General features: G+C 70.6%; 54 protein-coding genes and 1 pseudogene (1 of these 55 running past the window's edge). 12 read left to right on the forward strand and 43 right to left on the reverse strand.

Annotated features, from left to right (window positions below):
- Positions 1–18: 18 nt before the first annotated feature.
- The 10 genes from QQX13_RS12040 to topA all read right to left on the reverse strand — a co-directional run bounded on the left by QQX13_RS12040 (position 19) and on the right by topA (position 8,586).
- Positions 19–417, reverse strand: a complete 399-nt coding sequence (locus QQX13_RS12040) for an ankyrin repeat domain-containing protein (protein WP_301120583.1) — start codon at positions 415–417, stop codon at positions 19–21.
- A complete protein-coding gene (locus QQX13_RS12045) occupies positions 414–950 on the reverse strand; it encodes an ankyrin repeat domain-containing protein (protein WP_301120585.1) in 537 nt (178 codons plus the stop codon). Before QQX13_RS12045 ends, QQX13_RS12040 begins: the two co-directional genes overlap by 4 nt.
- Position 951: 1 nt before the next feature.
- Positions 952–1,206 carry a hypothetical protein gene (locus tag QQX13_RS12050; protein ID WP_301120587.1) on the reverse strand — a complete coding sequence of 85 codons (255 nt, stop codon included), beginning with the start codon at positions 1,204–1,206 and terminating at the stop codon, positions 952–954.
- A 70-nt stretch (positions 1,207–1,276) separates the two neighbouring features.
- Positions 1,277–1,963: an ankyrin repeat domain-containing protein gene (locus QQX13_RS12055; RefSeq protein WP_301153464.1), complete on the reverse strand. Its 687-nt coding sequence runs from the start codon at positions 1,961–1,963 to the stop codon at positions 1,277–1,279.
- Complete coding sequence (locus tag QQX13_RS12060) at positions 1,960–2,793, reverse strand: hypothetical protein (RefSeq protein WP_301153465.1); 834 nt, start codon at positions 2,791–2,793, stop codon at positions 1,960–1,962. The genes QQX13_RS12055 and QQX13_RS12060 overlap by 4 nt, the downstream gene beginning before the upstream one ends.
- Positions 2,775–3,347, reverse strand: coding sequence for an RNA polymerase sigma factor (locus tag QQX13_RS12065; protein WP_301153467.1), 573 nt, complete (start codon positions 3,345–3,347; stop codon positions 2,775–2,777). Before QQX13_RS12065 ends, QQX13_RS12060 begins: the two co-directional genes overlap by 19 nt.
- A 64-nt stretch (positions 3,348–3,411) precedes the next feature.
- Positions 3,412–4,407 carry a Gfo/Idh/MocA family protein gene (locus QQX13_RS12070; protein WP_301120595.1) on the reverse strand — a complete coding sequence of 332 codons (996 nt, stop codon included), beginning with the start codon at positions 4,405–4,407 and terminating at the stop codon, positions 3,412–3,414.
- Between the two features lie 135 nt (positions 4,408–4,542).
- Positions 4,543–5,400, reverse strand: coding sequence for an endonuclease domain-containing protein (locus QQX13_RS12075; protein ID WP_301120596.1), 858 nt, complete (start codon positions 5,398–5,400; stop codon positions 4,543–4,545).
- 250 nt (positions 5,401–5,650) lie between these two features.
- Entirely contained in the window at positions 5,651–5,887 is a 237-nt protein-coding gene (locus QQX13_RS12080) for a hypothetical protein (RefSeq protein WP_301120597.1), read from the reverse strand.
- 44 nt (positions 5,888–5,931) lie between these two features.
- Positions 5,932–8,586: a type I DNA topoisomerase gene (gene topA / locus QQX13_RS12085; protein WP_301120598.1), complete on the reverse strand. Its 2,655-nt coding sequence runs from the start codon at positions 8,584–8,586 to the stop codon at positions 5,932–5,934.
- 169 nt (positions 8,587–8,755) lie between these two features.
- On the opposite strand from topA, the gene QQX13_RS12090 reads away from it, so the two are divergent.
- A complete protein-coding gene (locus tag QQX13_RS12090; protein ID WP_301120599.1) occupies positions 8,756–9,604 on the forward strand; it encodes an inositol monophosphatase family protein in 849 nt (282 codons plus the stop codon).
- 224 nt (positions 9,605–9,828) lie between these two features.
- Here the strand turns inward: QQX13_RS12090 and QQX13_RS12095 are convergent, their stop codons facing one another.
- The 6 genes from QQX13_RS12095 to QQX13_RS12120 all read right to left on the reverse strand — a co-directional run bounded on the left by QQX13_RS12095 (position 9,829) and on the right by QQX13_RS12120 (position 16,979).
- On the reverse strand, positions 9,829–10,518 hold the full coding sequence (locus tag QQX13_RS12095; protein WP_301120600.1) for a hypothetical protein: 690 nt from the start codon (positions 10,516–10,518) through the stop codon (positions 9,829–9,831).
- 382 nt (positions 10,519–10,900) lie between these two features.
- Positions 10,901–11,626, reverse strand: coding sequence for an anaerobic ribonucleoside-triphosphate reductase activating protein (locus QQX13_RS12100; RefSeq protein WP_301120601.1), 726 nt, complete (start codon positions 11,624–11,626; stop codon positions 10,901–10,903).
- 382 nt (positions 11,627–12,008) lie between these two features.
- Positions 12,009–13,520 (reverse strand): N5-glutamine methyltransferase family protein, encoded by a 1,512-nt coding sequence (locus QQX13_RS12105; protein WP_301120602.1) that lies wholly within the window; start codon positions 13,518–13,520, stop codon positions 12,009–12,011.
- A 9-nt stretch (positions 13,521–13,529) separates the two neighbouring features.
- Positions 13,530–14,885, reverse strand: coding sequence for a M20/M25/M40 family metallo-hydrolase (locus tag QQX13_RS12110; RefSeq protein ID WP_301120603.1), 1,356 nt, complete (start codon positions 14,883–14,885; stop codon positions 13,530–13,532).
- Entirely contained in the window at positions 14,882–16,474 is a 1,593-nt protein-coding gene (locus tag QQX13_RS12115; RefSeq protein ID WP_301153504.1) for an MFS transporter, read from the reverse strand. Before QQX13_RS12115 ends, QQX13_RS12110 begins: the two co-directional genes overlap by 4 nt.
- A complete protein-coding gene (locus QQX13_RS12120) occupies positions 16,371–16,979 on the reverse strand; it encodes an AbiV family abortive infection protein (RefSeq protein WP_301153468.1) in 609 nt (202 codons plus the stop codon). The genes QQX13_RS12115 and QQX13_RS12120 overlap by 104 nt, the downstream gene beginning before the upstream one ends.
- Positions 16,980–17,198: 219 nt before the next feature.
- Between QQX13_RS12120 and QQX13_RS12125 the strand changes: the two genes are divergently transcribed.
- Positions 17,199–17,957 (forward strand): hypothetical protein, encoded by a 759-nt coding sequence (locus tag QQX13_RS12125; RefSeq protein ID WP_301153469.1) that lies wholly within the window; start codon positions 17,199–17,201, stop codon positions 17,955–17,957.
- A gap of 259 nt (positions 17,958–18,216) precedes the next feature.
- On the opposite strand, the gene QQX13_RS12130 is transcribed toward QQX13_RS12125, so the two are convergent.
- From QQX13_RS12130 to QQX13_RS12165, 8 genes are all read right to left on the reverse strand, one after another.
- On the reverse strand, positions 18,217–18,768 hold the full coding sequence (locus tag QQX13_RS12130; RefSeq protein WP_301153471.1) for a hypothetical protein: 552 nt from the start codon (positions 18,766–18,768) through the stop codon (positions 18,217–18,219).
- Between the two features lie 589 nt (positions 18,769–19,357).
- Positions 19,358–20,089: a hypothetical protein gene (locus tag QQX13_RS12135; protein WP_301153472.1), complete on the reverse strand. Its 732-nt coding sequence runs from the start codon at positions 20,087–20,089 to the stop codon at positions 19,358–19,360.
- 173 nt (positions 20,090–20,262) lie between these two features.
- Complete coding sequence (locus tag QQX13_RS12140; protein WP_301153473.1) at positions 20,263–21,573, reverse strand: hypothetical protein; 1,311 nt, start codon at positions 21,571–21,573, stop codon at positions 20,263–20,265.
- A 279-nt stretch (positions 21,574–21,852) separates the two neighbouring features.
- Positions 21,853–22,422, reverse strand: coding sequence for a hypothetical protein (locus tag QQX13_RS12145; protein WP_301153474.1), 570 nt, complete (start codon positions 22,420–22,422; stop codon positions 21,853–21,855).
- Positions 22,423–22,647: 225 nt separating this feature from the next.
- Positions 22,648–23,109: a hypothetical protein gene (locus QQX13_RS12150; protein ID WP_301153475.1), complete on the reverse strand. Its 462-nt coding sequence runs from the start codon at positions 23,107–23,109 to the stop codon at positions 22,648–22,650.
- The gene (locus QQX13_RS12155; protein WP_301153476.1) at positions 23,106–23,846 is read right to left on the reverse strand and encodes a hypothetical protein; all 741 of its coding nucleotides are present in this window, start codon (positions 23,844–23,846) and stop codon (positions 23,106–23,108) included. The genes QQX13_RS12150 and QQX13_RS12155 overlap by 4 nt, the downstream gene beginning before the upstream one ends.
- A 160-nt stretch (positions 23,847–24,006) precedes the next feature.
- Positions 24,007–24,411: a hypothetical protein gene (locus QQX13_RS12160; RefSeq protein WP_301153477.1), complete on the reverse strand. Its 405-nt coding sequence runs from the start codon at positions 24,409–24,411 to the stop codon at positions 24,007–24,009.
- Positions 24,408–24,830 carry a hypothetical protein gene (locus tag QQX13_RS12165; protein WP_301153478.1) on the reverse strand — a complete coding sequence of 141 codons (423 nt, stop codon included), beginning with the start codon at positions 24,828–24,830 and terminating at the stop codon, positions 24,408–24,410. The genes QQX13_RS12160 and QQX13_RS12165 overlap by 4 nt, the downstream gene beginning before the upstream one ends.
- Positions 24,831–25,444: 614 nt before the next feature.
- Between QQX13_RS12165 and QQX13_RS12170 the strand changes: the two genes are divergently transcribed.
- Positions 25,445–25,846, forward strand: a complete 402-nt coding sequence (locus QQX13_RS12170; protein WP_301153479.1) for a TA system antitoxin ParD family protein — start codon at positions 25,445–25,447, stop codon at positions 25,844–25,846.
- Between the two features lie 146 nt (positions 25,847–25,992).
- On the opposite strand, the gene QQX13_RS12175 is transcribed toward QQX13_RS12170, so the two are convergent.
- The 9 genes and pseudogenes from QQX13_RS12175 to QQX13_RS12215 form a co-directional block, all read right to left on the reverse strand.
- Positions 25,993–27,429 carry a restriction endonuclease subunit S domain-containing protein gene (locus QQX13_RS12175; protein ID WP_301153480.1) on the reverse strand — a complete coding sequence of 479 codons (1,437 nt, stop codon included), beginning with the start codon at positions 27,427–27,429 and terminating at the stop codon, positions 25,993–25,995.
- Positions 27,426–29,324, reverse strand: a complete 1,899-nt coding sequence (locus QQX13_RS12180; RefSeq protein ID WP_301153481.1) for a type I restriction-modification system subunit M — start codon at positions 29,322–29,324, stop codon at positions 27,426–27,428. Before QQX13_RS12180 ends, QQX13_RS12175 begins: the two co-directional genes overlap by 4 nt.
- 182 nt (positions 29,325–29,506) lie before the next feature.
- Entirely contained in the window at positions 29,507–30,058 is a 552-nt protein-coding gene (locus tag QQX13_RS12185; protein ID WP_301153482.1) for a hypothetical protein, read from the reverse strand.
- The gene (locus tag QQX13_RS12190; RefSeq protein ID WP_301153483.1) at positions 30,051–30,311 is read right to left on the reverse strand and encodes a hypothetical protein; all 261 of its coding nucleotides are present in this window, start codon (positions 30,309–30,311) and stop codon (positions 30,051–30,053) included. Before QQX13_RS12190 ends, QQX13_RS12185 begins: the two co-directional genes overlap by 8 nt.
- Positions 30,311–32,557 (reverse strand): hypothetical protein, encoded by a 2,247-nt coding sequence (locus QQX13_RS12195; RefSeq protein WP_301153484.1) that lies wholly within the window; start codon positions 32,555–32,557, stop codon positions 30,311–30,313. Before QQX13_RS12195 ends, QQX13_RS12190 begins: the two co-directional genes overlap by 1 nt.
- Positions 32,550–34,253, reverse strand: a complete 1,704-nt coding sequence (locus tag QQX13_RS12200) for a hypothetical protein (protein ID WP_301153485.1) — start codon at positions 34,251–34,253, stop codon at positions 32,550–32,552. The genes QQX13_RS12195 and QQX13_RS12200 overlap by 8 nt, the downstream gene beginning before the upstream one ends.
- Positions 34,254–34,314: 61 nt before the next feature.
- Complete coding sequence (locus QQX13_RS12205) at positions 34,315–35,838, reverse strand: site-specific integrase (protein ID WP_301153486.1); 1,524 nt, start codon at positions 35,836–35,838, stop codon at positions 34,315–34,317.
- 78 nt (positions 35,839–35,916) lie between these two features.
- Positions 35,917–36,078, reverse strand: a pseudogene (locus QQX13_RS12210) (MFS transporter); the annotation flags it as partial.
- 69 nt (positions 36,079–36,147) lie between these two features.
- Positions 36,148–38,493, reverse strand: a complete 2,346-nt coding sequence (locus QQX13_RS12215; RefSeq protein WP_301120605.1) for a sodium-translocating pyrophosphatase — start codon at positions 38,491–38,493, stop codon at positions 36,148–36,150.
- Between the two features lie 169 nt (positions 38,494–38,662).
- Here QQX13_RS12215 and QQX13_RS12220 point away from each other — a divergent pair, with 169 nt between their 5' ends.
- Together QQX13_RS12220 and QQX13_RS12225 are read left to right on the forward strand one after the other, a co-directional pair.
- Entirely contained in the window at positions 38,663–39,208 is a 546-nt protein-coding gene (locus QQX13_RS12220; RefSeq protein WP_301120606.1) for a sigma-70 family RNA polymerase sigma factor, read from the forward strand.
- 1 nt (position 39,209) lies between these two features.
- The gene (locus QQX13_RS12225; protein WP_301120608.1) at positions 39,210–41,132 is read left to right on the forward strand and encodes a hypothetical protein; all 1,923 of its coding nucleotides are present in this window, start codon (positions 39,210–39,212) and stop codon (positions 41,130–41,132) included.
- 223 nt (positions 41,133–41,355) lie between these two features.
- On the opposite strand, the gene QQX13_RS12230 is transcribed toward QQX13_RS12225, so the two are convergent.
- Genes QQX13_RS12230 through QQX13_RS12240 form a run of 3 tightly spaced genes read right to left on the reverse strand, consistent with a single transcriptional unit; the run spans position 41,356 to position 42,271 of the window.
- Complete coding sequence (locus QQX13_RS12230) at positions 41,356–41,694, reverse strand: helicase (protein WP_301144553.1); 339 nt, start codon at positions 41,692–41,694, stop codon at positions 41,356–41,358.
- Positions 41,695–41,726: 32 nt separating this feature from the next.
- Positions 41,727–42,056, reverse strand: a complete 330-nt coding sequence (locus tag QQX13_RS12235) for a hypothetical protein (RefSeq protein ID WP_301120612.1) — start codon at positions 42,054–42,056, stop codon at positions 41,727–41,729.
- The gene (locus QQX13_RS12240; RefSeq protein WP_301120617.1) at positions 42,053–42,271 is read right to left on the reverse strand and encodes a DUF4244 domain-containing protein; all 219 of its coding nucleotides are present in this window, start codon (positions 42,269–42,271) and stop codon (positions 42,053–42,055) included. The genes QQX13_RS12235 and QQX13_RS12240 overlap by 4 nt, the downstream gene beginning before the upstream one ends.
- 149 nt (positions 42,272–42,420) lie before the next feature.
- On the opposite strand from QQX13_RS12240, the gene QQX13_RS12245 reads away from it, so the two are divergent.
- A complete protein-coding gene (locus tag QQX13_RS12245) occupies positions 42,421–43,689 on the forward strand; it encodes an ion channel protein (protein ID WP_301120619.1) in 1,269 nt (422 codons plus the stop codon).
- A 15-nt stretch (positions 43,690–43,704) separates the two neighbouring features.
- On the opposite strand, the gene QQX13_RS12250 is transcribed toward QQX13_RS12245, so the two are convergent.
- Both QQX13_RS12250 and QQX13_RS12255 read right to left on the reverse strand, forming a co-directional pair.
- A complete protein-coding gene (locus QQX13_RS12250; RefSeq protein ID WP_301120621.1) occupies positions 43,705–44,577 on the reverse strand; it encodes a type II secretion system F family protein in 873 nt (290 codons plus the stop codon).
- A complete protein-coding gene (locus tag QQX13_RS12255; protein WP_301120623.1) occupies positions 44,574–45,566 on the reverse strand; it encodes a TadA family conjugal transfer-associated ATPase in 993 nt (330 codons plus the stop codon). The genes QQX13_RS12250 and QQX13_RS12255 overlap by 4 nt, the downstream gene beginning before the upstream one ends.
- 131 nt (positions 45,567–45,697) lie before the next feature.
- Between QQX13_RS12255 and QQX13_RS12260 the strand changes: the two genes are divergently transcribed.
- From QQX13_RS12260 to QQX13_RS12270, 3 genes are all read left to right on the forward strand, one after another.
- Positions 45,698–46,513, forward strand: a complete 816-nt coding sequence (locus QQX13_RS12260) for an HAD family hydrolase (RefSeq protein WP_301120645.1) — start codon at positions 45,698–45,700, stop codon at positions 46,511–46,513.
- A gap of 114 nt (positions 46,514–46,627) precedes the next feature.
- Entirely contained in the window at positions 46,628–46,762 is a 135-nt protein-coding gene (locus QQX13_RS12265) for a hypothetical protein (protein WP_301120647.1), read from the forward strand.
- Positions 46,763–46,907: 145 nt separating this feature from the next.
- Complete coding sequence (locus tag QQX13_RS12270) at positions 46,908–47,867, forward strand: hypothetical protein (protein ID WP_301120649.1); 960 nt, start codon at positions 46,908–46,910, stop codon at positions 47,865–47,867.
- 6 nt (positions 47,868–47,873) lie between these two features.
- Here the strand turns inward: QQX13_RS12270 and QQX13_RS12275 are convergent, their stop codons facing one another.
- The gene (locus QQX13_RS12275; protein WP_301120651.1) at positions 47,874–48,143 is read right to left on the reverse strand and encodes a hypothetical protein; all 270 of its coding nucleotides are present in this window, start codon (positions 48,141–48,143) and stop codon (positions 47,874–47,876) included.
- A 186-nt stretch (positions 48,144–48,329) separates the two neighbouring features.
- Between QQX13_RS12275 and acs the strand changes: the two genes are divergently transcribed.
- Both acs and QQX13_RS12285 read left to right on the forward strand, forming a co-directional pair.
- A complete protein-coding gene (gene acs, locus QQX13_RS12280; RefSeq protein WP_301120653.1) occupies positions 48,330–50,330 on the forward strand; it encodes an acetate--CoA ligase in 2,001 nt (666 codons plus the stop codon).
- Positions 50,331–50,401: 71 nt separating this feature from the next.
- Positions 50,402–50,806 (forward strand): cupredoxin domain-containing protein, encoded by a 405-nt coding sequence (locus QQX13_RS12285; RefSeq protein WP_301120655.1) that lies wholly within the window; start codon positions 50,402–50,404, stop codon positions 50,804–50,806.
- 263 nt (positions 50,807–51,069) lie between these two features.
- Here the strand turns inward: QQX13_RS12285 and QQX13_RS12290 are convergent, their stop codons facing one another.
- Genes QQX13_RS12290 through QQX13_RS12305 form a run of 4 tightly spaced genes read right to left on the reverse strand, consistent with a single transcriptional unit; the run spans position 51,070 to position 55,017 of the window.
- Positions 51,070–51,939: a phosphatase PAP2 family protein gene (locus tag QQX13_RS12290; protein ID WP_301153488.1), complete on the reverse strand. Its 870-nt coding sequence runs from the start codon at positions 51,937–51,939 to the stop codon at positions 51,070–51,072.
- A gap of 53 nt (positions 51,940–51,992) precedes the next feature.
- Entirely contained in the window at positions 51,993–53,648 is a 1,656-nt protein-coding gene (locus QQX13_RS12295; protein WP_301153489.1) for an efflux permease Rv1217c-related protein, read from the reverse strand.
- Positions 53,648–54,562, reverse strand: coding sequence for an ABC transporter ATP-binding protein (locus QQX13_RS12300; protein WP_301120661.1), 915 nt, complete (start codon positions 54,560–54,562; stop codon positions 53,648–53,650). The genes QQX13_RS12295 and QQX13_RS12300 overlap by 1 nt, the downstream gene beginning before the upstream one ends.
- Positions 54,559–55,017 (reverse strand): GbsR/MarR family transcriptional regulator, encoded by a 459-nt coding sequence (locus QQX13_RS12305; RefSeq protein WP_301153506.1) that lies wholly within the window; start codon positions 55,015–55,017, stop codon positions 54,559–54,561. Before QQX13_RS12305 ends, QQX13_RS12300 begins: the two co-directional genes overlap by 4 nt.
- 112 nt (positions 55,018–55,129) lie before the next feature.
- Here QQX13_RS12305 and QQX13_RS12310 point away from each other — a divergent pair, with 112 nt between their 5' ends.
- On the forward strand, positions 55,130–55,679 hold the start of the coding sequence (locus QQX13_RS12310) for an RNA degradosome polyphosphate kinase (protein ID WP_301153490.1). 1,700 nt of this gene lie beyond the right edge of the window; 550 of the gene's 2,250 nt are visible here — the first part of the coding sequence; its start codon is at positions 55,130–55,132; the stop codon falls past the right edge of the window.

Raw genomic sequence — 55,679 nt, forward strand, 5'->3', positions numbered from 1 at the left:
GCCGAGCCCAACTTCAGGCTAGCGAGGCCGGCACAGCCGGCACGGGCCGGCCGCCTCGATCAGCACGGCCGCCGCGTCGCCGCTGCGGGCGCGGATCGCGAGCTCGAGGGCGAGCTCGCCGTCCGACGTCCGGGCGTACAGGTCCGCGTCGGCCGAGAGCAGCAGCCGGACGATGCTCGGGTCGCCCTGGCGGGCCGCCACGTGCAGGACGGTGGCGCCGTCCACGGTGTGGTCGGGATCCGCGCCCGCGTCGAGCGCCTCGACGGCCCCGGCCATGTCGCCCTCGACCACCGCCGCGCGCAGCGCCTGGTCCGGCGTCATGAGGTCGCGCGCATCCGCCGCGGCGCCGCCGGCGACCGCGGTGCCGAGCCACGCCGTCACCGCGAACAGCGCGACCGCCAGCCACCCGCGCGTCATGGCACGTACCCTCGGACGGCGGCGACGATGCGCGGGTCGCCGCGCGCGGCGAGCGCCGCCTGGATCGCGGACCCACGGTGGTCCTCGACCGCGGTGAGCGCGATCGCGCGGACCGTGTCCTCGTCGCAGCGCTCGATAGCGATCCGGAGCGCCGGGTCCACGCCGTCGGCATCCGCTCGCCGGGCTCCGTGCCCCTCGAGCGCCCGCACGGTGTCGCGGTCGCACCGCATGGCTGCCACCTCGAGCGGGCGCAGGCCGTCGGCGTAGCGGTGGTTCACATCCGCGCCGATCCTCGCGAGGGCCGCGACGCGGGCCTCGTCGCCCGCGTCGATCGCGTCGCGCAGGGTCTGCTCGAGCGAGGCGTCGCCCACCAGGCGGACCGCCGCCGCACGCTCCAGCAGCGGATGGGTGAGACCCACGGCCGTCCCGGCGATCGCGGCTGCGATCAGCAACGCGACCCCGAGGCGACGACGTCGCGAGATCCGCGAGCGCACCCCCGTGGGGACCGCCTCGACCGTCTCCGCCGGGGACATGTCAGCTCCTCCCCCCGACGAGCATCGTCTCCTCGCCGTCCGCCGGGGCCTGCCGCACCGGGGCGTGCCGCCGCATGTGCGCCCGGACCCGTCGCTCGACGTGGTCCTCGCGTCGCGGCGGCCAGGCGCCGCCGAGCACGGCGACCACCGCATCGTCGCGGAGGCGGATCCCGGCCGCCTTCTCCCCGGTGAGCTGCGCGCCGAGCGCGGCGAGCGCGGCACCGGCGTGGTCGTACAGATCCTCGAGCGTCCCCATGTCGGCTCCCTCCCGACCTAAGAACGGGCTGGGTGCGCGACAGGTTGTGCGCGGCGATCCCAATGGTCCGTCAGGACAGCGATCGCAGGTAGTCGAGCGTCTCGAAGTACAGGGCGTCGCGCGCGCACGCCGCGCTGCCGACCGACGGCGCGATCCCGAGGTCCATCAGGCGGCGCAGCACGTCGGTCCTCCCGTGGCACGCGGCGTAGTCGGTGGTGTCCTTTTCCATCCCGTTGTCGAGAGCCGGGTCGGCGCCGTTCGCCACGAGGACGCCCAGCCCGGCGAGGTTGCCGGTGGAGGCCGCGATGTGGATCGGCCGCGCGTCGTACGGGAACCCCTCGGCGGCGTCGGGGTCGGCTCCGGCCTCGACCAGCAGGGCGATCACCTCGCCGTCGTCGGCGTACGCGGCCAGGTGCAGCGGGGTGTCGCCGTCGGGCTCCCGCGCACCCACGTCCGCGCCCGCCTCGAGCAGCAGCGCCACGGCCTCCGCCTGTCCGGTGCGCGCGGCCACGTGCAGCGCGGTGCTCCCACCCGGGGCGGCGAGCACGTCGGCGCCCGCGTCCAGCGCCTCCCGCACGGCGTCGAGATCGCCCCGCACCACGGCGGCCTTGAGAGCGATGTCGGGGGAGAGCGTCGGAGCGATCTCGCCCGCGCTCGCACCCGGGCTCGCGCCACCCGACGCGTCCTCCCCGGTGCATCCCGCGACCACCAGCAGCACCGCGACCGCGGTCGCCGCCCATCCGATCCGCGCATTCATGACGCCACCTCCGCCGCCTCCGCGATCTGATCGACCACCCCGGAGGAGGTCCGCCCCACCAGCCACTCGGCGATCGGCTCGCCGTCGATCACGGCGGCGGGGTCCGCGCCCAGGCGCAGCAGGAGGGAGATCAGCTCCTGGCGGTCGGCTCGCGCCGCCTGCGCGGCGGACGCGAGCGCGCTCCAGCGCCCCTCGATCTCCGTCGGGTACCCGGCGGCGATCAGCGCGTTGACAGCGAGCGGGTCCGCCTCCTCGACCGCGAGCGCCACCACCCGCTCGGGCGTCGCCGCCATGGGCGAGGCCTCGAGCGCGGCGAGCAGCGCATCGGGCTCGCAGAAGGTCATCGCGGCTCGGACCGCGAGGTCCTCATCGGGTGGCCACAGCGTCACGCGCGGCGCGCCGTACTCGTCCAGCACCCCCAGCACCGCGGTGTCGCACCGCAGCATCGCGCGGTAGGCCAGCGTCGGCACCACGTCCGCCGTCGTGGCACCGTCCTCGTCCACGTGGGCGGGGTCGGCGCCGAGCGCGAGGAGCTCCCGCACGGCGTCGGCGTCGCCCGCACCGATCGCCTCCACGAGCTGCGGCTCGAGCGGCTCGTCCAGCACGATCTCGAGTCCGCGCGCCGGCTCGATCGGCGGCGTCCGTCCCGCGACGCCGATGCCCCACGCCGCGAGGGCGACGAGCGGGACCACGGCCAGCGCCGTCAGGGCACCGCGGGTCCGGCGGCGCCGCGCGATGCGCCCGCGCACGCGGGCAGTGCCCGATGCCTGGAGCCGGGTCGCCATCTCCTCGGCTCGCTCATCGAGCGTCGTCATGAGATCCGGGGCCATCGCACTCGCCTCCCTCCGGCGCGACGAGGCTCGACGGCCTCGCGGACGGGCGCGCCATGCGCCTCGTGGTCCATCTCTCCCAGCCGCCACGGCTCGAGCCGTTCGCGCGCTGTGTGCAGGTACTTCTTCACCGCGCCCGCGGTCACGCCCATCCGGTCCGCCGCCTCCGCGATCGTCAGGTCGTCGAGGTAGCGCAGGGCGACCGCGACGCGGACCCGCGGCGGAAGCGCCCGGATCGCCGCCGCGACGTCGTCCGCGGCGGCCACGGCCTCGTCGGGTGCCTCGCCGGCCTGCTCGACCAGCCTCGGCATCGCCCGGCGCCAGCGCGCGGCCCGACGCCCCGCGTCGATGGTGAGGGTGCGCATCGTCGCACGCACGTACTGCTCGGCCGCCCGCGCGTCGTCGATCCTCCGCCACCGGGAGAAGGTCTTGACGATCGCGGCCTGGACCAGCTCCTCGCCCTCGGCCTCGGAGCCCGTGAGCAGGAGGCCGTACCGGCACAGTCGCGGCAGCGCGACCCGGTACAGGTCCTCGATCGGCTCAGAGTCACCCATGATCTCCCCTCCCCCCATGAAACGCCATGGGGTGGGGAGAAGGTTGCGTCAGGCCGCGCGGCCCCTAGCCCTCGTTCGGGAAGGAGACGCCGATCTGCTCGCGGACGGTGTCCATGATCTCCATGATCTCGACCGACTGGTCGAGGGTCAGGTAGGGGCTCTCCGTCTCGCCCGCGGTGATCCGGCGGGCGACCTCGGCGGCCTCGAACTGGAAGCCGTTCGGGACCGTGCCGTCCCAGCGCCAGGACGTGCCGTCGTGGCGGGTGACGGTGAATGCGACCGGGTTGTAGAACATCCGGTCGATCTCGATCCAGCCCTCCGTGCCGGCGATGTGCGCGGTGCAGGGCGTACGCGCCTCCATGGTGGTGGTGAGGATCGCCTGCGCGGTGGGGTAGTCGAACACCATGCTCGACTGGTTGTCCACGCCCGTGTCGCGGATGCGGCCCGTCGCGGTGATCCGGTCCGGGACGCCCAGGATGTCGTGCGCGAAGGCGATGGGGTACACGCCCAGGTCGAGCAGCGCGCCGCCCGCGAGCTCGGGGTTCCACATGCGAGGGATGTGGGCGATGGGCTGACCGTGGTCCGCCTGGACCGAGACCACGTCGCCGATCTCGCCGCGCTCGATGAGCTCGCGGATGGCGTAGACGTGCGGCAGGTGGCGGGTCCACATCGCCTCCATCACGAACACGCCCTTCGCGCGGGCGGCGGCGACCACCTCGCGGGCCTGCGCGGCGTTCTGCGTGAACGCCTTCTCGCACAGCACGTGCTTGCCCGCCTCGATCGCGAGGAGCATGTGCTCGTGGTGGTGGCTGTGCGGGGTCGCGACGTAGACCACGTCGATGTCCGGATCCGCGACCAGCTGCTCGTAGGAGCCGTACGCGGTCGGCACCCCCATCTGGTCGGCGAAGGCCTGCGCCTTGGCCTGGTCGCGGGAGGCGACCGCCAGCACCTGGGACTGCGTGTAGCTGTTGACGGCGTCGGCGAGCTTGTGGGCGATCCCTCCGGCGCCGAGGATTCCCCAGCGGACGGCGGGCGCGGACATCGGCAGCGGTGCACTCATGACACTCACCCTAGTCACGTCGCCGAGTGCGACGAAGCCCGCGGCCGAGCCACCCGCCGTTGCGCCACCTGCGCTAGCTCAGGGTCCGGACGTCCGCCACCGGAATCCGCTTCTGTGGCCCGGCCCGGTGCGAGATCAGTTCAACCCGGTGGCGGAGGTCCGAGCCCGGCCGCGCAGTAGTCGGCGCACGTCCGCCGCGATGGACTCGGGGTCGCGGAGCGCGTGCGCGGCGGGGTACCTCAACGGTTGAAATCCCAGCAGGATCGCGGCCCGGTCACGGCGCCGATCCTCCGTGAACCTCGCGGGATCCGAGTGATACTCGCGGCCATCGGTCTCGACGATCACGCGCTTCCTCACCACGAAGTCCACCCGGCCCACGCCCTCGATCGACACCTGGCTCCTCACGTCGAGGCGCGCCTGGAGCATCGCGACACGTGCGCGCGTCTCGGCCGGCGACTCGGCGCGCGGATCAGCCATCCTCTGAGTCCACCGCGCCGGGATCGCTCCGCGCCGTCCCGCGTGCATCGCCTCGTCCACCGTGATCAGCCCCTGGCGCAACGCGGAATCGACCGGCACGAGCCACTGATCCCGCGGGAGACACCGGGCGGCGTGCGCCAGCGCGATCCGGACCGCGTCCTCGGCCCTGACCGGCGCTTCAAACTCGCGATGGAGCACCAGCCGACTGGTGCTCCGCGAGTCGGTCGCGCGAAGCGCCCGATTGCGCGGAACCGCGATGTGCGCACGCGGGTCGCGATCGAGCAGCGGCAGGCCCCAGAGGCCGAGAAGGGTCACGCAGGTGGGCACGCCGCGGAAGCACGCTGCACGTACGGCCCACAGCGGCGCGTCGGGCACGGCGAAGCACCCACGCGCCGGCTGCGTCACCACGCCGGCCCGGAGCGCCGCGTAGATCGCATGCTTGGTGACGCCGGCAGCGAGCAACGCCTCGCGCCGTGCGGCGCCCCCGTGCACGCCCAGTGCCTCGATGATGTCCACAACGGGCAACCTGACGGATGGCGTGGGCGCCCACGTCCGCGACGCCGCGGCCGGTGGGCGGCATCCGGCACTGCGAGGGTTCGGGACATCGGTCAAGAACGTGTGCGCTCGATCCGCGCCGCCGCGCCACCAGTCCACTACCGGCGACCGGACGCGCGCCACCGGATCGGGGCGAATCGGTCCTCTGTCAGCGCGCCACGGCTCGGTTCCGGTGGCGGACGTCCGCGGGCGACCGGCGCCGGGAGGTCGGCTACAGCGCGCCGGGGCGCGGGCCGAAGCGCCCGCCGAGGATTCCGCCCGCGAACGCAATCGCCGCGATGAGCGGCACGGAGATCGGGAACGAGAACCCGAGCACCGAGACGGATCCGGAGTCCACGGTCAGCGCGACCGCGCCGAAGCCGAGCACCAGCCCGAGGTAGCCGAGCCAGCGCACGTTCACGGAGGGCACGCCGCCCGAGGCCTGGGGTGCGGGGGTCTTGTCGGGCATGCGGGCCTCCGTCGGCGGTGGTTCGATGCGCGGGCAGCGCGGGTTCAGGACTTCTTGCGCGTGGTGGTCTTGCGCGCGGCGGTGCGGCGGGCCGGCTTCTTGGCCGGCCCCTTGGCGCGCTTCTCCGCGAGCAGCTCGTACGCCTTCTCCTCGGTCAGCGAGTCCAGCGTGAGGTCCTTGGGGATGGTCACGTTGGTGGTGCCGTCGGTGATGTAGTCGCCGAACCGGCCGGACTTCACCACCACGGGCTTCTCGCTCACCGGGTCCGTGCCGAGCTCCTTGAGCGGCGGTGCGGCGGTGCGGCCACGGCCACGCTTGGGCTGCGCGTAGATCGCGAGCGCCTCCTCGAGGGTGATGCTGAGCAGCTGCTCCTCGGACTCGATGGTGCGCGAGTCCGTGCCCTTCTTGAGGTACGGGCCGAAGCGGCCGTTCTGCGCCGTGATCTCCTCGCCGTCGTCGGCGACCCCGACCACGCGCGGCAGGCTCATGAGCCGCAGCGCGTCCTCGAGCGTGACCGTCGTGAGGTCCATCGACTTGAACAGCGACGCCGTGCGGGGCTTGCCCTTCGCATCGTCCGGCAGCACCTCGGTGACGTACGGGCCGAACCGCCCGGCCTTCGCCACCACCGGCAGGCCGGACTCCGGGTGGGTGCCGAGCTCGCGCTCGTCGCCGCCCTGGTTCGCGAGGAGCTCCTCCGCCTTCGCGACGGTGAGCTCGTCGGGCGACAGGTCCTCGGGCACGGAGGCGCGCTGCTGCTCGCCGTCGACCTCGCGCTCGATGTAGGGGCCGTAGCGGCCCACGCGGAGGACGATCCCGTCGCCGACCTCGAAGGTCGAGTTCGCGCGGGCGTCGATGTCGCCCAGGTTCTCGGCGAGCGCCTTGAGGCCCTGGCCGCGGCCGTCCTCCTCCTCGCCCGAGCCGAAGTAGAACTCGCTGAGCCAGTCGAGACGCGACAGCTCGCCGTCGGCGATCCGGTCGAGGTCCTGCTCCATGTCGGCGGTGAAGTCGTAGTCGATCAGCCAGCTGAAGTGCTCCTCGAGCAGGCGGATGATCGCGAACGCGATCCAGTTGGGGACCAGCTGCTGGCGGTCGACGCGCACGTAGCCGCGGTCGATGATCACGTCCACCATCGCGGCGTAGGTCGACGGGCGCCCGAGCTTGCGGTCCTCGAGCTCCTTGATCATCGAGCCCTGGGTGAAGCGCGGCGGCGGCGTGGTCGCGTGGGTCAGCGGCTCGATGTCCTCCGCGTCGACCTTCTGGCTCGCGGCGAGCTGCGGCAGCCGGGCGTCGCCCTCGCGGCCGACCTTCTGCTCGTCCTCCTCGTAGCGCTCCTTCTCGCGCGACTCCTCGTACGCGGCGAGGAAGCCGGGCTTGGTGATGATCGTGCCGGAGGCGGAGAACTCGACGGCGTGGTGCGCGGCGGTGGTGGCGCCGATGCGCACGGTCGACGTGGTGCCCTCGGCGTCCGCCATCTGGGAGGCGACGGTGCGCTTCCAGATCATCTCGTACATGCGGAACTCGTCGCCGCGCAGCTCCGAGCGCACCGAGTCGGGCGTGCGGAAGCGGTCGCCGGCGGGCCGGATCGCCTCGTGCGCCTCCTGCGCGTTGGAGTCCTTCGAGGCGTAGACGCGGGCGCTGGCGGCGACCGAGTCCGACCCGTACAGCTCCGCGGCCTGCGAGCGGGCCGCACGGACCGCCTCCGCCGACAGCGTCGGGGAGTCGGACCTCATGTAGGTGATGAAGCCCTTCTGGTACAGCCCCTGCGCCACCGACATCGCCTGGCGCGCGCTGAGGCGCAGCTTGCGGCTCGACTCCTGGATCAGGGTCGACGTGATGAAAGGCGCGGCCGGGCGGCGCTTGTACGGCTTCGAGTCGACCGAGGTGACGGAGAACGATGCCTCGGCCAGGCCCGCGGCGAGCGCGCCGGCGAGCGCGCCGGTCACGTGGACGACCTTGCTGTTGGTGAGGGCGCCGCGGTCGTCGAAGTCCTTGCCGGTCGCGACGCGCTTGCCGTCGACGGAGGTCAGCTTCGCGGCGAACGAGCGGCCGCGGTCCGGACCCTCCGTCGCGGTGAAGCGCGCGGCCAGGTCCCAGTACTCCGCGGACTGGAACGCCATGCGCTCCCGCTCGCGGTCGACCACCAGGCGCAGCGTCACGGACTGGACGCGGCCGGCGGACAGCCCCTGCTGGATCTTGCGCCAGAGCACCGGCGAGACCTCGTAGCCGTAGAGGCGGTCGAGGAGGCGACGCGCCTCCTGCGCCTCGACGAGCTCGGTGTTGACCTCGCGGGGCGCCGCCATCGCGCGCTCGATGCCCTCGCGGGTGATCTCGTGGAACGCGAGCCGCTTCACCGGCACCTTGGGCTTGAGGACCTCGAGCAGGTGCCAGGCGATCGCCTCTCCCTCGCGGTCCTCATCAGTCGCGAGGTAGAGCTCGTCGGCCTCCTTGAGACGCCGCTTGAGGTCCGTGATGATCTTCTTCTTGTCCGGGCTCACCACGTAGTAGGGGACGAACCCGCCCGCGATGTCGATCGCGAACTTGCCGATGTCGCCCTTCTTCACCTCGGCGGGCAGCTCGGAGCGCTCGGCGAGGTCACGGATGTGCCCCACCGAGGCGACCACGTCGTAGTCGGCGCCCAGATAGCCGCCGATGGTCTTCGACTTGGTGGGCGACTCGACGATCACGAGCTTGCGGGCCATGGCACCTGACTTCTTCCGGATAGCGTCCTCCGGCACCGCTCGGGGGCCGGAACGCACTCAATATACATATGGGATGGGGCACCGCCACCGGGACTGTGGACGATGCAGGGGTGCCGCCACCCGCGCATCGTTCACCTTCCCGACACACCGCCGTGACACCATGAGCGCCATGCAGCCCCTCCTTGACGCCGCCGCGCGCGCGGCCGTGGGCGACGCGATGCGTCGCGTGGCCGACGCCGAGATCCGCCCCCGCTTCCGCGCCCTGGCCGACGGCCAGATCCACCTCAAGGGTCCCGGCGACTACGTCACGGAGGCCGACCTCGAGGCCGAGCTCGCGCTGACGCCGATGCTGCGCGCGATCCTCGACGTGCCGGTGGTCGGCGAGGAGGCGGCGTCCAAGGACGCGTCGGTCGAGGACGTGCTCGCGACCGACGAGGTCGCCTGGACGGTCGACCCCGTGGACGGGACCGCGAACTTCGTGGCCGGGTCGGAGACCTACGCCGTGATGGTCGGGCTGGTGGAGGCCGGCCGCCCGGTCGGCGGGTGGATCCTGCAGCCCGAGACCGGCCACCTGTACGAGGGTCTCGAGGGGGTCGGCGCGTTCGTCGACGGCCGACCGCTGCCGGGCGTCGCGCGCACCCGCGCGGCCGAGGTGCGTGCCGCGGTCGCCGACCTGCCGCAGGGCGCCGTGTCCGTGAAGTACGCGGCCGACGAGGTCCGCGAGGGCCTCATCGCGGCCGAGCGCGAGCTGGGCGACTACGCGCAGCTGCGGATGTGCGCCGGCTTCGACTACACCGACCTGGTCACCGAGCAGGTCGGCTACCTGGTCTACACGCGGGCCAAGGCGTGGGACCACGTCCCGGGCGCGGCCATCGCGGCGGAGTGCGGCTACACGGTCGGCCGGGTCGACGGCAGCGGCTACGTCACCGCGCAGACGGCCGGGGCGCCGCTGCTCGCCGCCCGCACCGACCACTGGGAGTCGATCCGCGAGGTCCTCGCGCGCCACCTCGCGGTCTGATCCGCCGCCTGACACCCCTGCCCCGGACAGTCCGCACGGAACTGAGCCCGACACGCCGGGTCGGACTCCGCATCGGCCGCGAGCGCTCGGCGTGTCGCGGCGAGATCCGTGCGCAGTGTCCGGGCGGGGGGGACCAGGGGCGGGGCGAAGGGGCCGGTCCGGCCGCGCCGGGACAGCACGACGGGAGGGCCCCCGAAGGGACCCTCCCGTGTGAGGCGTGCCGCTTACGCGGTCGCGAGCTCGGTCTCCTCGACCTTGGCGGTCGCCTTGCGGGCGACGTCGCCGGAGATCCAGAAGAGGCCGGCGCCCAGAGCCAGGAACAGCAGGCCCAGGCCGGAGATCATGCCGACGATGCCGAGGCCCAGCTTCAGGGTCGACGCGGTGACCGAGCCGACGCCCAGCTCGCCGAACAGCGCGTGAGCGGTCGGGTTCCAGGCCTGCGCGCGGGCCGGGCCCTCGAGCGGGTGCATGCGGTCGAAGTCGGCCCAGTACTTGCCGTCGGTCGGAACCTCGTAGGTGCCGGCCTCGAAGGTCTCACCGTTGTACTCGACGGCCTCGTCGAGGGTCACCGTGGTGGTGCCGTGGAGGGTGTGGTAGCCCACGAGCGCCATCTGGTACATGTACTCGGAACCGGTGTTCACCAGCGGGTCGTTGGGGTCGAACTCGGACTCGACGACCTTGTAGCCCCAGTCGTCGACCAGCAGGCTCATGATGCCCTCGGCGCCCTCGACGGTGCCGCGATCGATGAGGACGCCGTCCTCGTTGTAGGTGAGCTGGACGTTCTGAGCCTCGGAGAACTTCTGCAGCGAGTTCTGACCCGCCTGGACCTCCGTGAAGGCGTAGATGCCGGCGCCGATGAAGCCGAGTCCGGCGAGCGCGAGGACCGCGCCGATGATGCGCAGCTTGGTGACCATGGGGATTTCCTTTCCTTGGGGACGGCCCTTCTTTGGACCTCCGGTGTGTTGCTGCGCCAAGCGTCTCGCGCGTCGTTGCGTAATTCCCGGGACCATGTGCCCGATTTGACACGAAATCGTGAAGCGTCGGTGTGACACCCCTCACGTAGCAGGTGTTATGTCACTAGATGACACGTCACCACTCCCCGAATCACGCACCCAGGGCTCTCAGCGAACTCTGAGCGACAGTTGCCAAATAGTGGTCCCCGACCATCCGGCGGGACCCCCGCGGTGCCCGACGCGCCGTCGCGCACAGCAGAACGGCCGCCCTCCCGAGGGAGGGCGGCCGTGGATCCGGACCTGGGGCGCGAGCCCGCTGCGCGCGGGGGGTGCGGCGCGGGCGTCAGCGACGCGCGAGGTCCGGGAGGTCGTCGTGGCGGATCACGTCGTACATGCCGCGGCGGCCGAGCTCGGCGCGGTAGGAGTCGGACACCCCGCCGGGGCGCGCCTGCTGCAGCACGGGGGCGTGCGCGCCGCGCCGGATCACCTCGCGCACCGCGGCGAACACGTCCTCGCGCGAGTGCACGGTGGGGTCGATCGTGAGGCGCACCTCGTAGTCGACGCCGGAGTGCTGGACCAGCTCGAGCGACGTCCACGCCTTGACCCCGGACACCTCCTGCCCGGTCACCTCGGCGTAGCGCTCGGGTGCCGCCTTGATGTCGATGCCGACCCAGTCGACCTCCGACAGCACGGCCGCGAGCTTCGCCGGGTACGCGCCGGCGGTGTGCAGGCCGACCTGGAAGCCCATCTGCTTGACCGCGCGGATGGCGGCGACCAGGCCGGGCTGGCGCGTCGGCTCTCCGCCGCTGAAGACCACGGACTCCACCATGCCGCGGCGCACCTCGAGGAAGTCGACCACGTCCTGCCACGTCACCGATCCGGCGGCGGTCGAGTCCTGCAGCGCGGGCTGGTGGCAGTACGTGCACGTCCACGGGCAGCCCTGGAGCAGGATGGTGACGGCCGGACGGCCCGGCCAGTCGCCGGTGCCGATCGGGGTGATGTCGGCGATCGACAGCGAGTGCGGGGTCATCTGCTCGATGGCCTGGACGTCGATCTCGGTGGTGGACATGGGGCGTGCCTCCTGGTGGCGGATCCGGCCGGACCGCGGGATCTCCGCGGGGGTTCCGGACCCTGGTTCAGCCGTCCGTTCCCGCGGACGGCTCGGTCGGGCGTGCGTCCGGGTGGGACGCGGCGCCGTGGGTGTGCGGGTGAGGGGTCGTGGCCCCGAGCGTCGCGACGATGCGAGCGGTGTCCGGTCGACGGTCTCCCCGCCTGCGCGGGAGGGGTGTGCAGCCGTTGCACCTCGGGGTCATAAATCCAGGGTAGGAAGCGCGGCGGAAGGCCGGTCCGGACCCTGGTCCCGGGTTTTCGAACGGTCCCTCACGGACCGGTGAACCACCCCTATGGCGCCTCGCAAACGCCCCCCATGGGAGCGTCAAGCCGGGTAAAGATCAGTCCGCGGCCGGCGTGAGGAAGCCGTCCGCGACCAGCTCCCGGATCGCGGGGACCAGGCCCTCGATCATGACGCCCGACGGCACGTCGAGGAGCGCGGCGAGCGCGTGCGCGATCTGCCCGGCCGCGAGCTCGCCGTCGCACGCGCCGACGAAGCCCGCGAGGGCCGTGTCCATCGATATCGAGCGTCCGAGCCCGGCCCCCTGGCGCAGCAGCAGGTGCGACGGGTCGGCCTGCAGCACCGGTCCGTACGACTCCCGCGTGACGTCGGCGGCGACCGTCCAGCGTGCGTCGAGAAGCGCCTGGTCGGACAGCGAGGCGACCAGGTCGTGCGCCGCGAGCGCGTCCACCAGGTACGCACCGAACGGCTCCTGCAGCGCCCCCTCGTGCTGCTCGAGCCGCCGCAGCGTCGGCGCGCCGGAGAGCGGCCGTCGCAGCAGCACCATCCCGAAGCCGACGGCGGTGACCCCCCGCGCGTCGAAGTCGCTCAGGTAGGCCTCGTACGCGTCCTCGAACGCCGCCCGACCGCGTTCGGGCGTCACCCCGGCGTCGCGCAGCCAGGTCTCCGCGTACTCCGCGGCGTCGAGCTGGTCCCGCTCGATGACCCAGGCGTCGAGCGGCACGGGCGACGCGGCGAGCCACGCCTCGAGGCCGTCGCCCCACCCTCCGCCGTGGATCTCCCAGTTGCCGAGCATCTGCGCGACGCCGCCGGGGGCGAGCACCGAGCCGACCGAGGAGATCAGCCCCGAGACGATCCCGTCGCCCTGGACCCCGGAGGCGCGGTACTCGAACTCCGGCGTCCCCGGCGGGGTGATGACGAACGGCGGGTTGGAGACCACCAGGTCGAACCGCTCCCCCGCCACGGGCTCGAGCATCGACCCCTCGCGCAGGTCCCAGGCGCCCGCAATGTTGAGCGCGCGGTTGAACTCCGCGAACGCGAGCGCCCGACGCGAGATGTCGGTGGCCACCACCGCCCGCGCGTGCTGCGAGGCGTGCAGCGCCTGGATGCCGCAGCCCGTGCCCAGGTCGAGCACCCGCCCGACCGGGCTGCGCATGGTCATGCCGGCGAGCGTCAGCGAGGCACCGCCGATCCCGAGGACGTGGTCCGCCTCGAGCCGCTCGCCCGTGACGTCCTCGCCCAGGTCGGACGCCACCCACCAGCGCGCCTCCCCGTCCGCGGTGGTGGTCTCGTAAGGGCGCAGGTCGACGCGCGCCCGCGCCTCTCCCGCGCTCAGCTCGACCAGGCCCATCGCGGCGGCGCCGTCGGCGCCCACGCCGGGCAGCGCATCGTCCAGCCGCGCGACGGGCACGGCGTCGCCCAGCAGGAACACGCGCGTGAGCGTCGCCTCCGGGGTGGACGATGCGCGGGCGGCCAGGCGCGCCGGCAGCACCTGCTCGCGGGCGAGGGCCCGCGTGGCGCGCTCGCCGCACACGGCCTCGACGGCGTCGACGGTCCAGGTGGCGAGGGAGGCGCGGAGCGCGTCGGCGCGGTCGAGCTGAGGCGTGGTCACAGCACGAGGCTAGCCGCGCATCCACGCCTCGTCGGAGGCGAGCAGCGCGCGGTAGAACGCGACGCCGCGGCCGAGCGACTCGACCTCGACCTTCTCGTTCGGCCCGTGCACGGCGGCGCGCTGGTCGCTGCTCATCCGGAGGGGCGCGAAGCGGTAGGTGGGGCCGAGGTGCGCGAGATGCCGCGAGTCGGACGCCGCGAGCATGACGTAGGGCACCACGAGCGCGTCCGGGTACGACGCCGCGACCGCGCCCGTGAGGGCCGTCCAGGCGGGGCTGTCTCCGCGAGGCGACACGGGCGACGGCTCCGAGGGCTCCTCGATGTCGATCCGGACGCGGGGATCCCGGATCACGCGTCGGACGTGCGCCACCGCCTCATCGACGCCGGAGCCCACGGCGACCCGGATGTTGAGCGTGGCGGTGGCGGACGTCGCGAGCACGTTGTGCGCGGGGGATCCGCGCAGCTGGGTGATGGCCACCGTGGTGCGGGTCATCGCCGCGAGCTCGGCGCCCAGGCGCGGCAGCAGCCGTGCGAGCAGCCAGCGCAGCGCGCCCGCGCGGCGCATCACCGCGCCCCTCGCCCCGCCCAGCCGCGAGCCGACCGCCTCGAGCAGCTCGACGTTGACCGGGTGCAGCGCGGAGGGGTGCGGGTGCGCCTCGATCCGGCCGAGCGCGCGGGCGAGGATCCCCGGCGCGGACTCCCGCGGCGGCGTGGACGCGTGGCCGCCCCTGCCCTCCACGGTGAGCGTCACGTCGACGATCCCCTTCTCCGACGCCCCGATCACGGCCGCCTCGCCCTCGAGGCCCGGGAAGGCGCCGAGCGTCACGGCGCCGCCTTCGTCGAGGATGAGCGCGGGCGCGACGCCGCGCGCCTCCAGGAGCGTCGCCGCCTGGATCGCGCTGTCGCCGTGGGACTCCTCGTCCGCGCCCAGCGAGAGGTACAGGTCGCCCGGCGGCGTCCACCCCTCGCCGAGCAGGGAGTCGACGGCCTCCAGCGCGACCGCCAGCGCGCCCTTGTCGTCGAGGGTGCCGCGGCCGTGGACCCACCCCTCCGAGATCACGCCCTCGAACGGGCCGTGCTCCCAGCCCTCGGCGGCCCAGTCCTCGGGCACGGGCACCACGTCCTGGTGGGCCATGAGGACCACCGGGGAAGCGCCGCCGCCGGGTATCCGGATGAGCAGGCCCGCGCGGCCGACAGTCTCGACCTCGTGAGCGAAGACCCGGGGGTAGAAGCCGCGCAGCGCGGCGCGGAAGGTCGCGAACGTGGCGGCCGTCGCATCGTCCAGCGGCCCGTGCGGCGGCGTGATGGTCGGTACGCGCACCAGCGCGGCCAGGCGGGACGCCACCTCCGGGGCGGCGGGGATCACAGCAGCTCCTCCGCCTCGGCCACCTTCGCATCGGTGTTGTGCGTGAACGCGACCTTCGGCACCGTGAGGAGGGCCCCGGTCGCGACCAGCGCGGTCACGCCGCAGATCGCCCACACCGTGACGTACCCGCTCAGGGAGCCCGCGGTCGAGTCGCCCGCGGCGGCCGCGACGCCGGACGCGAGCGCGATCGCGAAGGCGGTGGAGGCGAACGCGCCGCCGATGGTCTTGGTGGTGTTGGTGAGCCCGGTCGCGACGGCGGTCTGGTGCGACGGCGCCGCGGCGGCCGCCGCGGCCGGGAGCGCGGCGACGAGCATGCCCGACCCGAGCCCGGCGACCACCATGCACGCCACCACCTGCGGCACGCCGGAGTGGAAGGGGATGAGCGAGAGGTAGCCGGCCGCGACCAGCAGCGAGGCCCCGATCAGGACGATGCGGGGGCTCATCAGCTGCGACAGGCGGGCGAAGACGCCGGCACCGATCAGCAGGGACAGCACGTAGGCGCCGATCAGGTAGCCCGCGGTCGCGGACGTCAGGCCGAGCCCGTAGCCGACGGTGGCGGGGTCGGTGCGGGCGAAGGTCGACAGCGGCGCCTGCGCGCCCAGCACGCTGACGCCGAACAGCGCCGAGGTCAGGATCACGGGCCACATCGTGGGGCGGCGCAGCATGGTCATGTCGACGAGCGGGTCGTCGGACCGCCGCTCGACCCGGACGAACACCCACAGCAGCGCGAGACCGACCGCGACCAGGAGCACCACCCAGCCGGAGAAGCCCGTGCGCCGCATCACGGACAGGCCGCCCATGATCGCCAGCAGCGCGAGCGTCAGCACCACGGTGCCCGTCGAGTCGATGCGGCCGCCGCCGCGGGCGCCCGTGTCGGGGACCTTCACCAGCACCACGACGCCCGCGAGGGTCACCATGGCTGCGGGGATCGACAGGGCCGCCCACAGCGGCAGGATGCCGCCGAGCTGGCCGCCGACCACCGCGCCGAGGATCGCGCCGGCCTGCAGCGCCATCACGATCACGCCGGCGCCCCGGCGGGTGAGCGCGGCGCCGTCCTCGCGGTCGCGCGCGCGGGTGTGGATGATCGCGACGTTGAGCGGCAGCCACACCACGTAGAAGCCCTGCAGCGCCCACGCGACGATGAACAGGGGGAAGGTGGGCGAGAACGCGATCGCCCAGCTCGCGGCGGCCGTGAGCGCGAGGGATCCGAGGAGCACCTTGCGGTGGCCCACCATGTCGCCCAGCCGGGCGAGCACCGGCACCACGATCGCGCTCAGCAGGAGCTGCGCCGCCTCGTAGTCCCGACTAAATACAGTGATTCGGGAACGGGCCCTCTGAACCCCCTCCGCAGGTGCCCTCAGGTGCTGAGAAAGTCCTCGGTGAAGACTGGTTGGTGATCCAAGTCGACTACCAGCGCAGCGCTCCCGAGGGCTGGCTTGAAGCGCTCGGCCAACGACCCAACAAGCAGGCCGCTTGGTGAGTTCGTCAGCCTGCGTCGGAGGGCTCGTGCCTGTCGCTGACCTGCTTGAGCCGCAGCTCGTCCTCCGCGAAGTCCAGGCGGGGCCTACTTGCCCGCAACGAGTCGTCAGCGATCGCCCACAGCACCGAGTGCGCGACTTCCCAGAGGTCGTACGACAACGCGGGCCGTTCGACCCGGCTCGGGACGGTGAACTCGCCCGACTCCTCAAGATCGACATAGAAGCCCTTCTGCTTCGCGACGTTGTCGGCGACAGCCCACTGCCGGTTGCCGGCAAGCCTGTCGGCCTCCCACTCCGCGAGACCGTCACCCGTGAGCACGAAACGGGCTTCATCGTCCGCCAGGAACTCGTACGCCTGAGCGAGCTTCGGCACATGGCGTCGGCCGTGGTCCTGGAGTTCTGGAACCTCGACAGGTGGATGGTCGTCCTCGCGCCAGGCCCGCCGGCATGCGCTGCTGACCCACGAGGCCTTCCCTAGCTCTTCGTGAGCCAGAACGATGAGCGACTGCGTGCGCGGAGAGGGGTACAGCAGATCCGCCTCGATGACGAGATCCGCAGCGTTCCGCACGAGAGCATGCCAGAAGTCACGCGCTGCCGACGGTGTCATCGCAACCATGCCTGGATACTAAAAGTTGAACCAGGCTCCCAGCACCGGCACGCGCCGAACGTTCCCCGCTCCTTCGTGCAAGACAGCGGCTGCCTAGATCGCGTCGGCTCACCGAGACGTCTTGCCGACGCCGTTGATGGAGACCATCCCCGAGCGCTCCCATACGACACCTAGACCGGTCGCTGCTGCGGCGATGCGTGAACTGCGGCGATTGCGGGATGATCGAGCATGATGAGCGACGAGCCGACCTCAGCACCTCGCTATGCGTGCGCATGCGAGGCGCTCTACCAGGGGGCGTTCCCACCCCGCTGGTGCGACACACACACGCCCCTTTCAGTCCAGCGTGTTCGCCCGGACGATCCACCGCCAGACGTGCCAGCACTGCCGAACCTCGCCGACCTGCTCGTAGTCATCGAGACGCTGCATCGATACCACGACCAGCCCGCACCGATGAGGTTCGACCCGGACATGATGCGCGTCGCATGGACGCACCTGATCATGCTCGCGCTACGAGCGGACACACCCACAGAAGCGCTGGAGAGAATCTGGCGTTCACGCGACCGCGTCATCATGGCAGCAGCGATCGGTCGCCTCAGCCTGGACCGCCGCCGCGAACTGGCGCACCATCGCAGCAGCGACGTGCGATGGGCGGTCGCGCATGTCTCGTCCGAGCCGGAGATCCTTGCGTCGCTCGCCGATGACCCCGACCCGTATGTCCGAAGCGGCGTGTCGTTCATCGCGAACTCGCGCGATAGCCGCAAACACCGCCCCGCACTCATCCGCCAGGCAGCGCTCACATCCACCGTACAGACGATGTGGGAACGCCTCGGCGTCCACCCCGACAACGTGGCCGCGCAGACCGAGCTGAGAGCCATGGCGTGGTGGAACCTCGCGTGGGGTACGCCCGAGATGGACGCCATCCTTGAGAAGTACCCGAACCCTGACCTCCACGACGCTGACGAGCCGCCGCGCAGCACGCTCTTCTGAGGGCGTATCGCGCCACGCGCGAACACCCGGGGGCCTCATCGGTCTGGGTGTTTGCGCGCACTTGGGTCATCGGGGGTCTGCTGCAGCACATATCCGCCGTCCTCGTGGGCGATGCCGTCGACGCGGCAACGGTATTCACCTCGCGCCACGCCCGATCGACTGCCCCCACGACTGCGACGAAGCGAATCCTGAATCAACTCCTAGGGCGATCGCTGACCTGCACGTACGCACGCGCGCACGACGCCTCAGGCGTCGCCGCTCACGCGCCGTCCCGCGGCCTGAGTTGGTGGATCGTGGCCGTCCTGGTCGGCAAATGCTCGACCTCGTAGGCGTGCAGCTCGTCGTACGCCTGCTTCATGGCCTCGACGGCGGTGTCCCGTTCAGCCTTGGCGGCGTTCCGCGCCTTGAAGGCCGCTTCCGTCCGCCCCACTTCGCGCGCCAGTTGCAGCTTCACGACATGGACCTCGCGGATGAAGTGCTCAGCGGCGGCCTTCCAGTTGTCGGCCCGACCCAGCCTCTCCTTCGACTGCGCCTTGAGCCGCTTGACCTCGGCTTCGAGTTCCTCGATGCGACTGGTGAGTTCGACCTCGCGGGCCGTGAGGTCTGCACCTGCGGCGGCGCGGACGGCCTCGGTGAACGCGTCGCGCTCTTGCTCGTACTGACGGTTGAGCCAGTTGAGGTTCACGCCCGCTTCCTTGGCGAGCCCTCGGACACTGGTGACGCCAACCTCGATGTGCTCGGGGGTGCCGGCGAGGATGCGTGCCTGCGCCTCCCGGATGCGTCGGACGACGTTCGAGTCCCGCTCAACCATCAGCGACCGCCTCCCTGGTTGATCTGTGCGATGGGCAGCACGCGCCGCCCCGCCCAATGCGCGTCGGCCATTGCCTGATGCCGGGCGGCCGACTGGCCGAGTCGCACCTGCCTGGGGAACGGCACCATGGGGCTGCTCGCCTCGGCGCGAAAGCGCTGAGCCTCAGCTTCGGCTGCCCTCGCGTCCTCGTCTGTGCGCACGAGGCAGTCGCAACCAGTAGTCCCGACTAAATACAGTTGTTCCGGAACGAGCCCTCCGGAGCCCCACCCGAGGTGCCCTCAGATGCTGAGAGCGTCCCCGGTGAAGACTGGTTGGTGATCCAAGTCGACTACCAGCGCGGCGCTCCGCCCACTCCCGAAGACGGCGACAACCCTGCGCAGCCAAGACCCCCGAGCCAGCACTTGGCACCCCCGGTCCGCGCCGCCCGAGCGCCGCGTCGGCCACTCGCGCAGCGGACCGCGACCGGCGTGCACCAGGCGCAGTCAGCGCGCCGCCGCGGTCGTAGAGGCAGCAGCACGACAAGCCCCGCCGCGGCCCGCTGCGCGCCGAATCGAAGCCCCTCACCGCCGGCACGGAGGGTGCCTTCACATCAAGCGCCTGCCGGGGCTGCCCCGGACGAATCGCGAGGGAGATCTTCGACCAGCCCGTTGGGCCCAAACCAGCGGACCTCGCCAGAGGTGAACCTCACCTCGCCCACTAACCGGTCAGCCAACTGCCAGTCGGTGAGGTCCGGCTCATCCTGACCACTCTCGGGCCGGAAGCCCCACGGCCGCGGGCCGTCGCGGCGAACCTCCGGCACAGGGAAGCGCGCCGGCATAGGCTCATCGCCTGCCACGGCGCGCAACGATCGCCGCACATACTCGACGTAGTTCAGGAGGTCGGATGCGTCGCGCCGACGGAGTTCCTCGGCGCGGTCGGGCTGCCTCAACTGACCGAACCTCACCATCCAGACCAGCGCGTCCCACCGTTCCTGGAGGTCTTCGGGGAGCGCGTGTACATGGCTTGAACCTGCTTGCAGTAGGGCAGATGCGCGGATCTCGCGGTTCTGATGGACGTCTGCGGTAGCCGAGACGCGCACGAAGTACGGCGTGCGGTCCGCGTCGCTCGGCAGTGCGGACGTGAAGTCGGCCAGCGCAGCGATCAGATGGTCGGCAGCGAAGGCGCGTCGTCGATCCTCGTCGGCACGCTGCGCTTCCTTCCGCTCCGTCGCTGCGAGGTCAGTCTCATGGCTCAAGACCTTCGCGGTCTGCCGAGCGCCGACCCACGCGGAGAGACCACCACCTACGAGCGCACCCAAGAGTGCCGCCAGCATCTCAGTCATGGTGACCAATGTATGACCCTGCTCCGACGCGGCGGTTGGTGCACCATAACTACGGGTAGTGCCCGACGACAAACTTTGCTGCGCGGAATCCCCCTGTTGCGCGCGGGTGCACCAATGGAGCCCAGCGGGCCACGCCCGACCGACGGAAGGACCAAACTAGACCGCTCGGCCTTTCAAGCTCGGCTGTCGAGCGCCTCCGACACGATCAGTACGTTCCGGAGTGCGGCTTTGGCGCTTGTGCGCCCTACAGCCTGCACAGCCGCCGTTGTGCCTGCGTCCGCCGCCGCTCCGACTGCACTCGGGATGGCGGCTGATGCGACGTCAATCGCCGGGCTCATCGCCATGTTGTAGCTCAAGCCCGCGGCTGTGCCCAGCGCGAACCCACGCATCGCTCCCGTGAAGAGTTTCCCGAGGGCGGGGCCAGCCTTGCGGCGAAGGTCCCGTGCGAGTCCGGCGAGCTCTCCGCGTGCCGCGGCAATGGCCCGCTTGTCTCGCAGCCCGTTGTGGTACACCTCCGAGAGGACCTCGCTCATTGCGCCGCGCCACGCGTCAAATACCTCCGCGTCAGCTCTGATCTTGACGATCTCCGCTCCGGCGAGCTGATTTAGCGATGGGATCTGAATCTGCAGCAACATCTGCTCAAAGGTGTCTGTGGGCTTCCACCTGGAGAGGTTCCCCTGGCTCAGGAGATGCATCGCTCCCGAGTGGTACCGCGCGTGCTCCGCAGTCGGGAACCAGGTGTCCGCGCCCGGGATCTGCGCGTAGTGCTGTCTGTTCAGATCGACCAACTCGTCTCGCCATTCCCCGAAGCCCTCAAACAAGAGGGCGACGCTGAGTCGGGCTCGCGCGATGGGGTCGTGCCGCGCGCGCCAGAGAGATGCCCGGAGCCTTGCGACGTCGAGGACTGTGGTCGGGGCTCCACCGTCGACTACGAGCTCCGTGAACCGGAGGAACTCGGGACTGTCCTGCACGGCGGAGCTTGAGATATCGGCATGGAGGACGCCATTCGGCGGTGCATGGAGCTGCACGGTTCCTGCGTCGACGAGGGGCAATGCGTCTCGGTAGTCGCGGAGCGTTTGACGCACGACGAGGCCCCAGAACTCGCGGTTCCTTACTTTGTCCTGCCAGTCGAACATCTGCGCGATCGGATCGATGAGGTGGACGCGGTGACTGAAGAGCAGGGCATGCCGAATGTGCGCGATCGGCACCGAGTTGCGTGGTGGAGGAAGCCCGATCCCCATCGACCGCGCAGAGTAGTTCCCCTCTACGTCGTACAGAGCCGGCGCTAGTTCGCTAGGTCGCGCTGTGACGTCTCTTGCGCGCCGTGCCTCGCTCAGCAGTTCGCGCGTCTGCGCCGCACGCTCCTGAGGCAACAGTTGGTCGAGAACCCCGTTCCCGTGGCGCGCTGCATCCTCGATGTCACTGAGGGAGTGTCCGATCGAGCGCTCAACGAGTTCAAGATCAGATCCCGCGCTCACGGCCATCCGACGTCCCCTCACCGACTAGAAGTTGTGCCTCACCGTCACACGCCAACTCGCCCTCGTCGTGTCAGGCATCGGCGATCGCGATCATCTCAAAAGGCGGTCTGGCGCCAGCAAATCACGCAAGTCGCCCCCATTCCAGACTGCATACGGGGCGTCAACAACCGGACGTCCGACAGTCCTCGGCAGGTGCCTTCAGATGCCAGGAACCTCCCGGGTGAAGACGAGTTTGTCATCGCAGTCGATCACCGCGAGCGGCCTCCAAAGGGCACGCGGCGCTACTCAGTCAGGATCATGGGAACTCTTCCACTGGGAGTACTCGTCAGCGGACAGGCCCCACTGCTCCGCCTGCTCACGGTCACGCCAGTTCAGCTCCGAGTGATCCCCGTACCAGAGGTGCTGGCGCATCTTGCGGGGCATCCCATCAAGGTGGTTGTAAGCATCGTCAGAGCCGACGGAATGCGCGCGTTCAAGCTTGTCCTGCACGCGCCGTGCGTACTTGATGTGGTGCAGGTAACTCGGTACCAACGATTCCCACGCCTGCCGACGCGCGCGGACAAGCGCCGCCCACCCACCGAAGAACATCGACACCGTCACCGCCAGACCCAAGATCATGAAGTTGACCAGCAGTCCCTCAGGATCACGGAACCCCAACGCCGCTAGCGCAAGGATGCCGCCGAAGATGCCGGTCCCGGCCGCTCCGAGGTACCGCACCTGCGCGGATTCCGGTTCCCGCATCCCGCCCGGCATCGACCGGTGTGGCCCCTTCGCGCTCTCCTGTCTACGCCTCAGCTCCTCTTGCTCCTTGTCGGTCAGCACCGACCAGTCGAAGCCCTCAGGAAGACCTCTCATGATCCCCTCCTCGCGTTTCCGCATGGTACAACCGCATACGCGTCGCTGAGCGGTGTTCAGCGAACCGTGCGAGCGCTGGCGCCTGGTCGTCAAGTGAGAGGGCGTTTGCGGATGTCGCGGTCTCGCTGCTCGGCGGTGAGCCCGTCGACCTGAGCGAAGTCATTCCGCGGTTGAGCCGGGACGACCTGGACTACGTGCTTGACGCGCTCGCGCGAGCCGCGGGACTCAGGGGCGCACATCTGGTGGTCCTGTCCGACGCCTAGTCCGGCGTGCGGAAGGCACGCCTTCCGTCTCGGCGACGAACGCCCGTGCGAGATCCAATGGGATGTCGAGCCCGCGGGCCGCTCGGATCCACGAGTAGACGCTGAAATTGTTCAACTCCCTCCGGCGAACCTTCATCCACCACGCGATGGTCCAGCCATCCTCGGTGGCGGGTGCGAGTTGCCTCTTGAGCTCGACGATTTCGCTGTACAGGGCCCTGTCCTGGAACTGCCACGCGGGGTACAGGCAGTGTCCGTCTGACGTGCGGGTTTCGATGAGACGCTCGCGGGGCAGGAGTCGGGGGCATGTGCCCAGCGCGAGTGCCGCAGCATCCGCGTCGTAGAACGGACCGATCAGCGCGTCCCACTCCGAGAGTGCAGGGGTACCGCGGCTCACATCGAACCAGCGTTCGTTAATCGACATCATGTCCTCTCAGGGTCCGTGTGCCAGGTGGGGTCAGTAGCGTGATCGATGCGGATGATCGAAGCAGCAGGCGGCGTCCTGATGCGGCTGATGAGATCGCCTGCTCCGAGGAAGAGCTCGTGGGTGGAGCCGACCTGTAGGAGCTGCGGGATCCCCTCCGCGAGACGCGCGGGATAGCTCATCACCCATAGCAGCGCCATGGGCGGTTCCTCGCGAGGGAGCCCCCCGCTCGTAGCCGGGCGGGTAATCCTGGCATGCGAGCAGTTTGGGCCGCAGAGGTCGAAGTCGATGGTCGTTCCGTCGACGCACACCATGCGGCACTCCAGGCCGCGTGTGGTGTGGACGTTCACCCAGGAGACGGCTGATCGATCGGTGTCGGCGCAAGGCGTCACGGCGCTGTCGGGTCGGATCGACATCACGGGTGCGGTGACGATCTCGTGGGCGCTTTCGCGAAGCCATACGTACACGTGGCATCGCTGGCCGGTGCGAATCCGGTTGGGCATGACGGGCTCGCTTGGCGGTGTCCCCGGACCGGGTGTCGACCGCGCCCACAGCACAGTCATCGGCTGCCGCGGAACCATCGTCGGGACGGTGGCCGGAGCCGGCTCGATGACGACGGTCGGAGCGCCCGAGATGTTCAGGTCGAAGTCGAGGACGGTGCCGTCGGAGCACTGGGCGCGGTAGCGGCCGATGGTGAGATCAAGCAGCAGGTCCTCACCTGACTCGGTTGTGCCGCTCATCGCGCGCCACTCGCACGCGGGTAGCCGGCCCGCGCAAAGGAACCGAGGACTGCCGCACGGTCGCCTCTGACGGCGCGTGCGCCGAGAGGGCGAGGAACGGCGGATCTCGGCAGAAGTGCCTCGACGGCGAACGCCTTGGGGGCCGAGCAGAGCGGGCATGTCATGGCGCAGCCAGCCAGTCAGGGAGTTCATCGACCTGCTCGATGGCGCGGCACGCACTGCTCGCCACCCAGTAGGCGCCACCGTTGCGCCCGGTGAGATCTGGCGTGTGGAACGTGTGGGATGACCCGACCCGCAACGTCCACTGCTTGGTCGTCGTGTCGACCTCGGAACGCGTGAGCCATCGGGAGCCGTTCCACTCCACCGGCATCGAGATGAGCGCTGTGGCGGGTTGCCAAGCGAAGTCGAACCTCCCGCGCATGCTGTCGCGCCCGGTAGCGCGGAACCACCGGGGCACGCCAGTGTCGAGCCGCGAGTCGACCACGTAGACGGTCTGAGACATGAGGGATGACGCGACATAGATTCCCGGCCGGTTCAGCACGTGCACTTCCGTCACGTCATTCATTCGGGGCGCCCCTCAGCGGCGAGGCTGTCGTCGTCGTTGTCGCGGGCGAGTAGGCGCCATTCGGGGAGTGAGTCGATCCTGACGATCTTCTCGAGGGTGCGGGCGATCCACCAGCCGTCGATCGCCGGGGAGTAGTAGTCGAAGCGGTGGCGCGACTCAACGCGCAGCACCCATCGACGGACATCGGCGAAGTCAATCTCGTCCCGGGCGAGCTCGCGCAGACCATCGACCACGCGCGGCCCAGACTGGAGATCGACCAGTTCCACCCATGAAAAGTCCGCGGGGCCAGTGCTGGTGTCGCCATGCCCGGGCGCGCGCAGAAGCAGCGGCGGCCACAGGCGAGCGTCGACGTAGTACACGGTGGGCGACGAGCTCTCGAGGCGATAGATGCCCCGAGCCGCCGGCTCGTTGAGGTCCACATAGTCAGTCACGGAGCGCCTCCGCACTCGACCAGCCACCCACGAGGGGCGCGTGCAGCCGACACGCCTCGAGAGACTCGCAGGCCCTGAATGATTTTCCTCAATGCTTTTCCTCACTATCGCATAGAACTCGACGTACACCGCTCCGAGAAATGCATCGTAGAGGAAGTACGGCGCGAAATTCAAGCATCAAGAGGCGCTCAAATCACCTGATAGATACGCCATTCATGAGAAGTCAGTCTTGCATGTATGAACAATTTCTGACATGAAGAAGGATGTTCTTTCTGACCATCTTGAAAGTGTTCTAGAAGATATTCAAGAAAGTCTTCTTGCATGATTCACCGCTACTCCTACCCGCGCGAGAATCGCCGCCCGGGGTCAGCGATGTGCGACGGGCCTGACGCTGCGGGCGCAGGCTCGGTCGACGGTGCGGTCGAGTACGGCCCCCACCGAGCCCGGCCGCCACGGCGATACGGAGTCCGAGCACTTCACACAGACCGGGGTTCGGGCCCGATTCGGCTCATTCGCTTGGTGCGGAACCTCAAGTCGGTGCATCATCGCTGGGCCTGCGAACACGGGGCCGCGAGCAGCGCTCGAGAGCTATCGTGGCGTGCATGGTCAGGGAGAGCCGACCGACGCGAGTGCCGCTCGACGTCTATGAGTCTGCCAAGGTGGCGGCAAGTGTCACCTCTCGAACGGTCGCGCAGCAGATTGCACACTGGGTGCGATTGGGGCGGGAACTAGAGCTGTCGCCTCAGGTGACGTATCGGGATGTCGTTCGGGTCCTCGCCGGGCGCAGTTCCTATGACGCGTTGTCCGTCGACGAGCAAGCGCTCGTGCGTCGAGTGTGGGCGGAGCGGATTGCTGAGCACACGCGCCAGCTCGATTTCGCCGACGAGCTAGGCCGCACTGGTGCGCAGTACTCCGAGTTCGACGCTGAGGGTGTAGTCCCGGCTGAAGACAGGGACTCGGGAGCTCGCCCGCCGGACAGCCTGGGCCGAGGACGTCCCCAGTGAAGACTGGGTGATGCTCCGAGTCCGTCACCACAGCAGCGGCCCTGATTGACCCCCACCGGAGCAGGCTGCTCCACACCTTGACGACACGACACCCGGCTGATACTCGATCGGCGATGGTCGGAGTGCGCCGGCGTGACAACTGGGGGTCAGAGTTGCACACCGCCGACATGCTGCTCGATGAGGGCCTCCGCGCGCTCGGTGGCTTCAGTCTCAAGGCCGTCCGCGAGATAGAACATCTCGATGGCGCTCTCCATGAGGTCGGCAATCTCAGCCTCGACGTCGGACCCGAATCTCGGGAACCGGATGGTGCGAACGTCGACGGGGTCGAGGTGGGGCACCGAGGTGCCCGACGCGTGCCGGATCACGAGCGGGCGGCCGTACTCGGGGTGGTTGAGCACCGTCTGGAGGTATCCGATGCGCACCTGGTCGAGGTCCGGCTCAATCCTGATGAGGTCGTGGCTCCCGAAGACGCCCGCATGCGCCTCGGTGGTGACGAGCGTGCGACCGAGCAGCCCGTATGTCTGACCTGAGCACGCCATGATGAGCCAGCCCGGCTCCAGCATGTAGCGCTCGGGGTTGTCGAGAAGACCAGCGTAGATGCGCTTGGTCACTGCGGCGTTCACGTCAAAGAGTTCGCCCGCACTCCGGTACGGCGTGCCATCAGGGCCGAAGTGCCGCTTGAAGCGGTTGCCGAGCGCGATTCGGCTGCACACTTCGCCGAGGGTGCTCGTCCCGTTGGTCGCGGAGGACTCCACGAGGGAGGACAGCTGCCGGACTTCGGCGCGAACTGTCTGTCCCTCGAATCGACGACGCCCTGACATCAGCTCCGTGACGGGCACGGACTGGGCGATGGACGAGACGATCTCCACGCCATCGGGGTTCAGGTGCTCGCCGTACAGTGCGAACGCGCGCTGCTCTGTCTCGAGTGCCTGGGCTCGGAGTTGGACGGCCCGCGCGGCAAGCGCGCCTATCTCCGATCGCACGTCAGGTTCCGCGGTGAGTACCGGCAACGCGAGCACATGTTCCGGCTCGAGATGCTTGATCATGTGGCCGTACTGGGCGCTGCGCGTCATCGCGTAGAACGACGGTGTGCGCATGTATGCGTAGAGCCAGCCAAACGACTCCGGTTCATGGGCCACCACGCGTAGGAGATCGTCCGTGATGACAGGCCCGACGTGGTGGGCGTAGGGGGTCGTCACTCGTCCAACCTCACCCGACCGCGTGAGCAGAATCCAGCCGAGCTCGACCGTGCGGCGATCGATGTCGTTGATCATGCCCCGTGCGAGCCACTTCCTGATGCGAGGTCGAGCTTCAAGCACTTGGCCTGCCGACAGGTACGGGACACCGACGTCCGCACGCGTCTCGTAGCCCTTGAGTCGGGACGGTTGCCACACTTCGGCGAGCGTCGAGAACGCCGAGACCTTGTCGCCCAGAGACTCAAGACGACTCCGGATGCCGTATCCATCGGTGAGGTAGGTGCGCGCTTCCAGTCGGCGATGGCCCGAGAGCAACAGTTGGGCCGGGACACCTGCCCACGCCGGTCGAGGTGCCGCGACGCGTGCGGCGAGAGTCGCGGCCGTCATGCGCCAGCCGCGAGCCACTCGCGGTACTCGGCGGCGATCTGCTGGGTGTTGTCATCCACTACGCGCTCCTGTGCGAGGTGGAGCAGCTCGGGCTCGTCGGCGTCCAGCCCCGACGTAACGGCGTCTGCGCTCTCAGCGATGATCTCGAAGCCGTTGTCGTCGCGCACGTACGTTGTGTTGCCCCGCTTGTCGTGACCGATGTGGTCGCAGATCGCCATGAAGACCTCGTAGGAGTTGACCGTTCGCGCTGCCAGCTCGATAGCGATCTCATCGTCGGTCTTGCGTTGAACGATGAGCACGGAAGTCTGCACGCTGGTCCCGGGCTGGAACGTGTCTGGATGGAGGTCGACCGAAGCGAGCAGGCGCGTGTTCCGGAGGAGCCACTGGCGAACGAAGCCGAGGCCGGGGCTGCCGAGTATTCCGTCGGGAAGCACCATGGCAGCGACCCCTGTGCCTGGCTTGAGGAACTTGACGCAACGCTCGATGAACAGGATCTCCGGGGGGCGCGAGGTGGTCTCGTCCTTCATTGACCAAAGGTCTTCGTCATCGTCGTAGGACCATGAATGGCCGAGTTCGTACTGGCTCAGGATCGCTGGATCGTCGATCGGGATCTTCGACCCGAACGGCGGGTTGGTGATGACGTAGTCAACACTCCCGAGGAGTTCACGCGTGCGTAGCGTCTCGTCCCACAGCGCTGGGTTGGCGAGCGAATTGGCCTGGTAGAGGCCCCCTGAGCCGTCGTTGTTCATGACCATGTTCATCTTTGTCGCTCGGACCAGACTCGGGTTGAAGTCGATGCCGACCAGGTTGTTCGACAAGTAGCGCGTCACGCGCTCGCGCAGGGCATTGGCCTGCAACGCTTCACTGCGGCCCGACCTGCGAACGTCCGCGCGAATGCGCGGGACCACGTGGTTCATGGCGGTGATCAGGAACCCGCCTGTCCCGCAGGCCGGGTCGAGCACGAGCGCGTGCTCATCCGGGTTCAGCATCTCGACCATCATCTTGCAGACGTTGCGCGGGGTGAAGAACTCACCGCGGTCGCCCCGGAGGTTCGAACCGACGACCTCCTCGTACGCCTTCCCCTTGACGTCAACATCGCTCTCCAGCAAAGCGAACGACTGGAGCTGCGTGACGATGTAGGTGAGCACGTTGGGGTTCAGGTCGATCTCGTCGGTGGCCTTGAAGATCGTCGGGTAGGACCGCTTGACCTCGTCGAACAGCTTCGCGACACGCTTGGCGCACTTCAGCGCGCCGGTCATGTTGTTGCGTTCCGTAGCGGTTGCGTAGAACGTCGGCCGGTCTGAGTTCCGCTCATCGTGGATCTTGCAGAAGATCAGCTTCAGAAGCTCCCAAAACGCTTCCGGCTTCTGCAGGCCCTGGTTGCCTGAGATGTAGTCGTGCGCGCGTCGGAACGCGAAGAGCAGCGAGTCCGAGGCGGCCGCGCGCAGCTGGTGGAACTCGGGCCGATCGTCGTCGACAGTGTCGCCGGCGTGCGGCAGGTCGGGGATCTCCTCGGGCTTGCGCTGCCCCTTGGTTGTCACCATCCGGTACACCGCAAGATCGCTGCCGTTCGTCCACATGCCGACCTCGACATTGGGGCATGCCGCCATGTAGCTCACCAACTGATCAACGCCGTCGGTGCGCGACTTCGGGTTGGTGCCGAGCGCCTTGCACTCGACGATGACGCCCATCGACTCCTGCTTGTGGTCTGCGTCGGGCGGGAAGATCGCGAGATCGACGCGTGCGCGCTTGCTCCCGATGCGGATCGGGAACTCAACTTCGATGTCCTTCTTCGCGTAGCCGTACTCGCGCACCAGCGACTTCGCGATCTCCTGGCGCACATACTCCTCTGGCGTGTCCGCGCGCTGAGTGGTGCCGTCGATGAAATCAAGCACTTTACCAGGCTCGACGATGACCAGGGGGCGCGGTGTTTGAGCCTCAGACGTCATGGAGTGCAGTCCCTTTCACAGCGAGCGTTGCGCTCGATACTAGTCGCGTACGAAGGGGCGCGGCCGCGCGCGATCCAACATCAGCGCGACCCCCATCCAGCCCGCCCGCCGCGCGAGACAGGCCACCCTCACGCACGGTCTTCGGGCCCGACCACACGGGGCGTCCAAGAGCGTCTCGGCAACTGCTCGGCCTCGTAGGCGTGCAACTCGTCGTACGCCTGCTTCATGGCCTCTACGGCGGCGTCCCGGTCTGCCTTGGCGGCGTTCCGCGCCTTGAAGGCCGCCTCTGTCCGGCCTGCCTCGCGCGCCAGTTGCAGCTTCACGACATGGACCTCGCGGATGAAGTGCTCAGCGGCGGCCTTCCAGTTGTCGGCCCGACCCAGCCTCTCCTTCGACTGCGCCTTGAGCCGCTTGACCTCGGCTTCGAGTTCCTCGATGCGACTGGTGAGTTCGACCTCGCGGGCCGTGAGGTCTGCACCTGCGGCGGCGCGGACGGCCTCGGTGAACGCGTCGCGCTCTTGCTCGTACTGACGGTTGAGCCAGTTGAGGTTCACGCCCGCTTCCTTGGCGAGCCCTCGGACACTGGTGACGCCAACCTCGATGTGCTCGGGGGTGCCGGCGAGGATGCGTGCCTGCGCCTCCCGGATGCGTCGGACGACGTTCGAGTCCCGCTCAGCCATGTGCGACCTCCCTCGACCCAGATCGTGACGCGCTGGCGTCACGGATAGACACCTTGAACAGCGTCAGCAGCCGCTCCGTCTGCTTGTCCGTCAGGCCTACCTCCTTGGCGAGCAGACTGCGAACCTGCGCGGCCCGGCGGTGCGCCTGGCGGCAGGCGTCCCCGCAGAACTCTCTGGCGCGACCCTGGGTGCGGTCCGACTGCTCGATCGGCTCGCCGCAACGCTTGCACCAGCCGGGGCTCTCTGTGGCCATCAGCGACCGCCTCCCTGATTGATCTGCGCGATGGGCAGCACGCGCCGCCCCGCCCAATGCGCGTCGGCCATTGCCTGATGCCGGGCGGCCGACTGGCCGAGTCGCACCTGCCTGGGGAACGGCACCATGGGGCTGCTCGCCTCGGCGCGGAACCGCTGAGCCTCAGCTTCGGCTGCCCTCGCGTCCTCGTCTGTGCGCACGAGGCAGTCGCAGCCAGGATCACAGCCCTCAAGGTCGGGTCCTTCCGGTCCTCCTTGGCACTTCCCCTGACCGTCGTACAGGCACATGGCGAACTGGCGAGGGTTGTTGAATACCCGGCCCTCGCCGTGGTCCTCGACGTGCTCCTTCACGAGCCGCTTGACCCTCGACTCCTTGGGCTCGTACCGCGCGCGGAACGGCTCCAGAACCTCGAGCAGCCGGTCGACGGCGGGACCGCTCACACCGCCACCGGCGACGAGCGACCGATCGATCTCCGCGAGCATCTCGGCATGCTCAGCCTTCTGCTCCGGGGTCATCCCGTACGTCGGCCCCACGGTCGACATGTCGGAGTACCCGCTGCGACCCAGGCCGCGCTCCGCGTGACCGAGCGTGAGCATGCTGGCGAACTCACCGTTGGGCTGGCGCTGCGTGTAGATGTCGAAGGAGCGACGGAGCTGCCGCGGGCGCAGCCGGAACTCCGGGTCGTCGGGGTCTTCGATACGGACGGGGTGCGCCAGCCGACCCTGCACGCGGTCGCTGTTGATGTAGGCGATCGCGACGTCGAACCTTTCGGGCGCGGACTCGGCGGTCCAGCACGCTCCGCTGTAGTCGCCGTACCCCTGACGCGCACCACCGGACGGAAACAGCCACGGCTCATCCACTTCCTGGTGTCTACCCAGCGACTGCAGGAGCTTGACCGCGTCGACCACGATCTCCACCGCCTGCCACTCCTTGGGCTCACCCTTCAGGGACTTGTTCTTCCAGGTGAACCCATGAAGGTAGTGCGCGCGAATCCCACCGTCCTCCTCAGGCGGGACCTCCTCGAGACAGTCGAGGGGCAGCGTCGCGATCTCTTGCGGCCTCGCGCTGGTGCCGCACCCGATCAGGACGAATGCGGCCACGTAGACGCTCTTGATCAGCGGTGCAGAGAGGAACGACCACGTGGAGTACGGCATGAGATCACACCAGTCGATGGTGTCGCGCCACGGCCGCCCATCGACTCCCGAGCCAGTGATCGGCTGCGCGACAGGGCAAGGCATCTCGGACACGAGCCACCCCCTCGCATGCGGCCTCCGACTGCGCGCCTTCTCGCTCCATTGAACGTTGCGCTTCAGCGCCTCCACCGCGAACCCGCTGAGATAGGCGAGGTACGGGTACAAGATCTCGCCGTCTTTCGGCGCGGCCGGATGTCGCGGCAGCGCCCCGTACTCCTCGACGAAGCCTGTGAGCCAGGCGCGGATCTCATCGTCGTCACCGTCACGGCACTGGGCGAGTCGGTCGAGCACCGCGGCGCGAGCGGCGACGATGTCGGGACCAGCTTCCCGGATCAGGCACCGGCACCACGCGAGCAGCGGGTCGAGCATCGCCTCGGGGATCACCTCGGTACGAGACCCCTTTGCCTTGCCCGACAGCGCCTTGGGCTCACGGAACCCGTCCGCCCAGGACGGCACCGGGAGTCGATCCTCCTCAGGGAGCCACGGTGCCAGGTCCGCGATGCGAGTGAGCTGAGGACGAAGCCCGCCCGCCCACACGCCAGGACGCTTGGGCTGATCCTCGTGCCGGTACTGATCAATCATGCCGGGCGTGAAGTCGCGCAGGCGTTCCAGTCCCTGCGCTTCACCCCAGGCGAGCAGGTCACGGAGGTGCCCGAGCAGCATCCTCACACTGTCGGGACCCATGAACCGCATCGCCTGCGCACCCGGACGACTCAGGGAACGCGGGTGAATGCCACGGTTGATGAGCAGGTAGGCGACGCGACGCACCGTCTGCGCGACCTCGTCGGGGCGCTCATGGTTGTTCGGGAAGAGGAATGGGATGGTCACAGGCGCAGCACCAGGCTTGCGGCCGAGCGCGTCGAGCTGCCAACGATCGTCCCCGTATCGGGGCATCTCGGCAGCACTGTCGACTACGCGGTGCCCCTCGATAGCGTCCGCATCGGCCGCCGGCTCCCGCCACCCCTCGCCCTTCTCGGGCGTAGCGATCCCGGGTGATGGGGTGTGGTCGGGCAGGGTGTGCGGTAGAGCCCTGGCAGCCGCGCCGTCAAGCATCGTATTCACCCTTCAGGAGTCGTCGGACCTCGCTCTTGTCGTCCTGCGAGGCGGTCCGCGCTGTGCGCTTGATGCCCTCCTCATCGAGCCGCACTTCGGTTCTGAGGAAGTCGTCCAGTCGGAGGTAGTGGGGTCGGTACGACTCCCACACGCGCGCCGTGAACGCTGATCGGCGATCCTCCAGCGCCTGCCACAGGTACGCCAGACGGGGCACGTGGCGAGGTGTCACCACCGCGTTGGGGCAGGCCAGGCAGGCCATGAAGGACTCTGTGCACGGCGCACCCGTGATGGGGTTGTGAGTGATGTCCTCGCACGCGACCGTCGCGGTGTCACTCTTGCCTGAGAGCACCTTAGGACTCGCGTCGGCAATCGGTGTGATCCCCAGGTGGAAGCGCTCAGCAGAGGCGTCGAACCCCATCTGCGCGCCCTGAGCGTGGATGCGCCGAGCCTCCTTCATCACCTCAGGGTTGTTGCGCATGTAGTCGTTGAAGAACGTGTTCAGCGTGTTGTTGACAGACCCCACGTTGATGACTGTCTCGAAGGTGCGGTGCAGCATCTGGAAGTCGAGTCTGCCGACGCTGTCAGGCACCCATGAGGCACGCTTGCGGGTGGTGTTGGCGTCGGGCACGCCCCAGGACACCGAGCCCAAGACGCGTCGGCGATCCGCTTCAGCGCCTGGGTTCCCAACCGCACCCGAGTAGAGGATCAGATGATCGTCAACCACACCCTGCAGCCGCACGTGTTCGCGGATGGGGTGGGTAGCCCGCGTGATCAGGGATACCCAGTGCGCGCTGCTCGCCTCAGTGCCGGACTCGAATAACGCGGTGTAGTGGGCACGGCTCGGGCCTCGTCGAGGCTTGCTCGTCGACATCGTGAGGTAGTCCGCCTCATCGCCCGCCCCCGCCGCACGCGAGGCGATCCGCAAGGAGCCGATGTCGCTCATGTTCCACCCCTCGGCGCACATGACCAGCGTCACCATCGCCAGCGCCTCGGTTGGCGAGGGTGCGAGCCAGTTGAGATGCGAACAGCCTCCCACTGCCTTCACCCTCATGGACGCGTAGTCGCGCCAGCGACTGGGGTGCATTGCCTCGCCGCCGGTCAGCAGTCCGTGCAATGCCGCCTGGAGACGCTCGGGCGATCGGGGATTGCAGTCTCTCCATGAACCGAGGTCAGCGCCCGCAAGGGCCATCTCGTAGTAGCGCTCAATGCGCTCGACTGCGCTCTCCACGACCTGCTGCGCTGCCGCCTGCAGCTCGTCAAACTGCTCCCTCGTAAGGAAGTCTCGCGAACCGCTGTCGAGCGTGGCGTGAAGCTGCTTGGACCACCGCAGCGAACTGCGGGTCGTGGACGGCAGTACCGGGATAAGCCCCATCCAGGAGCGGAGCGATCGCTCAAAGCCCGCCGCGGTCGTCTCTCTCCAGTCTCGTGCCGTGCCCAGCGTCTGGAGCACGTCTTCGATGACCGTGTGCCTCACCTGACTGAAGCAGGTCACACCTGCGGCTTCCAGTGCCCCGAGGAGCATCCGCGCCTTCTCGACGTTGGGCGTGACGGTCTGGTCGCTGCCCCATGCGCCGCTCTGAGTCTTCACGTGGAAGGCGGCAAGGACCTGCTTCCGCAGAGTCTCACTTCCCGGCCAGTCTGAGGCGTCGATGATCCTCGGCTCGGTCTCGCCCGTGGCGGTCCACTCGACGGTCATCGCGTCGAGGTTCAGGCGCTCCTGGATGACGGGGACGGTTGAGTTCCTCGCCCGTGGTGCCTTAGCCAACGTCACCCTCCTTGCCTACGAACACGGTGCCTGTGTCGAGCACGAGGTCGGCCCCAGCAGTCATCCTCGAGATGACCTCTGACAACTCGCCGGTGAACCCCTCGCCGAGCAGCTCGCCCACCCACAGCGTCTGGGCGGGCTTGAGGTAGGTCTTCCTCGTGGTCTCCACATCTGCGTGGCCCAGGAGGTCGCGCACCACGTCGAACGCGACCTCGTACCGGTCCTCGTCGTACTTCTCCGGCTTGCCGCCCTTGCGCTCGTCGATGCGACGGTGAAGCGCCAGCAACTGCCACAGCGCGAACGTGAAGCGCAGGCTGTGCTGGCTCAGATTCGGGATGTCCTCGGGGGCCATCCCGAGCACTTCGCACTGATCGAACACACGATCGTTGGCGCGCTCGAAGATCTTCTCCACACCGGACGTCGACATCGGCAGTCCATCGTCGTTGAGCCACAGCATCAAGGGCTCCAACCGGCCCTTCTCGTCGCGAACGAACATGCCGCGACGGTCATCGCCAGTCAGCGGCTCAAAGGAGCCGGAGCGGCCATCCTCAGCCACCCAGCGACGCCTGCGGCCCGTGCCCTCGAAGGTCACGACCCGGACGTCATGGCGGCGCGCGAAGGCGTCGTACCGCTTCTTGTCCTTGGCTCGCTTCACCGCTTTCGCTCGCTCCCCGGAGACATACCGCTCAATGCTGTGCAGGCCGATCTGTGACGGGGTGTAGATCCGGCTGTTGCCAAACTTCGCGACACCCTCGGGGAGTCGGACATTGCCGGACATGGCGGGGAGCTCGACGGTCAGCAGCGTCGACTGCTCCCGCGCTCGAAGCGCCGTCGTGACCATGAAGTTCACGTAGGCGACGTCCCTCAGGCGGTTCCTGCCGCCCTTCCACGAGGGATCACGCTCGCCCGCCCGAACCGCGTTGCCGTCACGCACCGCCACACAGCCCTGCAGGCCGACGTCGCGCCACATCTGGTAGGTGTCGGGGGTCGCCCAACGGACGCGCGGGGCGCTCGACTTGACGGTGATCGTGTTGCTGTTGCTGCCTTGCTTTCGAGAGGCGCGCTCCGGGATCGGCGAGTGGTCGACCAGACGCTCCCTCTCGGCCCATCGGTACAGGTCGTGCAGTACCGACAGCGTGTCAGTGCTGAAGGTGGCCTCGCTGATCGCTCCGCCGTCGGGGTGGAACTTGGACTGCGTGCGGTAGTCCTTGAACGCCCAGAAGTGCCACTCCTGCGCCTCGGCCCAGTCATCAACGCCGACCTCGGGATGCGACAACCACTCCAGCCAACGCGTCAGCGCCCGAGCCCGGTTCAGCCTCGTCTTCGAGAGCACGTCGCCCATGCCGTAGGCGAAGAACCCCACGAGCCGGTCGTCGATCTCCAGCGATGGCGAGACGATGATCGGATGCTCGTCGCGGAGGAGCATCTCCTTCTCGCGCTTCGGCAGGTCAGCGATGGCGTCGAGCTCTTCAAGCCAGCCCTCAGGAGCGCCGCGTTGGTCATCGACTTGGATCACCAACCAGTCTTCACCGGGGACGTTCTCAGCATCTGATGGCACCTGAGCAGACTAGGACTGAATCACTCCACTGTCTAGACTAGATTCGAACCAGTTGACGTCGGCGTCGTGGATCCCGAGGTGGCGGGCGATGTCGGTGAGAAGGGGCGTGTAGTAGCCCTGGATCACCCCGGAGGATGCCTCGACGACCACCAACGCGCCGACGATCCCGCCGGCCAGCCTCATGCTCGTGCGTGCCATAGGCGGAATGCTCCCACCCCGATGTTTCGACTGCGTGGCACGGGGTGCCGCAGGCGCCCGTGGACCTCCCTACCGCTCCGCGGGCTCCTCCACCGCATCGTCCGTCCCCGCCGCCGGGGCGTGCCCCTCGTCGACTGCCGCCGCATCGGCCTCCTCCTCGACGCCGCCGGCATGCGACCGGCGCGAGGCCATCGCCACCGCCGCCACCGCGACGGCCGCGGCGACCGCAGCGATCGCGATGCGCAGGATGTCGCTGCTCGACTCGCCGTACGCGACCGCGACCACCGCGGGGGCGATCAGCAGGGCCACCAGGTTCATCACCTTGATGAGCGGGTTGATCGCGGGACCCGCGGTGTCCTTGAACGGGTCGCCGATGGTGTCGCCGATCACGGTCGCCTCGTGGGCGGGCGAGTACTTGCCGCCGTGGTGGCCGTCCTCGACGATCTTCTTGGCGTTGTCCCACGAGCCACCGGAGTTGGCGAGGAAGACCGCCATCAGCACGCCGGTGCCGATCGCGCCGGCGAGGAAGCCCGCGAGCGCGCCGATCCCGAGCGCGAAGCCCACGAAGATCGGCGCCATCACCGCGAGCAGGCCCGGGGTGGCGAGCTCGCGCAGCGAGTCGCGGGTGCAGATGTCGACCACGCGGCCGTACTCGGGGCGCTGCTGACCCGTCATGATGCCGGGCATCTCGCGGAACTGGCGGCGGACCTCGTAGACGATCGCGCCGGCGGCGCGGGTCACCGCGTCGATCGCGAGACCCGAGAACAGGAACACCGTCGCGCCGCCGATGATCAGCCCGACCAGGGTGAGCGGGTGGATGATCTCGAAGCTGAAGTAGTCCGCGGCGTTCGCGGACGCCTGCTCGAGCGCGTGCGTGACGGCGTCGGAGTAGCTGCCGAACAGCGCGGTCGCCGCGAGCACCGCGGTCGCGATGGCGATGCCCTTGGTGACGGCCTTGGTGGTGTTGCCCACGGCGTCCAGGTCGGTGAGGGTCTTGGCGGCCTCCTCGTCGACGTCGCCGGACATCTCGGCGATGCCCTGCGCGTTGTCCGACACGGGCCCGAAGGTGTCCATCGCCACGATCACGCCGACCGTGGTGAGCAGCCCGCAGCCCGCGAGCGCCACCAGGAACAGCGCGAGGGCGATCGAGCCTCCCGAGATGGCGAAGAGGATCACGATCGCGCCCGCGATGACCGTCGCCGTGTAGACCGCCGACTCGAGGCCGACGCCGATGCCCGAGAGCACCACCGTCGCCGCGCCGGTCAGCGATGTCTTCGCGACGCGCCGGGTCGGGCGCTTCGCGGTGTCCGTGAAGTAGCCCGTGAGCCAGAGGATGAGCCCCGCGAGGCCGATGCCGACGAACACGGCGATGGTCGCGATCGCCCGCGGATCGCCGGACGCGTCCGCGACCGCCGAGCCCGCGAACTCGGAGAACGAGGACGGCAGGTACACGTACGACGCGACCGCGGCGAGCACCGCGCCCACCAGCGCCGCGATGTAGAAGCCGCGGTTGATGGCCTTGAGGCCCGACTCGGAGCCGCGCACCCGCGTGATGAGCACGCCGATCGCCGCGACCAGCGCGCCGATCGCAGTGATGATCAGCGGGAACACGAGCCCCTGCTCGCCGAACGCCGCCTTGCCGAGGATGAGCGCCGCGACCAGGGTCACGGCGTAGGACTCGAACAGGTCGGCCGCCATGCCGGCGCAGTCGCCGACGTTGTCGCCCACGTTGTCCGCGATGGTGGCGGCGTTGCGGGGGTCGTCCTCCGGGATGTGCTGCTCGACCTTGCCCACCAGGTCGGCGCCCACGTCGGCGGCCTTGGTGAAGATGCCGCCGCCGACCCGCATGAACATGGCCAGCAGCGCGGCGCCGAAGCCGAAGCCCTCCAGCACGGCCGCCGCATCGTCGCGGTACAGGAACACCACGGCCGCCGCGCCGCCGAGGCCCATGCCGACCACGGACATGCCCACCGCGCCGCCGGTGCGGAACGCGATGCGCGCGCCCTCGGCGCGGCCCCCCGACCGGTTCGCGGCGGACGCGACCCGCACGTTGGCCCGCACGGCGAGCCACATGCCCATGTAGCCGATGGTGGCCGAGCAGCCGGCCCCCAGCAGGAAGAACAGCGACCGACCGATCCGCACGCCCGTGTCCCCGGGCAGCAGGAACAGCAGCGCGAACACCAGCGCCGCGAACAGCGCCAGCGTCCGCAGCTGCCGCGTCAGGTACGCGCTCGCCCCCTCCTGGACGGCGGCGGCGATGTCGTTCATCCGCTCCGTGCCGTCCTTCGCCTTGAGCACCTGCGCGCGCAGCAGCCATGAGGCCAGCAGCGCGACGGCGGCGATGATCCCGATGACCACCACGATGGTGAGGCTGGCCGAGCCCACCTCCACCGTGGCGCCGATGGCCTGCACCATGACGTCCTCCTCGACGTTCTCCCCGACCCGACTCCGTTGTCGTGTCCGCGAGGGATATCTCTGCACTCTAGGGGACGATGCAGGGGACGGGTAGGCGGGCGACCCAACCTTTCCTGGGGTGTCGTGCGTCGACATCATGTGAGGCACGGAGGCGACGAGGGGGTGCGCGATGAGCGACTGGCGTGAGGTGTTGACCCAGCTGGTCGAGGATCGCGAGCGCGCGCTGCTCGGGTACGCGTACCTGGTGTGCGGCAACGCCACCCAGGCGCAGGACCTGGTGCAGGACGCGCTGGTGCGCACCTTCTCGAAGCCGCGACCGGGTCTCACCGCCGTGAAGGCCGAGGGGTACGTGCGCCGCGCGATCACCACGGTCTACATCGACGGGTACCGCCGCGAGCAGCGGTGGCGCAGGGTCCAGCACCTGTTCCGCGAGGAGCAGGCGGGCTCCGATCCCACCACCGGGATCGAGGCCGGGACCGACGTCACCGCCGCGCTCGCGACGCTGCCCCCGCGGGAGCGCGCCTGCGTGGTCCTGCGGTACTTCGACGACCTCACGGTGCCGCAGATCGCCCACCAGCTCGGGCTCGCCCCGGGGTCGGTGAAGCGGTACGTCCACGACGGCCTGGCCCGGCTCGAGCTGGTCCTGGGCCCGCTCGAGGACGTCCGCGACCCCTCCCCCGACGGCGCCCCGCGCCCCTCCCAGGAAGGCCGCTGACATGGTCAAGCTCTCCGACGCCCTCCGCGGCGCGGCCGACAAGGCCCCGCTGGACGGCATGTCCATCGACCGCGCGCACGCGACCCGGCGCGCGTCCCGGTCCCGCGCGCTGCACGCCGGCGCCAACGGCCTGCTCGGGGCGGGCGCGGTGGCGCTCATCGCAGTCGGCGTGATCGGCCCGGGCTCCGCGCTCGGCTCGCGGTCCGAGGACTCCGCCACGACCGCGGAGTCCGCCACGGACTCCGCCGGCGGCGACATGAGCGCGGGGGTGCCCGAGACCGACGGCGGGCTCGCGGCCGGGAGCCTGCCCGCCTGGGGAATGTGCGGCACGGAGCTGCCGGCCATGCCCGAGATCGCCGGGCCCTTCTCGCTCGCGGCGTCGCTGCCGACCGGTGAGGTCGCCGGCGGCACGCTCGACGTGGTCGCCACGCTCACGAGCGCCGAGGACGGCGTCTTCGAGACCTTCGAGGTGGACGGCGTGGTGCTGTGGGACGGGATCGTGGTGGCGACCCTGGGGTCGAGCACGGACGACGTGGTGGAGATCCGCGAGCTGGTGATGGCCGCCGGGGACTCCGAGGTCACGGAGCTGTCCGTGCCCCTGGAGAACTGCTGGGACGGCGAGGCGCTGCCCGCCGGGAAGTACGAGGTGGTGCTGACCCAGGAGCTGTGGCCTTCGGAGATGATCGTCGAGGAGGAGCCGCCGTCGGAGCCCACGCTGGAGCCGGCCGACCCTGTGGAGCCGACGGATGCCGTCGACGAGCCGGCGCCCGCGGAGCCGACCGACGACGTCGCGGTCGATCCCGACGAGGCGGTGACCTCGGGTCCCGCCGACGGCGACGCCGCGACCACCACCGACAGCGCGGGCATGCTCGCCGCGGACGCGTTCACCCGGGTGTACTCCGACCCCGTCGGGTTCGCGGTCCCGGGCGAACCGGTCGACGAGCCGTTCGCCGCGTACCTGCGGACCGACCCGGAGCCCGTGCCGGATCCCGTCGACCCCACGCCGGTCGACCCGACCAGCGACAGCGCCCTCGACGCCGCCACCGCGCGCGAGCTGTACCTCGCGGGCCTGACGGGCGCGTGGGACATGGCGGCGGGCAGCCAGCGCTGGCTCGCCACCTCGGACGGCCTGGGCGAGGTGCCGACCTCCTGGTGGGGCTGCGGCTACGAGGGCGACGGGGCGTTCCCGGCGCGGTCCGCCGAGCTCGACCTGCTCTCCGTGACGGTGGCCGCGCCGCGGTCGATCTCGGTCAGCTACGGCTGGATCGTCGAGGGCAACCCCGCCGTGGACGTGACGCTGGCCAACACCTCGGAGTGGGATCTCACGCAGTTCTGGGGCATGCAGGGTGTGAACCTCGCGCTGGTGCGGGACGGCCGTGTGGTCGCCGAGGGCTACCCCGTCGATCCGTACCAGCACCAGCGCGCGTGGGCCATGGACTCCGCGGCCGCGATGGAGGAGCAGGCGTTCGAGGACACGGGCGACGCGGCGGTGAGCGAGCCCGCGCTCGGCGAGATGACGATCGCCCCCGAATGGGAGGGATCCTTCCTCGGCGCCGGCGAGTCCGTGTCCAGCACGTACCTGTGGCGCGACGTGAGCACCTGCTGGACGGAGGCCGGCCAGCTGGACGTCGCGCCCGGCTCCTACACGCTCCTGGCCATGCACCACCTGAGCCTGCCGGGCACGACGATCGTCGAGCCGACGGGCGACGACGGCGTGGACCTCGAGCGCGGCAGCGACGGCGGGATCGTGGTCACGGAGCCCGACGCGGGCTGGGGCGTCGAAGGCTCGGCGGGGACGACCGGCTCCGGCGAGTCCTCGATCGGGATCGCCGAGCCCGACATCGCCATCGCCCCTGAACCGGGCTACTACGACTGGTTCGAGCTCCAGGCATGGACCTCCCTGGGAACGGTCACCGTCAGGTAACGGTCCGATAACGACCATCGGATCCGGGGTTACGCGTGTGGCCTTTGTCACATTTCCCGCGTAACCTCCGCGCAACGCGGCCTCAGGTGGTGGCGACGAGGCGAGTCAGCGTCAACAATCGGGAGTGCAGGGTGCACGCACCTTGCCCGACCCTCGTCAGCCAGCGGGACGTTCCCTCAGCCGTCCGCTGACCCGGGGGTTGGCGGCGGCGGCCCGGAATCCCTCAGCCCGGGCCGCCGTCGATCTCTGTCCGGGCCTGTGGCGCCGGACCCGCGACCGCGGAGCGCTCGACGCCCGCGTCCGCGGTGACGCGCATCGCCCCGACGGCCGGGCCCGGCTCGCAGCCCGTGAGCTCGGCGCCCGCGAGCGCCGCCGCGCGAGCCGCGACCGCGCAGGCCCCCGCGACGTCGGGCGACCCCCGGGCGCGCCCGTGACGCAGCTCGACGGCCGCGGCGACCGCCGCCGCGTCGGCGACGGCCTGGGCCCGCGCTCCCTCGAGCACGGGTCCGAGCACCGCCAGCAGCGCGAGCACCGCCGTGACCACGACGGCGATCAACCCCATCGCGACGACCGAGCCCGCCCCCCGGTCACCCCTCACGGCTGGTCCGGAAGCGCGATGACGGCCGTGCGCGGCGGCCACGGCCACCGAGGCGGCGCCGCCACCGTCACGGCGACCCAGCCGTCGGCGCGGACGATCTCCACGGACACCCGCGGCCCGCCGACCCGCCGTGCCACCGCCTGCGCGCCGGCATCGTCCTCCACCACCGCCGCCCGCGCGGCCGCGAGGGCCGCGGCGTCCACCGCCGCCCCCTCTCCCGCCGCACGCACCCCGCCGAGCGCGAGCGCCAGCACGGCGACCGCGGCCGGCAGCGCGAGCGCGAGCTCCACTGTCACCGACCCGCGGTCGCCGCGCCTGCTCCTCATCCTCCGAGCGCTCCCTGCAGGATGCTCACGAGCATCCCGCGCACCTCGTCGGACTTCAGGATCACCAGCAGCAGACCCGCGAAGCCCGCGGCCGCCACGGTGACGAGCGCGTACTCCACGGTGGCCATGCCATCGTCGCGCCGCCAGGGCGATCCCGGCGCCGCGACGCCGCTGCCGATCGAGGCGTCGCCGACGCCTCCCTTGTCCCCGTCCATCGGTTCTCCTTCCCGTCGGGGTCTCCAGGCTCGGCGTTCCGCGGGTGCGCCGACCGCGCCACCCGCGACCACGGGGACCTGCCGCACCCGGCACCGACCTGGGGACATCCGGCCGGGCCGTCACTAGGCTGACCGCGGAGAGGGGTGGCATGGACGAGCACGAGGACCGGGGGCCGGGTCCGGCGCAGCTCGCGCGCGCCGCCGTGCCGGCCCTGCTGATCGGCGCCGCGAGCGCCCTGATCCTCTTCGGCGCCGACGAGCTCGCGCTGCTGCTCGAGCACTGGTGGTGGGAGACGCTCCCGCACCTGCTCGGCGTGGAGGAGGACGCCCGCTGGTGGATCGTCGTGGTCCTCACCATCACGGGGGCCCTGGTCGGCCTGGTCCTGTGGAAGGCGCCCGGTCACGGGGGGCACGACACCGCCGCGGTCGAGCTCATCGCTCCCCCGCTGCCGCTCCGCGCGCTCCCCGGGGTGCTGGCCGCCCTGGTGCTCGGCCTGGCGGGCGGCGTCAGCCTGGGCCCGGAGGGGCCGATCATCATGATCGGCGCCGCGCTCGCGGTCCTCGCGTACCGATGGCTGGCACCGGCCGTGCCCGTGACCGCGGTGCTCGTCATCGCGGCGGCGGGCATGCTCGGCGCGATGCTCGGCACCCCGGTCGCGGCCGCGCTGGCCCTGACCGGCGCGCTAGGCGGCGTCAAGGGCGGCCACCTCTGGGACCGGCTGTTCGCACCGCTGGTGGCGGCCGGGGCGGGAGCGGCGATGTACCACCTGCTGGGCGGGGTCAGCTGGGACATGGGCCTGCCGGCGTACGAGCCCGCCTGGGTCGACCTGCTCACGGCGTCTGTCGTGGCGGTGGTGGCCGCGCTCGCCGGGGTCGGCGCCGCGGCCCTGTTCACGCCGGCGTGGCGCCTGTCGCGCCGGCTCGGCCACCCCATGGTCTACGCCACCGTCGGCGGGCTGCTGCTCGGCCTCCTGGGCGTCGTCGGGGGCCACATCACGCTGTTCAAGGGAGCCGCGGAGACCGCCGAGATCCTGGCCGACCGGGACCAGTACGGCGTCGGTGCGCTCATCCTGATCATCGTGGTGAAGCTGGTCGCGGTCGTGGTCGCGGGCGCGAGCGGGTTCCGCGGCGGCCGGATCTTCCCGGCCCTGTTCGTCGGCGTCGTGGTGGGCCTGCTCGGACACGCGCTGATCCCGGGCCTCCCCCTCGCGATGGCGGTGGCCGCCGGCGTGATGGGCATGGTGCTCGCGATCTCCCGCGACGGCTGGTTCGCGATCTTCGGAGGCGTCCTGGTCGCGGGCGACGTCGCGACGCTCGCGATCCTGTGCATCGCGATCCTGCCGGCGTGGCTCGTGGTGACGCGCGCGCCGCACATGCTGGTGCGCCTCCCGGAGCAGGAGCGCGCGCCCGTCGTGTGACCGCGGCGCCCGGCGTCACACCAGCGCGCTGCCGCGCAGCACGGCGATCAGCAGCGGCACCAGGCCGACGAGCACGAACGCGGGCAGCAGGCACAGGGTGAGCGGCAGGGCGACCCGCACGCCGAGCTCCCCGGCGGCCGTGGCCGCGTCGGCCCGGGCCCGCCGAGCCGCCGACCGGCGCACGGCGGCGAGCGCCGGACCGGCCCTCGCGCCCGCCTCCCAGGCCGGAGCCAACGCGGCGCCCACGTCGCTCCACCCGTCCGGCAGTCCCGGCCACCGCCCGGTCGCCGCGAGCGCATCGGCCGCCCGCGTGAGCGCCGGGGCCTCGAGCGCCCCGCCGACCTCCCTCAGCGCCCGCGGCAGGTCGACACCGGCGTCCAGGGCCGCGCCGAGCAGCGCCGAGGCGACCGCGACCTCGTGAGCGTCGACCCCCCGCGCGTGCACGGCCCCGGCGACCAGGCGACGGGTCCAGAGCCGTCCCGTCCAGGTGAGCGCGGCGGCGAGGGCCAGGAGCGTCCAGCCGAGGGGGCCGAGGAGCAGCACCCGCAGCGCCGCGGGCTCGATGATCGCGCCGAGGGCCACCCCCACCACGGGCAGCCAGGCCAGGATCCGCGCGCTCAACCGCGGCCCCGCCAGGGCGGCCGCGCGGGCGGCCTCCGCCTCGCGCTCGTCCGCCGCGACATCGGCGAGGGCCCCGAGCATCGTCCCGAGGGGCGCCCCCACCCGCCCGGCGAGCGCGTCCGCAGCCGCGACCGCGCGATCGAGCGGCGAGCCCCACGGCGGCGCGGGACGGGTCGCGCCCGACCGTCGCCACGCCTCGCCGTCCGGCAGGCCCGCGGCGAGCAGCCCGACCACCCGCGGCAGGGACTCGTCGTACCGCTCCGTCACGCCGCCTCCCTCGCCGCGAGCGCCGCGACCGCCCGCCAGGCGGGTCCGTAGCTCACGGCTCCGCCGTCGCGCCTCCACGCGGTCACCATGCGCAGACCCCCCGCGTCGGCCTCGACCAGCCCCAGCTCGACCACACGGCGGCCGCCGTGCTCCCGCGCGACGTGGACGATCACCGCGAAGGCAGCCGCCGCCTGCAGCGCGAGCTGGGCGGTGTCGAGGCCCGCGAGCGCCGCCATCGCGTGGAGCCGGGCGGGCACGTCGCCGGCGGTGTTCGCGTGCACCGTGGTCATCGCTCCGCGATGGCCCGTGTTGGCGGCGGCCAGCACCTCCCTCAGCTCCGCGCCGCGGCACTCGCCGAGGACGATCCGATCCGGTCTCATCCGCAGCGCCTCCCGCACCAGGCGGTCGAGCCCCACGGCACCCGCGCCCTCGACGTTGGCGCGCCGCTCGACCAGCCGCACCACGTGGGGGTGCCGCGGCCGGAGCTCCCCGGCCTCCTCGATCAGGACGAGCCTCTCGCCCGGGTCCGCCTCCGACAGGAGGCTCGCGAGCAGCGTGGTCTTCCCCGCTCCCGTGCCGCCCGAGACGAGCAGCGGGACCCGCGTCCGGACCAGCAGCGCGAGGAGGTCCGCCAGCTCCGGGGTGAGCGTGCCGAGGTCCACCAGCTCCTCGACCGTGAGAGCCCGCTCCCTCACGCGCCGCAGCGAGATGGCGGCGCAGCCCTCCGCGACGGGTGGGAGCACCGCGTGCAGCCGCGTGCCGTCCGGGAGGCGGCCGTCGACCGTGGGCTGCGCATCGTCCAGCCGACGGCCCGCCGCCGCGGCGAGCGCCACCGCGAGCTCGCGCACATCCTCGGGACCGCCGATGCCGAACTCCCGACGCTCGAGCCCGCGGCCCCGGTCGATCCAGACGCTGTCGGGCGCGTTGACCAGCACGTCGGTGACGCCGGGGATCGCGAGCAGCGGTGCGAGCAGGTCGGGGTCGGCCATGCGCGCCAGCGTCTCCCGCGCGACGGCGGTGCGGGCCGGGCGGCCCGGTCCCGTGGGGCGCCGCGCCCCCCCGCGACGAGCCGGGGACATCGGTCGTGGTCGGCGTCGGTGCCCGCGGCTACTCTGACCGCATGGACACCGAGGGCACCCTGGACGAGCCGCGGCGCCGCAGCGCCGCGTTCTTCGACCTGGACAAGACGATCATCGCGAAGTCGTCGTCGATGGCGTTCTCGCGGTCGTTCCTCGAGGGCGGGCTGCTCACGCGCACCAAGGCCCTCCGGACCGCGTACGCGCAGTTCCTGTTCGAGGTCGGAGGCGCGGACGAGCGCCAGACCGCGCGCCTGCGCGACGCGCTCAGCGAGCTCGTCGCCGGCTGGGAGGTCGCCCACGTGCAGGCGATCGTGGCCGAGACCATCCACGACCACATCGACCCGATCGTCTATCAGGAGGCGCTCGAGCTCATCCGCCGCCACCAGATGAACGGCCGCGACGTCATCATCGTGAGCGCCTCCGCGTCGCTCGTGGTCGAGCCGATCGCGGAGCTCCTGGGCGCCGACGCCGTCATCGCGTCGCGCATGGAGGCGCGCGACGGCGTGCTCACCGGTGAGATCTCCTTCTACGCGTACGGTGCCGCGAAGGCGGAGGCGATCGTGGAGCTCGCGAACGCGCGCGGCTACGACCTCGACGGCTCCTACGCGTACTCCGACTCGATCACCGACGCGCCCATGCTCGACGCCGTCGGCCACGGCTTCGCGGTCAACCCCGACCGGTCCATGCGCCGCGAGGCGCACCGGCGCGGCTGGGGCGTGCTGACCTTCCGCCGACCGGTGGGCCTGCGGCGCCGCGACGCGGGCCGGCCCGTCGCGGTGACGCTGCTGGCGATCGCCGCGATCGGGGCCGTCTGGGCGATCGCATACGCCGCGTACCGGCGCGAACCGGACGCCTGAGCGGCCGTCCTCACCGAATTGGACGGGTGTCAGGAAATACGCCTGTAATGTGAGGCGTGAGCTCGGGGGGCGCTCGTCGTCGCCTGCCCGCTGAGGAACTGCGAGGACACGCACATGAACAAGGCCCTGATCGCGGCGCTCGTCGGAGTGCTGGGGCTCGCGCTCGGCTTCGGCGCGGGATGGGCCTGGGACTCCGTGACCGGTGACGAGGACGCCTCGCCGACCCCCTCCGCCAGCGCCTCCGCCTGACCCCCGGCGAGCCGTCCCGCGGGGTCTCCCGCGCATCGTCCCAGGACTCGCGACGGTCCTCGTCGACTTGTCCGGAATGACGTATCCTCGGTGCATCCTCCGACCGCCCCGGGGGATTCGCCACGCCCAGCTCCGAGGACCCCCATTGCGCAAGATCCTGCTCGCCGTCGCCGCCCTCGCGATCGCCGTGGCCTCAGCCGCGGCCGGCTGGTTCGGAGTGAAGGCGTGGAAGTCCTCGCAGAGCGCCGAGCCGGCCCCCGGGGCCTCGTCGAGCGCCACGCCGACGTCGGGCGAGACGGTGGCGCTGACGTTCCGCGCGTCCGAGGTCGAGGACTCGGTCGCGGGGCTGTTCACGGCGCCCGCCTGCGGCGAGACGTGGACGCCCGAGTCGGGCGCGGCCAACGGCGTCGAGCCCAAGCTCGACGCGAGCCTGCGCCAGGTCGCCGGCGTCGACACGGTGACCGTCGTGCCCGGATACACCACCGACACCGCGGGCATCGGCTTCCTGGCGAGCGAGGGCGAGATCATCGTCACGCGGGACGATGTGGTGGTCACCCCCGAATGGGGGGCCGACTTCGTGCCGGAGTACTACGTCGCGACCAGCGGCGAGACCACCCTCACGCAGAACAACGTCGAGTTCACCGGGTCGACGCTGTGCGATGTGGCCGCGGAGCTGAACGCGATCTGGGACGGCTTCGACTGGGCGACCGCGACCGACGCGGAGATCGCCGAGAAGCAGGAGGAGACCGCCGCGTTCAACGAGGCCCACGCGACGCTCCCGCCGGGCGACTACAAGGTCTACCAGTGGTCCCCGATCATCCTCGGGGAGCCGGCCGCGCTCGCCCGGGTGCTGGCGTCCGAAGGCGTCACTGGGGTCGCGACGCTGCAGTACACGATCGGCTACTCGCCGCTCGCCGACGATCCGCGGGTCACGGAGTACTGCACCGACCAGCTGGACGCCGAGGGCGCCCTGATCTCCCGCACGTGCGACGTGCCCGAGGACGTGCTCGCCGAGGTGCTGACCCGCGACGTGCCCGTCGAGTACATCGCCGACGTGCCGCCCGCGGTGGCCTTCTCGGTCGCCGCCGAGTTCACCGTCGAGTAGGCGCGCTCAGCCGCTCTTGCGGCGGAACTGCTGCGGCGCATGCGCGGCGCCGTTACCGTGCAGATGCGTGCCCGGACCCGTCGCGGGGCCTCCGACGCCCCCGCCCTGGCCGTCGTTGCCGACGGCGGCCGCCATCACCTCCTGCGCGTCGCCGTCCTTGACCGCGGCGAGGAAGTCCTGCGCCGGGTCGTCCCGCAGCATCCTCGCGAGCCTGCCGTGGTGGAAGATGTGCACCTCGCCGTTGGTGCGGGTGCGGTAGTCGTAGCCTTCGCTCATCACGTCAGGCTCGCACGGCCCGGCCGATTCCGCGCGGCGAGCGACGGTGCGCGCCCCGCAGGAGGCGGCCGGCCGGGGAGAGCGACGGTGAGCGTCCCGTCGGGGTCGCGAGACGCCGCTGAGCGCTCTACCAGGCCGTCTAACAAAGCCTTCCCGCACCGGGACCTACGTCCTAGAGTGGCCCGCATGGTCACAGTCGCCCATACCCTCGAGAACCTGCACACCGAGCGCCGCACCTTCAAGCCGCCGGTCTCCCTCGCCGCGCACGCGAACGCCACCGCCTACGAGTACAAGAAGGCCGGCGTCGACCGGCTCGAGTACTGGCGTGAGGCCGCGCTGCGTCTCGCCTGGCACGAGCCCTTCACCGAGATCCTCGACTGGTCCGACGCACCCGTGTCGCGCTGGTTCCACGACGGCACCCTCAACGCCTGCGACAACGCTGTCGACCGTCACGTCCGCGAGGGTCGCGGGGACCGGGTGGCCTTCCACTTCGTGGGTGAGCCCGGCGACACGGAGACGCTCACCTACGCCGACATGCACGAGCGCGTCCAGAAGGCGGCGAACGGGCTGCTGAGCCTGGGCGTCGGCAAGGGCGACCGCGTGGCGATCTACCTGCCCCAGATCCCCGAGGCCGTGGTCGCGATGCTCGCCTGCGCACGCATCGGCGCCATCCACTCGGTCGTGTTCGGCGGCTTCTCCGCCGAGAGCCTGCGTCAGCGCATCGACGACGCGGAGGCGAAGCTCGTCATCACCGCCGACGGCGGCAACCGTCGCGGGAGCCATCTCGCCCTCAAGCCGCTCGTCGACGAGGCGCTGGCGAGCCACGGGGAGGGCACCGCTCATCCCGAGCCCTGCGCCTCGGTCGAGCATGTGCTGGTGGTGCGCCGCACCGGGCAGGACACCGCCTGGACCGAGGGCAGGGACCGCTGGTGGCACGACGTGGTCGACCCGCAGACCGCCGCGCACGAGCCCGAGTGGGTCGACGCCGAGCACCCCCTGTTCATCCTCTACACCTCGGGGACCACGGGCACCCCGAAGGGGCTCTTCCACTCGACCGGCGGCTACCTCGTCGGCGCCGCCCACACCCACCGCATCGTCTTCGATCTCAAGCCCGAGACGGACGTCTACTGGTGCACCGCGGACGTGGGCTGGATCACGGGCCACAGCTACATCGTCTACGGGCCGATGACCAACGGCGCGACGCAGGTGCTCTACGAGGGCACCCCGAACACCCCGCACGAGGGTCGCTGGTGGGAGATCGTCCAGGAGTACGGCGTCACGATCCTCTACACGGCCCCGACGGCGATCCGCACGTTCATGAAGTGGGGCGAGGCGATCCCGGACCGCTTCGATCTGAGCTCGCTGCGGCTGCTCGGCTCCGTCGGGGAGCCCATCAACCCGGAGGCGTGGATGTGGTACCGCCGCGTGATCGGCGGGGACCGCTGCCCGATCGTCGACACCTGGTGGCAGACGGAGACGGGTTCCATCATGATCTCGCCCCTGCCGGGCGTGACGGCGACCAAGCCCGGCAGCGCGATGACGCCCGTGCCGGGCGTCGCGATCGACGTGGTGGACGATGCGGGTAGGCCCGTGCCCAACGGCGAGGGCGGGTACCTGGTCATCACGGAGCCCTGGCCGTCGATGCTGCGCGGCATCTGGGGCAACCGGCACCGCTACGTGTCGACGTACTGGAACCACTTCGACGGCCTGTACTTCGCCGGCGACGGCGCGAAGAAGGACGTCGACGGGGACCTGTGGCTGCTGGGCCGGGTGGACGATGTGATGAACGTGTCGGGCCACCGCCTCACCACCACGGAGATCGAGCATGCGCTGGTCGCGCACCCGTGGGTGGCCGAGGCGGCGGTGGTCGGCGCGAACGACGAGGTGACGGGCCAGGCGGTGGTGGCGTTCGTGATCGTCCGCGGCGACGTCGCGGGCATCCCCGACGACGGCGAGGCCGTGGCGGGCGAGCTGCGGAAGCACGTGCGCAAGCAGATCGGGCCGGTGGCGACCCCGCGCACCATCATGGTGGTGTCCGAGGTGCCCAAGACCCGGTCAGGGAAGATCATGCGCCGACTGCTGCGCGACGTGGCCGAGAACCGGCCCGTAGGCGACGTGACCACGCTCGCGGACTCGTCGGTGATGGACGCCATCCGGGGCGGCCTCGAGGCGGGCAAGGGCGACTGAGGGTTCTCGGGGCTCGCCGCTCGCCGGGCGGCGCGGTGGCCGCCGACGTACGGTGAGAGGTGGAGGTCCCCATGCACCGTTCGCCGGAGGCTGCTCTCCGCCACCTGATCGTCGCGCTGCTGATCGTGGCGTTCGCCGGGATCCTCGCCGCGTGCACGGACGGGAGCCCCGCACCCGCCGAGACGTCGGACGGGCCCGTGACGAGCACATCCGTCGACGTGTCCGCGTTCGAGTACGGCTACACGGCCTCCACCGACACGGTGCCCGCGGGCGAGGTCACCTTCACCCTGCTCAACACCGGCGGCATGGCGCACGACCTGGTGATCGAGGGCGTGGACGGCGCCGCGACCGCCATCATCGGACCGACCGAGACCGACGCGTTCACGGTGACCCTCGAGCCCGGCACCTACACGCTGTACTGCTCGGTCGGGACGCATCGGGACCTCGGGATGGAGCTCGAGATCACGGTCACCTGACGCCGCCGGACCGCCCCCGGACGCGCCTGCTCCCCGACACGTGTCGGGCGACGCAGGTTCCGTGCACCGGTCTCAGCAGATTCGCAGGAAACCCCGCCCGGTACTGGTGGCGCCGCGGGTTCCCAACCCCTACACTTGAGCGAGGCGATGCCACCCGGGCGACCGGGTGTCCGCCCCAAGACGTCCCCGGGAGGGGGCGGCCGCGGTGCCCCCCAGCGCGGTTGCCCTCCCGGGGATCCTTGCTTTCCGGGACGGCTCGGCGGTCACGCCGGGCGCTCGTCCTGCGGCTCGGCCGGGGACGCCGGGTCGTCGGCGTCCGGCTCCTCCGCAGGACCCTCCTCCGAGCCGGCGACAGCCTCGTCCGCGCGCTCCTGGTCGGCGCGCTCCGCATCCGGCGCCGCGTACGGGCGGTCGTCCACCTCGGCGAGGCTCAGCAGGCCCTGCGGCGGATCGACGCGCTCGAGCGAGAGGTCGCGCCACCGCTCGACCGCCACCACCACCCCGAGGACGGCGACGCCCACGCACGCCCCGGCGAGCACGTCGGTGAGGAAGTGGTAGCCGAGGTAGAGGCGGCTGAGGGCGACGAGCGCGATGATCAGCACCGCGCCGACCGACCACAGCGCGAGCCGCCAGGTCGCGTCCGAGTCCTCGTGGAGCAGCAGGTAGCTCACGACGAGCACGAAGGTGGTGGCGCCGATCGTGTGGCCGGAGGGGAACGAGTACGAGGTCTCGAAGCCCGGGATCAGCATGAACACGTCCTCGGGCCGCGCACGGCCGACCGCGATCTTGAGCCCCATCCCGAGCACCGTCGAGAGGATCATCGCGCCCACGAGCAGGACCGGATGCCACCACGAACGGGACACGCGCCACCAGATCAGCGCGATCACCGCGACCACGATCGGCAGCACCACGGGCCCGAAGATGGTGGTGACCACCTCGAAGAACGCCGTCAGCCCGGGGGTGCGGTTCTGCGACAGGTACTCGAGGAGCGGTTGGTCCAGCAGGAACAGGTCCTCCTGCTCCCTGACCCAGTCGAGGACGGCGAGGAAGCCGCCGATGCCGAGGGCGAGCAGAAGCACGCCGGGCCAGACAGCGGTCACGGCGTCGGACGGTCGCATGCGGGGACGAGCCATGCGCTCCACCCTATGCAACGGGCGGGGCCGCGCCGGGACGCTCGCCAGCCCGGCTACCCCCGCAGGTCACGCTCCCGGTAGGCGGCCACACCGGCGGCGAACAGCGCGGCCGCCGCGCCGAACAGCACCACCGGCTGGTACCAGTACATGCCGTTGTCCAGCGGGAAGTGCCAGGTGACGTAGTAGAAGGGTGAGGCGTGGGCGATCGGCTCCAGCGCGTCGTTGACCGCCGCGAACGCGGTCAGCGCCCACCCGACGATCGCGACACCCGTGCCGGCGCCCACCGCGATGCGCGGCTGGCCCGTCAGCGCCCCGCCCAGGAACGCGACGCCGCCGAGCACCGCGCCCAGCCCCCACAGCAGGACGCCGGTGCCGAAGATGTGCGCATAGGACATGCCCAGACCCGCGATCCAGTTGCCGAGCGCCATGCCGACGACGGTGAGCGCGGACACCCCGAGGGAGGCGATCAGCACCGCGGTCGCCCGGGTCCAGGCCACCCGCGTGCGCGAGACCCGCGAGGTGAGCAGCACCGAGATGGTCCGGCGCCGCTCCTCGCCCGCGAGCGCGGCGCCGGCCGCGATCGCGACCACGCCCACCGCGACGGGCGCGAGGATCGACAGCCCCTCGCCGTGGTACCAGCCCTCGGGCCGCGAGTAGTCGGCGAACCCGACCATCGCCATGATCGAGTCCGGGAAGGCGTCGGCGAACTGGCCGACCACGTCGGAGACCGCGTTGAACAGCGGACCCATCACGACCATCATCGCGAACATCCCGCCGCCGGCGATCGTGAGCAGCGCGCGCGAGTCGGACAGCGCCATGCCGAGCATGCCTCGCGTGCTCGACCGTCCGCGCAGGAGCTCGAGGACCTTGGCGACCCGCGCATCGTCCTGCAGGCGGGCGACGATCGACAGCCGCCCCTCCCCGGACCGCAGGTCGCGCCGGATGAGCGCTCCCCAGCCCACCACGACCAGGCCGGCGGTGATGGCGATCAGGACGCCCATCTGCGACCAGTCGACGCCGTTGGTGAGCGGCTGCGAGGCCCCGATGTAGTGCCACGGGAAGACCTTCGCCCAGTCCTCCCACCCCTCGATCATGGGCAGCAGGCCGGAGGCGAAGAAGGACACGACCAGGAAGGCGGTCGCCACGCCGGAGGCGAGCTGCTGCTGGCCGGTCGCGGCGCCGATCGCGAGCGCGACGGCGCCGTACAGGAGCGACACGACCAGCACGTGCACGGTCGCCGCCCCGACGTCCACCCCCGTCGAGCTCTCGCCGAAGACGAGCACCACGCCCACGTAGCCCAGCCACGCGAGCGCGTTGACGCCCAGCGCGATGGTGACGGCAGCGGCGGACTTCGACGCGAACAGCCGGCTGCGCGAGCGGGGCGCCGTGGTCAGCACGTTCATGGTGCCGTCCCGCTCCTCGCCCGCGATGGCCGCGGCGCCCATCGAGATCGCGATGCCGGCGATCACGAACGGCCCGAGGAAGTTGAACATCATCGACATCATCAGGCCGGTGACGCCCGCGTCCCCGCTGATGCCGATCATGGTCGAGTAGAACTCCGGCATCTGGTCGAAGAAGTCGACCGCCTCGTCCCCGATGCCGGAGTAGGCCCACATGCCGAACACGGCGACCAGCCACAGCGAGGCGACGCCGATGAGCGCACCCAGCCAGCGGTCGCGGACCGTCTTGAGATACAGGGTCTGGAGCATCAGACCGCCTCCGCCTCCGTGAGCTCGTCGCGGTAGAACTCGAGGAAGATCTCGTCGAGGTCGACCGAGGAGGACTCGAGCGAGAGCACGTCGTGGGCCGTGGCGACCCGCAGCAAGGGACCCATCGAGCCCTCGTACTGCGCCGTGACCGATGCGCCCTCGACGGCCACGCCGTGCACGCCCTCGACGCCGTCGAAGGCGGAGGCGGGCACGGGCGACGCGAACTCCAGGCGGACCCTGCGCAGCGCCTTGTCCAGCAGGTCGCTCATGCGCTCGACCGCGATGAGGTGGCCCCGACGGATGAAGCCGACGCGGTCGGCGACGCGTTCGACCTCGGACAGGGTGTGGGAGGACAGGAACACGGTGTTGCCGTCCGCGACGTGCTCGCGCATAAGGGTGTGGAACTCGAGCTGCACCAGGGGATCGAGCCCGGTGATCGGCTCGTCGAGGATCACCACCTCAGGGCGGTTCATGAAGGCCTGGATCAGGCCCACCTTCTGACGGTTGCCGCTCGACAGCTCCCCGACCTTCTTCACGAGGTCCGCGTCGAAGCGGTCCGCGAGCGCGTCCACCCAGGCCCAGTCGACACCGCCCCGGAGGTTGGCGAGGAACTGCAGGGTCTCGCGCCCGGTGAGGTTCGGGTACAGCGCGAGATCGGACGGCAGGAAGCCCAGGTGGCGGCGGATCTCGACGGCGTCCCTGCGGGAGTCGAGGCCCACGATCCGGCACTCGCCCTCGGAGGGACGGATCAGGTCGAGCAGGCACCGGATCGTGGTCGACTTGCCGGCGCCGTTGGGACCGAGGAAGCCGAAGATCTCGCCGGGCCCGATCTGGAGCGACACGTCCTGCACCGCGGTGAAGTCCCCGAACCGCTTGGTCAGGCCTGCGGTCTCGATCGCGGGGGTGGTGGTCATGGCGTTCCCTTCTCCAGCTCTGCTGTCATGCGTTCCATCAACGGCGGCCACTCGCGGGCGAAGAAACCGGCGAGGTCGCCCAGCTCGGTGACCCGGTCGGGCCGGTCCCCGGGCATCACGGGAGCCGCGGCGGACGCAAGGTCGCCCAGCGCCTGGATGCGCCCGAGCTCGGACGTCATCACCTCCCGCCACGCGCCGGGCTTGAGGCGGTAGCGCTGGACGCGCTCGCCGCGCACGCGGACCTGCTCGACCATGCCCAGCTGCACGTGGGTGCGGAGCTGCGTCGACACGGTGCCGGCGCTGAGCCCGAGGTCCTCGGCGAGCTCAGCCTGCGTGCGCTCCGCGGGCTCGCAGATCATCAGCCAGCCCAGGATCTCCGCCCACGCGCGAGTGGAGCCGAACATGGTGAAGAACGTGGCGACCTTGTCCACGTACTGGTGCTGCGCATCGTCCATCGGCACGTTTCAATACTGACTGAAATGGCTGAAAGCCGCAAGTCGTGCGCCCGGCGTGGCAGGTCGCGCGCGCAGGGTAGCGACGCGGTCGGGAGCGTGGAAGCATGGCCCCATGCCCGAGAGCCTCGACATGAACGATGCCGTGCCCGCCGCCCCGCCAGCCGAGGGCGCGGAGCCGAGCATCGAGTCCGACGAGACGTACGCCCTGCCGACCGTCTCGTACGAGGACGAGGAGCCCACCGGCGAGCTGCCCGACGACCGCTACCTGGACCGCGAGCTCAGCTGGCTCGCGTTCAACCAGCGCGTGCTCGAGATGGCCGAGGACCCGCAGACGCCGCTGCTCGAGCGGGCGAGGTTCCTCGCGATCTTCGCGTCGAACCTCGACGAGTTCTTCATGGTCCGCGTCGCCGGGCTCAAGCGCCGCATCGCCGCGGGCTTCGCGGTGCCGTCCGCGACCGGGATGAGCGCGACCCGCCAGATCGAGGCGATCATCGAGCGGGCCCACGAGATCATGGACCGCCACGCCGAGGTCTTCCAGGATCAGGTCCGCCCGGCGCTGGCCAACGAGGGCATCACGCTGGTGCGGTACGACTCGCTCGGGGAGGCCGAGCAGGAGCGGCTGCGCAAGCTGTTCCGCTCCGACATCTTCCCGGTGCTGACCC

The organism is Demequina lignilytica (genome assembly GCF_030418375.1).
Lineage (GTDB): Bacteria > Actinomycetota > Actinomycetes > Actinomycetales > Demequinaceae > Demequina > Demequina lignilytica.

What these genes read in the sequence shown, in the direction of transcription:
- QQX13_RS12040 (WP_301120583.1), bottom strand. Translation starts at nt 417, where the DNA reads ATGACGCGCGGGTGGCTGGCGGTCGCGCTGTTCGCGGTGACGGCGTGG.
- QQX13_RS12045 (WP_301120585.1), bottom strand. Translation starts at nt 950, where the DNA reads ATGTCCCCGGCGGAGACGGTCGAGGCGGTCCCCACGGGGGTGCGCTCG.
- QQX13_RS12050 (WP_301120587.1), bottom strand. Translation starts at nt 1,206, where the DNA reads ATGGGGACGCTCGAGGATCTGTACGACCACGCCGGTGCCGCGCTCGCC.
- QQX13_RS12055 (WP_301153464.1), bottom strand. Translation starts at nt 1,963, where the DNA reads ATGAATGCGCGGATCGGATGGGCGGCGACCGCGGTCGCGGTGCTGCTG.
- QQX13_RS12060 (WP_301153465.1), bottom strand. Translation starts at nt 2,793, where the DNA reads ATGGCCCCGGATCTCATGACGACGCTCGATGAGCGAGCCGAGGAGATG.
- QQX13_RS12065 (WP_301153467.1), bottom strand. Translation starts at nt 3,347, where the DNA reads ATGGGTGACTCTGAGCCGATCGAGGACCTGTACCGGGTCGCGCTGCCG.
- QQX13_RS12070 (WP_301120595.1), bottom strand. Translation starts at nt 4,407, where the DNA reads ATGAGTGCACCGCTGCCGATGTCCGCGCCCGCCGTCCGCTGGGGAATC.
- QQX13_RS12080 (WP_301120597.1), bottom strand. Translation starts at nt 5,887, where the DNA reads ATGCCCGACAAGACCCCCGCACCCCAGGCCTCGGGCGGCGTGCCCTCC.
- topA (WP_301120598.1), bottom strand. Translation starts at nt 8,586, where the DNA reads ATGGCCCGCAAGCTCGTGATCGTCGAGTCGCCCACCAAGTCGAAGACC.
- QQX13_RS12090 (WP_301120599.1), top strand. Translation starts at nt 8,756, where the DNA reads ATGCAGCCCCTCCTTGACGCCGCCGCGCGCGCGGCCGTGGGCGACGCG.
- QQX13_RS12095 (WP_301120600.1), bottom strand. Translation starts at nt 10,518, where the DNA reads ATGGTCACCAAGCTGCGCATCATCGGCGCGGTCCTCGCGCTCGCCGGA.
- QQX13_RS12100 (WP_301120601.1), bottom strand. Translation starts at nt 11,626, where the DNA reads ATGTCCACCACCGAGATCGACGTCCAGGCCATCGAGCAGATGACCCCG.
- QQX13_RS12120 (WP_301153468.1), bottom strand. Translation starts at nt 16,979, where the DNA reads ATGGTTGCGATGACACCGTCGGCAGCGCGTGACTTCTGGCATGCTCTC.
- QQX13_RS12125 (WP_301153469.1), top strand. Translation starts at nt 17,199, where the DNA reads ATGATGAGCGACGAGCCGACCTCAGCACCTCGCTATGCGTGCGCATGC.
- QQX13_RS12130 (WP_301153471.1), bottom strand. Translation starts at nt 18,768, where the DNA reads ATGGTTGAGCGGGACTCGAACGTCGTCCGACGCATCCGGGAGGCGCAG.
- QQX13_RS12135 (WP_301153472.1), bottom strand. Translation starts at nt 20,089, where the DNA reads ATGACTGAGATGCTGGCGGCACTCTTGGGTGCGCTCGTAGGTGGTGGT.
- QQX13_RS12140 (WP_301153473.1), bottom strand. Translation starts at nt 21,573, where the DNA reads ATGGCCGTGAGCGCGGGATCTGATCTTGAACTCGTTGAGCGCTCGATC.
- QQX13_RS12145 (WP_301153474.1), bottom strand. Translation starts at nt 22,422, where the DNA reads ATGAGAGGTCTTCCTGAGGGCTTCGACTGGTCGGTGCTGACCGACAAG.
- QQX13_RS12150 (WP_301153475.1), bottom strand. Translation starts at nt 23,109, where the DNA reads ATGATGTCGATTAACGAACGCTGGTTCGATGTGAGCCGCGGTACCCCT.
- QQX13_RS12155 (WP_301153476.1), bottom strand. Translation starts at nt 23,846, where the DNA reads ATGAGCGGCACAACCGAGTCAGGTGAGGACCTGCTGCTTGATCTCACC.
- QQX13_RS12160 (WP_301153477.1), bottom strand. Translation starts at nt 24,411, where the DNA reads ATGAATGACGTGACGGAAGTGCACGTGCTGAACCGGCCGGGAATCTAT.
- QQX13_RS12170 (WP_301153479.1), top strand. Translation starts at nt 25,445, where the DNA reads ATGGTCAGGGAGAGCCGACCGACGCGAGTGCCGCTCGACGTCTATGAG.
- QQX13_RS12175 (WP_301153480.1), bottom strand. Translation starts at nt 27,429, where the DNA reads ATGACGGCCGCGACTCTCGCCGCACGCGTCGCGGCACCTCGACCGGCG.
- QQX13_RS12185 (WP_301153482.1), bottom strand. Translation starts at nt 30,058, where the DNA reads ATGGCTGAGCGGGACTCGAACGTCGTCCGACGCATCCGGGAGGCGCAG.
- QQX13_RS12190 (WP_301153483.1), bottom strand. Translation starts at nt 30,311, where the DNA reads ATGGCCACAGAGAGCCCCGGCTGGTGCAAGCGTTGCGGCGAGCCGATC.
- QQX13_RS12195 (WP_301153484.1), bottom strand. Translation starts at nt 32,557, where the DNA reads ATGCTTGACGGCGCGGCTGCCAGGGCTCTACCGCACACCCTGCCCGAC.
- QQX13_RS12200 (WP_301153485.1), bottom strand. Translation starts at nt 34,253, where the DNA reads ATGACCGTCGAGTGGACCGCCACGGGCGAGACCGAGCCGAGGATCATC.
- QQX13_RS12215 (WP_301120605.1), bottom strand. Translation starts at nt 38,493, where the DNA reads ATGGTGCAGGCCATCGGCGCCACGGTGGAGGTGGGCTCGGCCAGCCTC.
- QQX13_RS12220 (WP_301120606.1), top strand. Translation starts at nt 38,663, where the DNA reads ATGAGCGACTGGCGTGAGGTGTTGACCCAGCTGGTCGAGGATCGCGAG.
- QQX13_RS12225 (WP_301120608.1), top strand. Translation starts at nt 39,210, where the DNA reads ATGGTCAAGCTCTCCGACGCCCTCCGCGGCGCGGCCGACAAGGCCCCG.
- QQX13_RS12230 (WP_301144553.1), bottom strand. Translation starts at nt 41,694, where the DNA reads ATGGGGTTGATCGCCGTCGTGGTCACGGCGGTGCTCGCGCTGCTGGCG.
- QQX13_RS12235 (WP_301120612.1), bottom strand. Translation starts at nt 42,056, where the DNA reads ATGAGGAGCAGGCGCGGCGACCGCGGGTCGGTGACAGTGGAGCTCGCG.
- QQX13_RS12240 (WP_301120617.1), bottom strand. Translation starts at nt 42,271, where the DNA reads ATGGACGGGGACAAGGGAGGCGTCGGCGACGCCTCGATCGGCAGCGGC.
- QQX13_RS12245 (WP_301120619.1), top strand. Translation starts at nt 42,421, where the DNA reads ATGGACGAGCACGAGGACCGGGGGCCGGGTCCGGCGCAGCTCGCGCGC.
- QQX13_RS12255 (WP_301120623.1), bottom strand. Translation starts at nt 45,566, where the DNA reads ATGGCCGACCCCGACCTGCTCGCACCGCTGCTCGCGATCCCCGGCGTC.
- QQX13_RS12260 (WP_301120645.1), top strand. Translation starts at nt 45,698, where the DNA reads ATGGACACCGAGGGCACCCTGGACGAGCCGCGGCGCCGCAGCGCCGCG.
- QQX13_RS12265 (WP_301120647.1), top strand. Translation starts at nt 46,628, where the DNA reads ATGAACAAGGCCCTGATCGCGGCGCTCGTCGGAGTGCTGGGGCTCGCG.
- QQX13_RS12275 (WP_301120651.1), bottom strand. Translation starts at nt 48,143, where the DNA reads ATGAGCGAAGGCTACGACTACCGCACCCGCACCAACGGCGAGGTGCAC.
- acs (WP_301120653.1), top strand. Translation starts at nt 48,330, where the DNA reads ATGGTCACAGTCGCCCATACCCTCGAGAACCTGCACACCGAGCGCCGC.
- QQX13_RS12285 (WP_301120655.1), top strand. Translation starts at nt 50,402, where the DNA reads ATGCACCGTTCGCCGGAGGCTGCTCTCCGCCACCTGATCGTCGCGCTG.
- QQX13_RS12290 (WP_301153488.1), bottom strand. Translation starts at nt 51,939, where the DNA reads ATGGCTCGTCCCCGCATGCGACCGTCCGACGCCGTGACCGCTGTCTGG.
- QQX13_RS12295 (WP_301153489.1), bottom strand. Translation starts at nt 53,648, where the DNA reads ATGCTCCAGACCCTGTATCTCAAGACGGTCCGCGACCGCTGGCTGGGT.
- QQX13_RS12300 (WP_301120661.1), bottom strand. Translation starts at nt 54,562, where the DNA reads ATGACCACCACCCCCGCGATCGAGACCGCAGGCCTGACCAAGCGGTTC.
- QQX13_RS12305 (WP_301153506.1), bottom strand. Translation starts at nt 55,017, where the DNA reads ATGGACGATGCGCAGCACCAGTACGTGGACAAGGTCGCCACGTTCTTC.